At 49.7% G+C, this 45,021-nt stretch carries 53 protein-coding genes and 6 pseudogenes; 15 read left to right on the top strand and 44 right to left on the bottom strand.

The genetic code is table 11. From position 1 onward, the window contains the following. Together B1A75_RS15425 and B1A75_RS15420 are read left to right on the top strand one after the other, a co-directional pair. Nucleotides 1–228 (top strand): annotated as a pseudogene (locus B1A75_RS15425) (UPF0236 family protein); the annotation flags it as partial. Nucleotides 229–645: 417 nt separating this feature from the next. Next, complete coding sequence (locus tag B1A75_RS15420; RefSeq protein ID WP_062898482.1) at nucleotides 646–1,716, top strand: YncE family protein; 1,071 nt, start codon at nucleotides 646–648, stop codon at nucleotides 1,714–1,716. Nucleotides 1,717–1,776: 60 nt separating this feature from the next. Here the strand turns inward: B1A75_RS15420 and B1A75_RS15415 are convergent, their stop codons facing one another. The 4 genes from B1A75_RS15415 to B1A75_RS20360 form a co-directional block, all read right to left on the bottom strand. Continuing rightward, nucleotides 1,777–2,277, bottom strand: coding sequence for a QcrA and Rieske domain-containing protein (locus B1A75_RS15415; protein WP_021321438.1), 501 nt, complete (start codon nucleotides 2,275–2,277; stop codon nucleotides 1,777–1,779). A 62-nt stretch (nucleotides 2,278–2,339) separates the two neighbouring features. Continuing rightward, nucleotides 2,340–2,468 (bottom strand): hypothetical protein, encoded by a 129-nt coding sequence (locus B1A75_RS20575; protein ID WP_011230394.1) that lies wholly within the window; start codon nucleotides 2,466–2,468, stop codon nucleotides 2,340–2,342. A 353-nt stretch (nucleotides 2,469–2,821) separates the two neighbouring features. Continuing rightward, nucleotides 2,822–3,757 (bottom strand): cupredoxin domain-containing protein, encoded by a 936-nt coding sequence (locus B1A75_RS15410; protein WP_062899084.1) that lies wholly within the window; start codon nucleotides 3,755–3,757, stop codon nucleotides 2,822–2,824. Between the two features lie 371 nt (nucleotides 3,758–4,128). Then, entirely contained in the window at nucleotides 4,129–4,218 is a 90-nt protein-coding gene (locus tag B1A75_RS20360) for a helix-turn-helix domain-containing protein (protein WP_015374211.1), read from the bottom strand. A 228-nt stretch (nucleotides 4,219–4,446) separates the two neighbouring features. Between B1A75_RS20360 and B1A75_RS15400 the strand changes: the two genes are divergently transcribed. The 3 genes from B1A75_RS15400 to B1A75_RS15390 all read left to right on the top strand — a co-directional run bounded on the left by B1A75_RS15400 (nucleotide 4,447) and on the right by B1A75_RS15390 (nucleotide 7,461). After that, nucleotides 4,447–5,412, top strand: coding sequence for a multicopper oxidase family protein (locus tag B1A75_RS15400; RefSeq protein ID WP_021321439.1), 966 nt, complete (start codon nucleotides 4,447–4,449; stop codon nucleotides 5,410–5,412). A gap of 174 nt (nucleotides 5,413–5,586) precedes the next feature. Next, the gene (locus tag B1A75_RS15395; protein ID WP_047817990.1) at nucleotides 5,587–6,255 is read left to right on the top strand and encodes a haloacid dehalogenase type II; all 669 of its coding nucleotides are present in this window, start codon (nucleotides 5,587–5,589) and stop codon (nucleotides 6,253–6,255) included. A gap of 291 nt (nucleotides 6,256–6,546) precedes the next feature. Beyond that, nucleotides 6,547–7,461, top strand: coding sequence for a LysR family transcriptional regulator (locus tag B1A75_RS15390; RefSeq protein ID WP_047817989.1), 915 nt, complete (start codon nucleotides 6,547–6,549; stop codon nucleotides 7,459–7,461). A gap of 47 nt (nucleotides 7,462–7,508) precedes the next feature. On the opposite strand, the gene B1A75_RS15385 is transcribed toward B1A75_RS15390, so the two are convergent. Continuing rightward, a complete protein-coding gene (locus tag B1A75_RS15385; RefSeq protein ID WP_062899083.1) occupies nucleotides 7,509–8,531 on the bottom strand; it encodes a YeiH family protein in 1,023 nt (340 codons plus the stop codon). Nucleotides 8,532–8,885: 354 nt separating this feature from the next. On the opposite strand from B1A75_RS15385, the gene B1A75_RS15380 reads away from it, so the two are divergent. Continuing rightward, a complete protein-coding gene (locus B1A75_RS15380; RefSeq protein ID WP_042379734.1) occupies nucleotides 8,886–9,200 on the top strand; it encodes a hypothetical protein in 315 nt (104 codons plus the stop codon). Nucleotides 9,201–9,537: 337 nt separating this feature from the next. Next, nucleotides 9,538–9,792, top strand: a pseudogene (locus B1A75_RS15375) (GlsB/YeaQ/YmgE family stress response membrane protein). A 273-nt stretch (nucleotides 9,793–10,065) separates the two neighbouring features. Here the strand turns inward: B1A75_RS15375 and B1A75_RS15370 are convergent. From B1A75_RS15370 to B1A75_RS20355, 10 genes and pseudogenes are all read right to left on the bottom strand, one after another. Continuing rightward, nucleotides 10,066–12,510: a glycosyl hydrolase 53 family protein gene (locus B1A75_RS15370; RefSeq protein ID WP_079936461.1), complete on the bottom strand. Its 2,445-nt coding sequence runs from the start codon at nucleotides 12,508–12,510 to the stop codon at nucleotides 10,066–10,068. 128 nt (nucleotides 12,511–12,638) lie between these two features. Continuing rightward, nucleotides 12,639–14,702, bottom strand: a complete 2,064-nt coding sequence (locus B1A75_RS15365) for a beta-galactosidase GanA (protein ID WP_139761744.1) — start codon at nucleotides 14,700–14,702, stop codon at nucleotides 12,639–12,641. 19 nt (nucleotides 14,703–14,721) lie between these two features. Continuing rightward, the gene (gene ganQ, locus B1A75_RS15360) at nucleotides 14,722–15,573 is read right to left on the bottom strand and encodes a galactooligosaccharide ABC transporter permease GanQ (protein ID WP_079936459.1); all 852 of its coding nucleotides are present in this window, start codon (nucleotides 15,571–15,573) and stop codon (nucleotides 14,722–14,724) included. Between the two features lie 400 nt (nucleotides 15,574–15,973). Continuing rightward, on the bottom strand, nucleotides 15,974–17,254 hold the full coding sequence (locus B1A75_RS15355) for an IS110 family RNA-guided transposase (RefSeq protein ID WP_079936458.1): 1,281 nt from the start codon (nucleotides 17,252–17,254) through the stop codon (nucleotides 15,974–15,976). 92 nt (nucleotides 17,255–17,346) lie between these two features. Beyond that, nucleotides 17,347–17,673 carry a GNAT family N-acetyltransferase gene (locus tag B1A75_RS15350; protein ID WP_079936457.1) on the bottom strand — a complete coding sequence of 109 codons (327 nt, stop codon included), beginning with the start codon at nucleotides 17,671–17,673 and terminating at the stop codon, nucleotides 17,347–17,349. Nucleotides 17,674–17,968: 295 nt separating this feature from the next. Next, nucleotides 17,969–18,862 carry a PhzF family phenazine biosynthesis isomerase gene (locus B1A75_RS15345; RefSeq protein ID WP_079936464.1) on the bottom strand — a complete coding sequence of 298 codons (894 nt, stop codon included), beginning with the start codon at nucleotides 18,860–18,862 and terminating at the stop codon, nucleotides 17,969–17,971. A gap of 140 nt (nucleotides 18,863–19,002) precedes the next feature. Further along, entirely contained in the window at nucleotides 19,003–19,713 is a 711-nt protein-coding gene (locus tag B1A75_RS15340; RefSeq protein ID WP_079936456.1) for an SDR family NAD(P)-dependent oxidoreductase, read from the bottom strand. A gap of 271 nt (nucleotides 19,714–19,984) precedes the next feature. Then, complete coding sequence (locus tag B1A75_RS15330; RefSeq protein ID WP_079936455.1) at nucleotides 19,985–20,785, bottom strand: ExeA family protein; 801 nt, start codon at nucleotides 20,783–20,785, stop codon at nucleotides 19,985–19,987. Then, nucleotides 20,778–22,029 (bottom strand): annotated as a pseudogene (locus B1A75_RS15325) (IS481-like element ISBst1 family transposase). The gene B1A75_RS15330 and the pseudogene B1A75_RS15325 overlap by 8 nt, the downstream one beginning before the upstream one ends. 139 nt (nucleotides 22,030–22,168) lie before the next feature. Beyond that, the gene (locus tag B1A75_RS20355) at nucleotides 22,169–22,726 is read right to left on the bottom strand and encodes a DUF6431 domain-containing protein (RefSeq protein WP_079936454.1); all 558 of its coding nucleotides are present in this window, start codon (nucleotides 22,724–22,726) and stop codon (nucleotides 22,169–22,171) included. 334 nt (nucleotides 22,727–23,060) lie between these two features. On the opposite strand from B1A75_RS20355, the gene B1A75_RS15315 reads away from it, so the two are divergent. Beyond that, complete coding sequence (locus B1A75_RS15315; protein ID WP_254866645.1) at nucleotides 23,061–23,477, top strand: molybdopterin-binding protein; 417 nt, start codon at nucleotides 23,061–23,063, stop codon at nucleotides 23,475–23,477. Nucleotides 23,478–23,589: 112 nt separating this feature from the next. Here the strand turns inward: B1A75_RS15315 and B1A75_RS20350 are convergent. The 9 genes and pseudogenes from B1A75_RS20350 to B1A75_RS15265 form a co-directional block, all read right to left on the bottom strand. Beyond that, a pseudogene (locus tag B1A75_RS20350) lies at nucleotides 23,590–23,805 on the bottom strand (transposase); the annotation flags it as partial. Nucleotides 23,806–23,877: 72 nt separating this feature from the next. Then, a pseudogene (locus B1A75_RS20815) lies at nucleotides 23,878–23,934 on the bottom strand (hypothetical protein); the annotation flags it as partial. Between the two features lie 293 nt (nucleotides 23,935–24,227). Then, complete coding sequence (locus B1A75_RS15300) at nucleotides 24,228–25,121, bottom strand: DUF1028 domain-containing protein (RefSeq protein ID WP_079936452.1); 894 nt, start codon at nucleotides 25,119–25,121, stop codon at nucleotides 24,228–24,230. A 140-nt stretch (nucleotides 25,122–25,261) separates the two neighbouring features. Then, nucleotides 25,262–25,387: a YjcZ family sporulation protein gene (locus tag B1A75_RS15295; protein WP_079936451.1), complete on the bottom strand. Its 126-nt coding sequence runs from the start codon at nucleotides 25,385–25,387 to the stop codon at nucleotides 25,262–25,264. Nucleotides 25,388–25,420: 33 nt separating this feature from the next. Further along, nucleotides 25,421–25,519 carry a YjcZ family sporulation protein gene (locus B1A75_RS15290; RefSeq protein ID WP_013145429.1) on the bottom strand — a complete coding sequence of 33 codons (99 nt, stop codon included), beginning with the start codon at nucleotides 25,517–25,519 and terminating at the stop codon, nucleotides 25,421–25,423. A gap of 127 nt (nucleotides 25,520–25,646) precedes the next feature. Continuing rightward, complete coding sequence (gene rarD / locus B1A75_RS15285) at nucleotides 25,647–26,576, bottom strand: EamA family transporter RarD (protein ID WP_079936450.1); 930 nt, start codon at nucleotides 26,574–26,576, stop codon at nucleotides 25,647–25,649. 210 nt (nucleotides 26,577–26,786) lie between these two features. Then, nucleotides 26,787–26,876 carry a YjcZ family sporulation protein gene (locus tag B1A75_RS15280; protein ID WP_080706518.1) on the bottom strand — a complete coding sequence of 30 codons (90 nt, stop codon included), beginning with the start codon at nucleotides 26,874–26,876 and terminating at the stop codon, nucleotides 26,787–26,789. 92 nt (nucleotides 26,877–26,968) lie between these two features. Beyond that, nucleotides 26,969–27,925 carry a magnesium transporter CorA family protein gene (locus tag B1A75_RS15275; RefSeq protein ID WP_079936449.1) on the bottom strand — a complete coding sequence of 319 codons (957 nt, stop codon included), beginning with the start codon at nucleotides 27,923–27,925 and terminating at the stop codon, nucleotides 26,969–26,971. A gap of 281 nt (nucleotides 27,926–28,206) precedes the next feature. Further along, on the bottom strand, nucleotides 28,207–29,085 hold the full coding sequence (locus B1A75_RS15265; protein WP_063329997.1) for a cation diffusion facilitator family transporter: 879 nt from the start codon (nucleotides 29,083–29,085) through the stop codon (nucleotides 28,207–28,209). A 172-nt stretch (nucleotides 29,086–29,257) separates the two neighbouring features. Between B1A75_RS15265 and B1A75_RS15260 the strand changes: the two genes are divergently transcribed. Next, the gene (locus B1A75_RS15260; RefSeq protein ID WP_044743985.1) at nucleotides 29,258–29,956 is read left to right on the top strand and encodes a class I SAM-dependent methyltransferase; all 699 of its coding nucleotides are present in this window, start codon (nucleotides 29,258–29,260) and stop codon (nucleotides 29,954–29,956) included. 182 nt (nucleotides 29,957–30,138) lie between these two features. Here the strand turns inward: B1A75_RS15260 and B1A75_RS15255 are convergent, their stop codons facing one another. The 3 genes from B1A75_RS15255 to B1A75_RS15245 all read right to left on the bottom strand — a co-directional run bounded on the left by B1A75_RS15255 (nucleotide 30,139) and on the right by B1A75_RS15245 (nucleotide 32,403). After that, a complete protein-coding gene (locus B1A75_RS15255) occupies nucleotides 30,139–30,954 on the bottom strand; it encodes a M15 family metallopeptidase (RefSeq protein ID WP_033009202.1) in 816 nt (271 codons plus the stop codon). Between the two features lie 51 nt (nucleotides 30,955–31,005). Beyond that, entirely contained in the window at nucleotides 31,006–31,713 is a 708-nt protein-coding gene (deoD, locus tag B1A75_RS15250) for a purine-nucleoside phosphorylase (protein WP_063329437.1), read from the bottom strand. 285 nt (nucleotides 31,714–31,998) lie between these two features. Then, complete coding sequence (locus B1A75_RS15245; RefSeq protein ID WP_033009204.1) at nucleotides 31,999–32,403, bottom strand: hypothetical protein; 405 nt, start codon at nucleotides 32,401–32,403, stop codon at nucleotides 31,999–32,001. Between the two features lie 131 nt (nucleotides 32,404–32,534). Here B1A75_RS15245 and B1A75_RS20000 point away from each other — a divergent pair, with 131 nt between their 5' ends. Further along, nucleotides 32,535–32,693: a hypothetical protein gene (locus B1A75_RS20000; RefSeq protein ID WP_017437412.1), complete on the top strand. Its 159-nt coding sequence runs from the start codon at nucleotides 32,535–32,537 to the stop codon at nucleotides 32,691–32,693. A 45-nt stretch (nucleotides 32,694–32,738) separates the two neighbouring features. Here the strand turns inward: B1A75_RS20000 and B1A75_RS19995 are convergent, their stop codons facing one another. Together B1A75_RS19995 and B1A75_RS15240 are read right to left on the bottom strand one after the other, a co-directional pair. Continuing rightward, nucleotides 32,739–32,900 (bottom strand): hypothetical protein, encoded by a 162-nt coding sequence (locus B1A75_RS19995; RefSeq protein WP_176202427.1) that lies wholly within the window; start codon nucleotides 32,898–32,900, stop codon nucleotides 32,739–32,741. A gap of 116 nt (nucleotides 32,901–33,016) precedes the next feature. Further along, complete coding sequence (locus B1A75_RS15240; RefSeq protein WP_033009206.1) at nucleotides 33,017–33,334, bottom strand: hypothetical protein; 318 nt, start codon at nucleotides 33,332–33,334, stop codon at nucleotides 33,017–33,019. Nucleotides 33,335–33,556: 222 nt separating this feature from the next. On the opposite strand from B1A75_RS15240, the gene B1A75_RS15235 reads away from it, so the two are divergent. Beyond that, on the top strand, nucleotides 33,557–34,678 hold the full coding sequence (locus tag B1A75_RS15235) for a DUF2515 domain-containing protein (RefSeq protein ID WP_011231070.1): 1,122 nt from the start codon (nucleotides 33,557–33,559) through the stop codon (nucleotides 34,676–34,678). Nucleotides 34,679–34,689: 11 nt separating this feature from the next. Here B1A75_RS15235 and B1A75_RS15230 read toward each other — a convergent pair whose 3' ends face one another. Then, nucleotides 34,690–34,869 (bottom strand): YozD family protein, encoded by a 180-nt coding sequence (locus tag B1A75_RS15230; protein WP_011231069.1) that lies wholly within the window; start codon nucleotides 34,867–34,869, stop codon nucleotides 34,690–34,692. A 130-nt stretch (nucleotides 34,870–34,999) separates the two neighbouring features. On the opposite strand from B1A75_RS15230, the gene B1A75_RS20570 reads away from it, so the two are divergent. Beyond that, nucleotides 35,000–35,122: a hypothetical protein gene (locus B1A75_RS20570; protein WP_013145441.1), complete on the top strand. Its 123-nt coding sequence runs from the start codon at nucleotides 35,000–35,002 to the stop codon at nucleotides 35,120–35,122. Here B1A75_RS20570 and B1A75_RS15225 read toward each other — a convergent pair. From B1A75_RS15225 to B1A75_RS15210, 4 genes are all read right to left on the bottom strand, one after another. Further along, the gene (locus B1A75_RS15225) at nucleotides 35,104–35,748 is read right to left on the bottom strand and encodes a hypothetical protein (RefSeq protein ID WP_011231068.1); all 645 of its coding nucleotides are present in this window, start codon (nucleotides 35,746–35,748) and stop codon (nucleotides 35,104–35,106) included. The two genes, B1A75_RS20570 and B1A75_RS15225, sit on opposite strands and share 19 nt — an antisense overlap. A 131-nt stretch (nucleotides 35,749–35,879) precedes the next feature. Beyond that, nucleotides 35,880–36,098 (bottom strand): YozE family protein, encoded by a 219-nt coding sequence (locus B1A75_RS15220; RefSeq protein WP_011231067.1) that lies wholly within the window; start codon nucleotides 36,096–36,098, stop codon nucleotides 35,880–35,882. 346 nt (nucleotides 36,099–36,444) lie between these two features. Continuing rightward, on the bottom strand, nucleotides 36,445–37,446 hold the full coding sequence (bioB, locus tag B1A75_RS15215; protein ID WP_079936448.1) for a biotin synthase BioB: 1,002 nt from the start codon (nucleotides 37,444–37,446) through the stop codon (nucleotides 36,445–36,447). Between the two features lie 157 nt (nucleotides 37,447–37,603). Continuing rightward, nucleotides 37,604–39,043: an NAD(P)/FAD-dependent oxidoreductase gene (locus B1A75_RS15210; protein WP_079936447.1), complete on the bottom strand. Its 1,440-nt coding sequence runs from the start codon at nucleotides 39,041–39,043 to the stop codon at nucleotides 37,604–37,606. 178 nt (nucleotides 39,044–39,221) lie between these two features. Here B1A75_RS15210 and B1A75_RS15205 point away from each other — a divergent pair, with 178 nt between their 5' ends. Continuing rightward, a complete protein-coding gene (locus tag B1A75_RS15205; protein ID WP_074043223.1) occupies nucleotides 39,222–39,815 on the top strand; it encodes a DUF502 domain-containing protein in 594 nt (197 codons plus the stop codon). Nucleotides 39,816–39,859: 44 nt separating this feature from the next. Here the strand turns inward: B1A75_RS15205 and B1A75_RS15200 are convergent, their stop codons facing one another. Then, entirely contained in the window at nucleotides 39,860–40,798 is a 939-nt protein-coding gene (locus B1A75_RS15200; protein ID WP_033025277.1) for a magnesium transporter CorA family protein, read from the bottom strand. Between the two features lie 310 nt (nucleotides 40,799–41,108). Then, entirely contained in the window at nucleotides 41,109–41,255 is a 147-nt protein-coding gene (locus B1A75_RS19990) for a hypothetical protein (RefSeq protein WP_013145445.1), read from the bottom strand. Nucleotides 41,256–41,438: 183 nt separating this feature from the next. On the opposite strand from B1A75_RS19990, the gene B1A75_RS15195 reads away from it, so the two are divergent. After that, nucleotides 41,439–41,729 carry a HesB/YadR/YfhF family protein gene (locus B1A75_RS15195; RefSeq protein WP_033025275.1) on the top strand — a complete coding sequence of 97 codons (291 nt, stop codon included), beginning with the start codon at nucleotides 41,439–41,441 and terminating at the stop codon, nucleotides 41,727–41,729. A gap of 22 nt (nucleotides 41,730–41,751) precedes the next feature. Here the strand turns inward: B1A75_RS15195 and B1A75_RS15190 are convergent, their stop codons facing one another. From B1A75_RS15190 to B1A75_RS19985, 8 genes are all read right to left on the bottom strand, one after another. Further along, nucleotides 41,752–42,171 carry a hotdog fold thioesterase gene (locus tag B1A75_RS15190; RefSeq protein WP_033025322.1) on the bottom strand — a complete coding sequence of 140 codons (420 nt, stop codon included), beginning with the start codon at nucleotides 42,169–42,171 and terminating at the stop codon, nucleotides 41,752–41,754. Beyond that, nucleotides 42,171–42,485 carry a hypothetical protein gene (locus B1A75_RS15185; RefSeq protein ID WP_033025274.1) on the bottom strand — a complete coding sequence of 105 codons (315 nt, stop codon included), beginning with the start codon at nucleotides 42,483–42,485 and terminating at the stop codon, nucleotides 42,171–42,173. The genes B1A75_RS15190 and B1A75_RS15185 overlap by 1 nt, the downstream gene beginning before the upstream one ends. A 14-nt stretch (nucleotides 42,486–42,499) precedes the next feature. Continuing rightward, nucleotides 42,500–42,916: an acyl-CoA thioesterase gene (locus tag B1A75_RS15180; protein ID WP_013145448.1), complete on the bottom strand. Its 417-nt coding sequence runs from the start codon at nucleotides 42,914–42,916 to the stop codon at nucleotides 42,500–42,502. A gap of 116 nt (nucleotides 42,917–43,032) precedes the next feature. Next, complete coding sequence (gene tlp, locus B1A75_RS15175; RefSeq protein WP_013145449.1) at nucleotides 43,033–43,260, bottom strand: small acid-soluble spore protein Tlp; 228 nt, start codon at nucleotides 43,258–43,260, stop codon at nucleotides 43,033–43,035. Nucleotides 43,261–43,290: 30 nt separating this feature from the next. After that, nucleotides 43,291–43,434, bottom strand: a complete 144-nt coding sequence (locus B1A75_RS15170) for an acid-soluble spore protein N (RefSeq protein WP_011231056.1) — start codon at nucleotides 43,432–43,434, stop codon at nucleotides 43,291–43,293. A gap of 55 nt (nucleotides 43,435–43,489) precedes the next feature. After that, entirely contained in the window at nucleotides 43,490–43,621 is a 132-nt protein-coding gene (locus B1A75_RS15165; RefSeq protein WP_011231055.1) for an FbpB family small basic protein, read from the bottom strand. A 121-nt stretch (nucleotides 43,622–43,742) separates the two neighbouring features. Next, complete coding sequence (locus tag B1A75_RS15160; RefSeq protein WP_074043222.1) at nucleotides 43,743–44,264, bottom strand: TlpA family protein disulfide reductase; 522 nt, start codon at nucleotides 44,262–44,264, stop codon at nucleotides 43,743–43,745. A 115-nt stretch (nucleotides 44,265–44,379) separates the two neighbouring features. Continuing rightward, nucleotides 44,380–44,529, bottom strand: coding sequence for a hypothetical protein (locus B1A75_RS19985; protein WP_167367371.1), 150 nt, complete (start codon nucleotides 44,527–44,529; stop codon nucleotides 44,380–44,382). A 333-nt stretch (nucleotides 44,530–44,862) separates the two neighbouring features. On the opposite strand from B1A75_RS19985, the pseudogene B1A75_RS19485 reads away from it, so the two are divergent. Next, a pseudogene (locus B1A75_RS19485) lies at nucleotides 44,863–45,021 on the top strand (IS5/IS1182 family transposase); the annotation flags it as partial.

The following is a 45,021-nucleotide window of genomic DNA, read 5'->3' as shown; positions in this document are numbered from 1 at the left end:
GCCCGAATCGACGGGATTTGGCGGAGAAATGGGCAGTTGGTGGAGGAAGAAGAGACCCGAACGGCAGCCTCGGCCTCGACGAAGTCCAAGCGGGTTGAACAGGCCAAACGGAAGGCAGGACGGTTGTGGGCAGATGTGGTGCGTCAGAATCTACCGTGTCTGCAGCGGTCATCCGGGACGCCGATCCATCGAGCGTTGTCGGCGCTTCGGGATTTTGGTTGGGTGTAAAAAAATGGAATACAATATCATCACCTCAAGATGAGGGATGAGAGTCCGAAAGCGCTTACGATATCAATTCCTGAAAATGGTTCGCTAACTAGTGATTGACAACACCCGTAGTGAACCGAAAAAATGTTCTCCACAAAGTCTTGACTGACTCCATCCGAAACAAGTTTTTGCATCAAATTCGGGAGTGTGGTATGCTTGTTCATAGAGAGCACCTCCTGGGTTTGTTTGTGTCGCTACTCACATTCTACAGGAAAGGTGCTCTTTTTTCTATACCCTTTGTATTTTATTGGATAATCAACACGCCTGTAACGATTTGAAGATATTTTATTGCTATTGTGAAATTAATCACAGCAACCTCCCCCATTTGCCAATATCATGTCGGTAGACTCAACCTAAAGCAAAAGGAGGAAACCGCTCATGCGCAAAACCGCGATTGTATGGTTATCGTTATTGGCGATGTTGGCGTTTGTTCTCGGGGGGTGCGCAACCAATTCCCCTCAAGACAAAACCGAACCAGAGAAAAATGGGCAGCCAGCCGCCTCTGAACAAACACAAGAAACGAACAAATTCTACTTTACTGCCAACGAAGGCGGAAGCATTTCAAAAATTGATGCGGAAACAAACAAAGTGGTCGGAACGATCAAAGTCGACGGCGCTGTCCACAACGTCCAAGTTTCCCCCGACGGAGCTATTCTCGGCGCTACGTTAGTTCCGGCCATGCACCACGGGCATGATCAGTCGATGGATATGAAAGGAATGGCGTTGTTTTATGATACGGAAACGAATGAATTAATCAAAAAAGTGGAAGTGGGGCACCATCCCGCCCATATCGTGTTTACTGAAAACGGCAAATACGCCCTTGTGACCAATAATGAAGACAATAACGTTTCCGTTATTGATCTGGCGAGCTATTCAGTCATTGAAACCATTCCAACCGGAAAAGGCCCGCACGGGCTTCGCATTTCCAAAGACAGCCAATACGCGTACGTCGCCAACATGGGGGAAGACAGCGTCAGTGTTCTCAACTTGCAAACAATGAAAGAAGAAAAGAAAATCACAGTCGGATCCATCCCTGTCACAACCGGCATTACTTCGGACGGCAAAACGTTAGTCGTAACGTTGAATACCGAAAATGCCTTGGCCATTGTTGACGTAACAAGCGGGAAAGTGGAAAAAGTCCCTGTCGGGCAAGGGCCAGCCCAAGTGTACGTGTCCCCTGACGATACGTTTGCTTATGTCGCCAATCAAGGGACGAAAGAGGCGCCCTCTCATTCTGTAAGCAAGATAAACTTAAAAACGAAACAAGTCGTGGCCACAATTGAAACAGGAAACGGAGCGCATGGGGTCGTCACAAGCCCGGATGGCAAGTATGTTTTCGTTACGAATATGTTCGACAACACCGTGAGCGTCATTGATCAAGAACAAAACAAAGCAATCCAAACGGTTCAAGTAGGCGAAATGCCCAACGGGATCAGCATCATGCCGTAAAGGAAAAAGCAGCAGGTTGGACGTTCCAGCCTGCTGTTTTTTCTGCGGAATAACGGATTTTCATTTTTCCCTTTTCCTCGGGCTCAGTACGGCAATATACACATTGCCATCTTGAATATAAGCGTCAAATGTATCTAACGGTCTTGGCGGTGGCCCCCCTACATTGATACCGTATTCGTCATATTGCCCCGCGTGGCACGGACATAAAAAGCGGATGCCTGTTTTCTGCATGTTCTCCTCAGCATCTCCAACGGTACACCCTAGATGGGTGCAAATCGGGGACATAATGAGTAAAGAACCATCTTCATTTTTGTTAATGTAGACAAACCCTTCCCTTTCCTGTTTGGTCCATGCATCTTTTATGGTGACTTTATACGGCACCTTTTTAGGGAATTCTCCCTTTTCTAATTCGCTTAGAGGACCGAGATTGGCCATTGAACTTGTATTGACCGTTTTCTTATCGTTGCTGCAGGCAGCCAGTCCTGCAGGCAATACCGAAACAGCCAGCAGTCCAGCCGCCCCCTTTAACGACCTGCTAAGAAACTCTCGTCGATTCAACATAAGATTTCCCCTCCTTGCCTCCTCTAATAGTAGGGAGGTGCGTGAAATAAGAGGCGAATCGATCAGCGTTTATCGCGCAATGCGAGTTTTACTGCAAAATACACTACCAATCCAATGGCAAGCAAATTAAGAAACCAGCCGAGAATGCCAAACCCCATCATCCCCCAGCCACTCATCATCCCGCTCATCATCCTCATCACCTCCTGCATGATCTAAAAATAATTCTCACCTATCGCTAACCATTTATGTCATAATTTCGCCTGACTTGAATGAAAAATCTAATTGGAACTCCAAGCACCCTTTTCCGCATCTTTAGCATTTGCCAATACTCCCATTCACACTTGATGCAGCCCAAAATTGATCCACAACGTTTTCATCATCTCCCCTTTTGCTTTACTTTCAGAATAGAGAAAAAGTGTGGAGAAAATATTGATAAAAAACTACAAATATTTGTCAAGGCTTTCACAAAAGTTCATTTCCCTTTTGGTCGCCACGCCTTCTATTGGTCAAAACAAATGCCGAGAAGGTCTGGGCAGCCATCATCTTATGAAACTTTCGCAAATCCAACCATACCAGATTCTTTATGCCCTGGAACCGTACAATAAAATCGAAACACACCGCTTTCGATTGGTATGAACGTCACCTCGGCTGTTTTCCCCGGCAAGGAATGAACATGAATGTCCGCATTTTCTGCATGGTTTCCATGGTCATTCTGTTGTAACAAAATCTTCATATTTTCGAATTCGATATCGTGTTCCATTTGACCGCTATTTTTCAGAATTAAGGTAACAGGCTGTCCTACAGTCAGTTGCAAACTCTCAGGAAAGTAATAAAATTCAGTCGCTTCAATCACTACCTTTTTCCCCTTTGTTTCGATGCTTAACGGAGATGCAGTTTGGTTGTGGTCCTCCATAAAATGGTTCATAGGCGGATTCGTTATCGGAAGATTAGAAGATCGAGAAAATTCATTATATAAATGGTTATACAAATAGAAAAACAGCGGAAGGACGATTGCTAACCATAGCGGGTTATGGAATAGTTTATTTATCAAAAACGCACGGTTAAAACCCGTTTCTTGTTGAAGCATGTATAGAACAATACAAGCCATTCCAACAAATAGAACAAGCATGATGTGAACCGTAGAATCCCGATATTCAGGCGCAATCATTTCTCCTAACATCGCTCCCATCATGCCGCCCATGACTCCTGATAAAACACCGTCGATGATGGCCATGATGCTAATCGGCATCCCAGCTAAAAATCCAGCTAAAAACCCGAAAGCCATTCCTAAAATGGTTGACAAAAAGAGATTGCCGTTGTAAGAAATCCCAGCCAGCAGGCCGCCTGTCAGCCCAACCAACATTCCTAACGCCATCGCCGCCATCATTCCAGCCATGCATGTGATTTTCTTCCTTTTGATAAAGATGAAAGCAATCACAATGAAAGACAAAACCGCCACGATTCCCCCAGTGAATAACATCGGCAACGGATGATCCCTCCTGCAAATGTTTATTTGTACACATATATGTGTGCAAATAACAGGTTAGTCCATGTCAGTGAACATACCGGCTGAGTTTGAACGAAAACAGAGGGCGTGTCATCCGATTACAGCTTTTTGTATTACACCTGCATGTATTCTGTTCTTGAACGCTCTCCCACCTACGCTTAGAGGTGGGAGATTCTTGGGAACACCCGCCCCACGGCAGGCTGTCAACCAAGCCATCCCCGTGCGTCCCACGGTTCAGCTGCCTTACAAAGACAGCAAACGAAGCCCCTCATTTTGGAACACTCTTTGCAGCCAAGCCCCGCCCCTGTTGTTTCATACGCTTGATTCCACTCGGCCAAAAGACTTTACACAAACCGGCAGCACCCAATCGTTTGGTTGATGAGCTCCGCTTGTTTTCGGGTGGGATCCAACCGAAACCGATAGGCTCTATGCATGACCTTCCCTCCTATTTTAGGGAACGTTTGTTCTGTTCGTGCCCATTTTATACCTTTTGTTCTTTTGATGCAAGAGGAAGATCGATGAGGGAAGACACCGATTCATCCCCTACTGACGCTCACGCGTGGAAGTGGAGGTCTTCTCGGTTCGGGATGATCAAACGACTATCCACACATGCCGCAGCATATGATGAAATTGTGATACCTTCTCTAAAGGGGGAAGAGGGAATGCATGGTTACTTGCCGGGAAATCCTCAAACGCCTATTATCACGCCCAATGTAAAAGATGCGCCATTTCGGGTTCTCAAAAACGGGGTAAAACAATTTCACTTGCGGGCGGAACCGGTCGTGCATGAGTTGGTAAACGGAATTAAAATCCGCGGGTATGGATACAACGGAAGTATTCCCGGGCCGACGATTCTTGTCAATCAAGGGGACTATGTTCAAATTACAGTCGAAAACCGTTTGCCAGAAGCGACATCCGTCCATTGGCACGGATTAATTGTTTCCAACCGAATGGACGGCGTACCCGGCCCTGGGGGCAGCCCGATTATCCAACCGGGGGAAAGTTTTACGTATGAATTTCGCATCCAACAGTCAGGAACGTTTATGTACCACAGCCATGTCCATGATGCAAAACAAGAGTTAATGGGATTAGCAGGCATGCTTATTTCGCGCGGCATATACGAAGAACCTGTGGACCGCGATTATGTTCTGTTGCTTCAAGAGTGGGCTGTGCAGATGGAGATGCGTCAGCAAACTAGCAGCCATCCAATGAATGATCACCCTTCCAAACGATCGGCTTCAAATATATATGACATCGATCCAATGTCAATGATGTTTAATTTTTTCACAATTAACGGCAAAGCCTATCCTGATACCGCTCCTTTATTTGTCCGATATGGCGAGCGCGTCCGTATTCGCCTTGGCAATTTAAGTATGGATTCTCATCCGATGCATTTTCACGGGCATGAGTTTAGTGTCACCGCGGTTGACGGAAATCCGATTCCTATGATGGCAAGATTAAAACGAAACACGATTAATGTAGCGCCAGGAGAAACATGGAACATCGAATTTTTGGCCAACAATCCGGGAAATTGGGTCTTTCACTGTCATAAACCTCACCATACAACGAACGCACATGCAATGGAGGGAATGGGCGGCATGCTTACGATAGTCCGCTATGCGAAATAGATGAGCATTCAAGAAAAAACGGCATCGCTGCCGTTTTTTCTTCTCTTTTCGTGAAACACTCGAAACGCGCAACGTTGATCTGCAAAGCAAAAACGTAGTAAAATGAACAATAAACATTTCGACGCAGACACCTGTTTTTCAATTTTCTGGCAAAATGAGAGGGGGGAAACGAATTTGGCTGCGATTAAAGCCATTGTATTTGATGCCTACGGCACGTTGTTTGATGTACACACAGTCGTGGAAAAATGCGAGAAGTATTTCCCGACGAAAGGAAGAATGATCAGCGAAATATGGCGGCAAAAACAGTTAGAATATACTTGGTTGCGTTCACTGATGGGAAGATACGAAGATTTTTGGCGCGTCACTGAAGACGCTTTAACATTCGCCTTAAAGCAGCTCGGATTGGAGACGACCATGGACGTTCGCACTGATATTCTCCACACGTATCTCTCTTTAAAACCGTATCGTGAAGTTCCGGATTTATTAAAACAACTCAGCCGTGCTTATACGTTAGCCATCCTTTCAAATGGTTCACCAAACATGTTACATGCCGTAATTCAAAACGCCGAGTTAAGCGATTGTTTTTCCTATGTGATTAGCGTAGACGAACGAAAAACATTTAAACCTTCCATGGAAGTTTATCAACTGGCGCCGGCCAAACTGGGCATTCCTAAAGAAGAGACATTATTTGTATCATCCAATTCATGGGATGCAGCAGGGGCGAAAGTGTTCGGATTTCAAGTCTGCTGGCTCAACCGTTTTCATCAAACGTTTGATGAGTTAGATAGCCGTCCCGATTTCATTGTCAATGATTTAGAAGAACTCGCGGATCATCTAACGTAAATGCTTCGTCGCTTTCGCGCACTGCTCTTTCGCTACAAACATCATTGAACTTCAGCAGTCGAGTATTCAATCAGGCGTTTTAAAATAGCAAAACTACGAAAGATATAACACTTGCACTGAAAAGAAAAACCGAACGGCGCGCTCACCGTTCGCGATGCGTATGAATCCATTGCACAAACCGTTCGATCACTTGATCCAAAAAGTCGATGGTTGCCGCATCTAATCGATTGGCGTTAACCGAAACGCATGATAAACTAAGCGTATATTCAAACAAAGTTTGGAGGGACAACCTTGGATCAGTTGCTATACGTGTTCGTAAAAGTAGTGGAAAAAGGAAACTTCACGAAAGCAGCTGAGGAGCTGCATATGACACAGCCTGCTGTCAGCCAGCACATCCAAACGCTAGAGCGATTATTCGATACGAAACTTCTGGACAGGACAAACAAGTACGTCAAATTGAATAAAGCCGGCGAAATTGTTTATCACTATGCGAAAGAAATACTCGGACTGTATACACGCATGAATCAACTGCTTGATGATTTAATGAATCGAGCCAGCGGGGAGCTGTCGATTGGGGCCAGCTACACGTATGGCGAGTATGTTCTTCCACAGATGATCGCAAAATTGCATCAACACTATCCACTCATCAAACCAACCATCACGATCGGGAACTCGAATGAAATTGTTGAAATGGTGCGCGACCATCAGCTGGATGTGGGGATTATCGAAATGGATATCGAACCGAAAAATGTATATATTGAACCATTTGCCAAAGATCAAATGGTTGTCGTTGCTTCTGCTCATCATCCGTATGCCCAAAAAGAGACGGTGCAGATGGAAGACCTCCGCAACGCCACATGGATTGTTCGCGAAACAGGATCTGGAACAAGAAAAGCAACGGACGAATTTTTTCTCAAACACAACTTCTTTCCGTCTTCAATCATGGAATTCGGCAGTACACAGCTCATTAAAGAAGCGGTAGAAGCTGGTTTGGGGCTGACCTTTCTCTCTCTCTGGACGATAAAAAAAGAACTTTCATTTGGTACGTTAAAAATCATCCCGATCAATGATGAACCATTTTTTCGCCACTTTTCTCTCGTTACACCGAAAACTCCGTTTTATACAAAAGCCATGGAAGTGTTTTTAACCATAGTACGTACTCACCAACCTTCAATCAGCCATTCACCACAACCACCATCTCCCTAATAAAAAGACGACCGGCAGCGTTTGCGGGCCGTCTTTTTCCTTGAACGTTAAGCGATAAAAAAAGATAAAAAAGACAATAAAAGAGACACAATACACATGGCAAGAAGAGGACGCAATCCGTTTGTCCGCAATTTTCGCAAATCAACATTCAATCCAAGGCCGACCATCGCCGCCGTCAAAAGAAATGAGGTGAAGGAAGAGATATAGCTTAAGACGTTTTGAGAAACAAGAATGGCGTTTCCAAGCACATAACTACCAAGTAAACTCATCATTATAAATCCAAGCAAAAACCAAGGAAATTCTACTTTCGTTTCTCCCCCCTCCTGGCCATCGTCTTTTTTTCTTCTCCAATAAATGAGGGCAAAACTGAGCGGCACAAGCCAAAGCACTCTTCCTAACTTTGCCAGCAACGCCATAGCCAATGCATCCTGCCCAGCTGGAGCGCCCGCTAACGCGACGTGGGCAATTTCATGCAAACTCATCCCGCTCCAAATACCGTAATGTAAAGATGAAATGGGCAAAACAGGACGAATCAGTGTATACGCGATCGAGAACACCGTGCCGACAAGTGCAATCATTCCAACCGAGATAGCCGTTTCGTCGTCGTTCGATTTTAAAATGGGAGAAACGGCGGCAATCGCGGCCGCCCCGCATACCCCTGTTCCAATGCCCAGCAATAAGGATAAAGAAGGACTTGCTTTCAACACGTTTCCAACCCAAATAGTCATTAGAATGGCAAACACAATGACCGCCGCATCACGAATGACAAGCCCCCATCCTTGATGAATCAAAACATCCATATTCAACTTTAGACCAAATAACATAATGGCCAATCGCAACAAATATTTTGAAACAAATTGGATGCCCGGTCGAATCGCTTCTGGATAACCAAACAGCTGCCGATACATCACAGCAAGCAAAATGGCACAAGCGAGCGGACCTAAATGATCCAGTCCAGGTATGGATGCCAATGCCATTCCAACGGCGGCCACCAAAAACGTAAAGGCCACTCCTCCTAACCAAAAACGTTTACTTTTTTCATGGGCAGTCGAATATTGCCAAGCATTCATATTTTGATTCTCCACTCGAATCCCCCCTATTGGTATCACATAACTGTTTTTATCATATGTCCCTTCCATCAATAAGTAAAATAATAGTTTATTATTTTTATAATAAGAAATCACTTATTATAAATCCCTAAAAGTGATAAACGAGAAACTAATATTTTGATTAACGAAGAGGCAGATCCACCCGTTCCCTCAAAACGCCGCCATGATCATTGACATGAACTTTCCAACCTCACCCACGACGCCGCAACTCGAGCCAACGATCAATCAAATGAAAACGGAGAAAAAGCTTGTTCAAAACATAGTTTTCTTTCCCTGCTCCACGTTGTATAATCAAAAAAGAGGAGGTGAACAAGCATGGAACGCGATACGGTTGTGAAAGAAGTGGTTGAGGCGCTGAAAATATTCTCCCGCGACATCCGCACCCAAATTGACGAAATGGGAAGCCAGCTGAGGGCGGAAATCCAAGACACTGCTAATCAGCTGAGGGCGGAAATGCAGCAATTTCGCGCCGAGGTGAACGAGCGGTTCGACCGACTCGAGCAAAAATTCGCCGGCTTGCGCGTGGAGCTGACAGAAACGCAAGAAACCGTCCATTTCCTCGCGTCCAAAACCATCCAGCATGAGAAAAAACTCCACCATCTTGCCAAGCAGCTTGAATTCATTCGCTAGTTTTCCTTCATCCGAAAGCCGCGTTTGACTCGAGTCAAGCGCGGCTTTGATTTTTGCATCTCGGCTTCTTCGATCCCGACCAAATCCCTCCTGCCCGGCCGCGCACAAAGGTAGAGAAGAAGCTAACGATTTACGGACATCATAACAACATTTGATCCATGCGCCTGTGCGGCAAGCCGCGGTCAACATAGACCATGCTAAAAACAATCATGCATGATGGTGACAAGATCGTTTCCTCCGATGCAATGGACATATCAATCGCATAATTTCTTTCGTTCTGATGCACATAATAATTAATGTAGGAGGAAAAGATTTTACACATCGGGAGGAATGCATCATGTCGTTTCTTTGGAGCTTAATCGTCGGGGGCGTCATCGGTTGGTTGGCAGGTTTGATGACAGGACGTGACATTCCAGGCGGAATCATCGGCAACATCATCGCCGGGTTTATCGGAGCATGGCTTGGCACAGCGCTATTGGGCAACTGAGGGCCGACTGTGGGCGGATTTGACATCATCCCTGCTCTGATCGGTTCCGTCGTTCTGATTTTGCTAGCTAGCTTTGTCATTCGTCTATGGCATAGGGCGGCGTGAACGGCTTCCACTTTCCCCGCATTGCGGTCAAGAGCGGTCGGAGCTAGCCAGCTTCTTGATCATGCTAGATTTCAATATAACCCTCATGAATGGCAGGAAGGTGTGCAGAAAGCGTAGGCGTGATGTTGATTGCCGCACATAGTCCATTAATTTTCCACCTCATCAAAGAAAAACCGGGCGATTTTTTTCGCCCGGTTGATCTTCATAACGAAAGAAAACAACTTAAATTTCCCGTTGTTTCACCGTCTTGAAAAGCAGCGGAAGCTTCGTTAATTACTTTGTTTGGTATAACTGAAAATCGTCCAGTGTCCCCCATGCTCCGCCATTTGCCTTGATGCTCGCACCAATCGTCACCGTTCCGTCAGCGATATAAATATCATGGATTTCGGGGCTGCTCCAATTCAACCATCCGTTCACCGAGGCAGCCGCTCGATACTCTTTGTCTCCTGTTTTAGCATACAAATATATTTCTGCATTCGGGGCATCCCCTGCTTGCAAAAACATCGATAAATTGTAATATCCCGGCTTCAATCCCGTAATCGTCTGTTCTACTTGGAAATCAACAGCCTCATTCGAATAGAAGTGAAGGGAATAGTTTCCTGATTTCGCATCCGTAGCTTTCTCCAAATAATCCGTATGTGGAGAGGTGCCGTTTCGATAAATGATGTTCCACATCGTTCTGTCTTGATCCTCGAAGCTCGGATTGACTACATAGTTTTTCGGTGTAATTTCAAGATGGGCTTTTACCGTCTCTCCACCTTCCACTACACCTTGAATCACATATGTTCCGACGCCGGTTCTCAGTGCTTGTTCCAACGCGGCTTGGTCCCATTTCACAGAAACAAGGTGTTTGCTCCCGTCATTATATGTGGCAGTTACCGTCGTAGGCAAAACAACCTGTTCACCGAACGCAGCACGAATATATATATCTTTGATCTCATCGATTTTTAATGGGGCCACAGCTCCTGTATCCACATACTTAAACACATTTAACGACGGCAAAGGGCGCCCATTAAAATCAAACAAAGCTTGATTATCTACGGCACTTCCCCCATGCCACATCGCCGCATCAGGGTCATATTCAGCTGCAAAACTAGACGCCCAACCAGATCCGTATTTTTCCCATTTCTTTTCATTTTGCTTTAGTTGCTCAGGAGGCCCGACAGGAATCCATGCTGGTTCCCAATAAAATACACCGATCCCCGGTTTGCCTACAGCTGCCACCGCTTGAATGACATCTCTAATCGCGTTCGCTTGTCCTTGAACGGTAATAGGATAGTTCAATGTTTGTCCGGAACTCTTTGGTGCTGTATTTTCATGGCCGTCTCCATCTTCTGTCGTATACGGATAGGATGTTTCTGCCACCATAACCTTTTTGAGGTAAGTATTGGCTACATATTTCAACACAGACGTTAAATTGGCTAAAGTACCATGCCAAAACGGGTAATAGGAACTGGCGAACACATCGTAATCTACTTTATGTTCAGCAAGCGTTTTAGCTATGGATGCATATCTGCCTGGAGTTTCGGGATTAGTGAAATGCAGCACCACCAATATATTCGGACTCGTCTCCCTTACCGCCCGGCTCCCTGCATTCAACAACTCACATATTTTAGCCCAATCCGTTTCACCGACAAAAGCCCCGTTTGTTTCATTTCCAATCTGCACCATGCCGACTTGGATCTTTTCTTTCAACATTGCTTTTAAACTTTCTTTCGTGAATCGGTATAAAGCTTTCTTTTTCGCTTCAAAATTGAGTTTTGCCCATGCTTTTGGAGGGCGTTGTTTGGCAGGATCGGCCCAAAAATCGGAATAGTGGAAGTCCACTAGTAGCTTCATCCCGCTGGCCGTAGCCCGTTTTCCAATCTCAATGGCCTTTTCCAAATCATTATTCCCGCCTCCATAGCCATGCCCTTTGGCATCATAAGGATCGTTCCATACGCGCACCCGCACATAATTGATCCCAGCTTCTTTTAGCGTTTTAAAAATATCTTGCTTCTTACCGGCCGCATTGTAAAATTTCACCCCGCTGTCCTCAAGTGCGATAATGCTAGAAACATCCACCCCTTTAATGAACTCTTTGCTTAGGCCATCCACCCTTTTTACGAAAATATCAGCCGGAACCGGCTTTGGCATCTCTCTGCCTCCCGCGCTGTTCAGCGATACCAACTGAAAATGATCCATATAGCCCCAAGCGTTTGGTTCCCCAGTAACTATTGCACCGACTTCAAAGTTAGATGCCTCTTCTTCCAGAGTGAATTCCAATTTAACCGTCTCCCAAGAATTATATCCTTTTGTAACAACAGCATCCGCCATCTTATCACCCGCGAACAATTGAATATAACCCGCTTCGTCTCCTGCTCCTCCCATCGATTGAACGGACAGTTCATAACTCCCTGGCGGCAGCTGTCCGATCGTTTGTTTCAACGTGAATGTTTGATTTCCGTTCGCTATATCACGAATCCAGTATTTAAAGGCGCTATCTCCTTCATTCGGAACGATCCATGCATCATTTGAATAAGAAAAACGCTGTAGATCAACAGAACTCCAATCCTGTGTAGTGACTGTCCATGACCCATCAGCCCAAAAATCAGATTCAAATCCCCCGTTAATTAAATAATTATAGGAATCAGCCGCTGCTTTATGAATATGATTGGACGAAAACGACATGATCATCACCATCATCGCGACTAGTACGAAAAGAAATTGTTTTCCCATCCTCTCCCCCGCCTCCATGAATATTTTCAGAACATAACGCACCCAAAAAACTTGATTGACTACCTTATGGAACCTGACCGTCCTGTCTGCTATCTGATAGATTTGTTGCTTGAACGAACCTCTCTCCTTTATCTCCTTTTCTCCACGACCCGCACCTCGTATTTATCCAGCATAATCTCCCCTACAATTTCCTCACCAGTGAAGAGATCCTTCACCTTTTCCTCAAGAACTACAGCCTGTTTTTCCTCCGTAAAATTCATAATAAACACATAATCACATTCCGGCGCTTGCCGCGCTTGCACGGATACTCCTTTTTCATGTTTTACAAACAAGACAGGCCTCAGATCCAGTTTTTCCATCAATTCTTGATAAAAATCTCTATGGAATTGATCCTCTAGGCGGCCGCCAATATAATAGGCTTGGCCTTTCCCGTATTGGTTGCTCGTCACAGCGGGCGTATCCGCATAAAAATCATCTTCATAAACTCCTTCGACTGTTGCGGCATGAATCTTGATCACCGTTGCATAGTCTTTCAGCTCGTAAGATCGTCCACGATAGTGAACCGAATTCCGATCGCGTGGATAAAGTGTATCCGTTTCTATCGGCTCCATGCCGAACATTTCCCTCAAGTCTTGATGCCAACCTCCTAAATACGCTAAATCATGTTCGTCGACGATCCCGCTTATATAGGTCATGACAAGCGTCCCACCGTTCGCTACAAACTCTTTCAAACGAGCAATCGTCTCTTCGCTCACTAAGTAAAGCATCGGCGCAATAAGCAACTTGTAGCGGGAAAAATCATGCTCTTTTGTGATTACATCAACAGGAATATCACGCTCCCAAAACGGACGATAATGTTGTACTAGTGTTTGCGGATAGCGCTTCGTTTCGGCCGCAAACCCTTGCGCATCATTTAACGCCCAATTGTTTTCCCAGTCATACAAAATCGCCACTTCCGCCGGCCGGTTGGTTCCGACGATGCCAGACATCTTCTTGAGCGCCTTTCCGACTTCGGCGACTTCTTGAAATACACGGCTGTCTGTTCGATTGTCGTGGTCGACAACCGCGCCATGAAACTTCTCAAACGATCCCCGCGACTTGCGCCATTGAAAATAGAGGATGCTGTCGGAACCATGGGCGATCATTTGCATCGAAGATAAAAAGTGCATGCCTGGCCGCTTCGCTTTGTTCACTTTATGCCAGTTCACTAAACTCGGCGTGCATTCCATCAATAAAAACGGCTGCTGCTTCAGACTTCGATATAAATCATTGATAAAACCGACTTTCATGGCCAAATCGGCGGTGCTTTCCCAATCATTGTGCCAAGCAGGGTAGGCGTCCCAACTAATGACATCAAGATGTTTCGCAAACTTGCTGTAGTCAAGCCCTTGAAAAGGAATTAAGTCATGCGTATCCGCCATAAAATTCGTTGTAATCGGAATATGCGGTGTCAACTCCCGAAGCGGAACGATCTCGTTTTCAAAAAAGGAAATCGTCTGATCTGTCACAAACCGTTTCCAATCAAGATTCAACCCATGAATCGTATGTTCACCAATCGGAGACGGCGACTCGATTTGCGACCAGTCGGTGTACGTATGGCTCCAAAACGATGTCCACCAAGCGGCATTCAGCGCGTCAAGGTCATGATTGTATTTCTTTTTCAACCATTCGCGAAACGCCTCTTGGCACAGATTACAATGGCATTCCCCGCCGTATTCGTTGGAAACGTGCCACATGAGCAAAGCAGGATGATCTCCGTACCGTTCCGCCAGCAATCGATTGATATGTTGAGTTTTTTCGCGGTATACGCTCGAGGTAAAACAATGATTATGCCGCCCACCATGCAACTGTCGAACACGCGCCGCATTCACCCGCAACACTTCCGGATACTTTTGCGACAACCATGCTGGCCGGGCGCCGCTTGGCGTGGCCAAAATCACCCGCCCGCCAATACGGTAAATGTCGTCAAACACTTTATCGAGCCATTCAAAACGATAAACCCCTTCTTCCGGTTCGAGAGCAGACCAAGCAAACACACCAACCGTGAATGTGTTTGTATGGGAGAGTTTCATCAACTCAAGATCCGCCTGCAAAATATCCGGCCGATCCAGCCATTGATCAGGGTTGTAGTCTCCTCCATGAAGAATGAAGTTCGCTTGTGTTGTATACGTTCGTTCATATTTTGGCATCATGTCGTCCCCTTTCACTGCATCATCCTTTGATTCCACCCAATGTCAATCCGGACACAAAGTTCCGTTGCAACATCAAAAAGACAATCGCTACGGGAATGCTAATCAGAAGCGCCCCGGCTGCAAACGTTGTATAGCTCGCCCCCATCACTTCGTTAACGAGATTATACAGCCCTATCGGAAGCGTATAAGCATCAGGAGTTCGGAGAATGGCCGATGATAAAACAAAATCGCCAAGCGGTCCGGTAAATCCGTTCATCGCCACGACCGCAATCATTGGCTTAGATAACGGCAAAAGAATTTGGAAAAAGATCCTCGTACTGCTCGCCCCATCGATTTTGGCGCTTTCGTCCAAATCTCTCGGGATCGAATCCATATATCCCTTCATCAAGTACGTATTCATCGGAATTTGCCCGCCGATATAAAGCAAAATTAACAGCCAGTGACTATTGATCATCCCGAGCATTTGCGCCAAAACAAATAAGGCAATCAATGCTGAAAATTGTGGGACCATTTGCAGCAACAAAAATAACGTTAACGCATTTTTTCTCCCTTTAAAGCGAAATCGTGAAAAAGCATAGGCCGTAAATGAAACGCTGATAACGGAACCGATCATTGTAAAAAAACTGATTTTCATCGAATTCCAATACCAACGTGCATACGGCAGGCTTTCCTTGCCAGCAAACAATTCACGATAATGGTCAAAAGTAGGGTTATTCGGAATAAGAGTCGTGCTAATTAAGCTGTTCCCCGGATTCAGACTGGCGCCAATTGTCCAAAGCAGCGGATAGATGATCGCCATGGCGACAAACGTTAAAATGGCATAGGATACAAAGAGGCGAAGGAACTTTTTTGACCTCACACTGGCTCTCATGTTCTATACTCCCTCCCTCTAGAAATGTTGATCTATCAAGGCTTTTCGGCCTCTCAGGGGTGTCCAAAAAATATTTTTCGACAAAATCCCTTACATCCTTTTTCAGTTTTGTGGATATCTTACAGACCTAGGGTGCGCTTCGCGGCCACGGCTGGTTATATTTTCCTGCCRCGGGGGGAAGCATATTCGATGCACCCTTTGGATCTCCGCGTCGCTGATGAGGACGAACCCTCCCATGTCTCCGGGCGTCTTCGCGCCAACATTCCCTCGTTCGGTCTCGTCATCAGGCGGAGGCCGGCCAAGCTCCTTTAGGGACTCAAGGTCGAATGGATGAAATCACGCCAGCTTCTCCGGTGTCATCTCGTTGTCCAACGATTCTTCCGTTCGCAGGGGGGAGGCCTTAGGCCGCCYGTTGCACCTGGGACAAGACGTCCTGTTTCATTCGCTCCGCGTCAAACGCTTGTTTCTTCGTACAAATCGCAAACAGCACATTCAACAGCTTCCGGCACAAGGCGACGATGGACTGCTTTCCGGTCAGCGGATTGACGGATCGGGTCGTATAATACTCATGCAGCTCGCGAAACGCCTCGTTATGCCGAATCAGCGGAATCACCGCCCGAAACAGCACTGATCGCAGCCGTTTCCGTCCCCGTTTGGAGATGTGCTTTTGCCCTTTGCGCTGGCCGGAGGAGTTCTCCTTGAGCGTCAGGCCCGCCAACTTCACCAATTGGCGCGGGTCCCGATAATGGGCGAAGCTGCCGATCTCCGCCAGCAGATCGATGATCGTGGCGTCTCCCAACCCGTCGACCGTTTTCAACCATTGGTACTCCATCGTCGTTTGAACCAATGCCTTCAACTCGGCGTCCAGTGCAGCGATCTCCGCCTCCAATTGGCGGTATCGGCGGACGAGCGCGGCGATCTCAAACCGGGCCATCGCTGTCCCTTCCGTCACCCCAATCGAGTCCTTCGCGGTGTTGATCAACGCCTGAATTTTGGCCTTCTGCGGGCATTTCATCCCTTCGCTTTGCCGGTACACCTCAAGAAGCTCCTCCACCGTCCGGCCGGCCATATCAGCCGGAAGCGGCGTCCACTCCAACACCGAAAGCGCCGTTTTCCCCAAGTCACGAAACACGGTCCAAAACTCTGGAAAATACCGATCCGTCCAGCGGACGATCGCGTTTTTCACCGCCGTCTGTTCCTTGCGGAGCTTCTCTTTGAGCGTGCTCCCCACGCGCAAATCGGCTTCGATCTCGTGCAGCAGCCGGGGAACGAGGAATCGTCCGTCTTTTGCCAGTCTGGCAATGACCAGGGCGTCTTTGGCGTCGTGTTTCGTCGGCAGGTTGTCATCGAGTTCTTTCGACCGGCACACATGCGCCGGGTTGACCATGACCAACGGGATCCCGTTCTCCTCGAGGAAGTAGGCTAGGTTCAACCAGTAGTGCCCGGTCGGCTCCACGGCGACGATCACCTCTGACTTCCCAAACGCTTGCATCGCCTCCTGAATCGCTTTATACAGCTGCTGAAACCCCTCTTTCGACTGGAAGATCGGGAACGACTTGCGAAGCACGCGCCCCCGGTCATCCACGAAGCAGGCGTAGTGGGTTCGTTTCGCGATATCGATGCCCACGACAAGCGTTTGTTCCGTAACTTGATCAATTTTATAGTTTTGTGTACAATTCATCTGAAGTCCTCCTTGGCATGATGGTAGGTATTGTTTGACACCCCTGCATCATACCAAGAGGGCTTTTTTTGATCAAGTCCCCGGAAAAGCTCCTAACGGGAATGCTCCTCTAAAAATTGGAGAAGTTTGGAACCATAACCTTTACCTTGAATTTCATTATTGATGCATAATTCTGCTAAATAAAAAGTTATTCCTTGATATGTTTTTTTGCTGTTTCCTGCTATAAAACCAATTGGAGTTTCATTGTTTTTCCAAAAAAATCCCGTAAAATTAGGAGTATGTAACAAATCCGTAAGCCTTTCTTTAGCAGTTTCATACGTCCAACTTTCATTCCAAGGCTCACTATTAAAAACTTTAATATATAGTTCAATACATTGTTCCAAATTATCTGTTGTAATTGGTACAACTGTTTCTGCCACTAAAAATTCCTCCTCCCAATATAATTCTTCAACTCCCCTGCCCTTAGCCAAACATTAAACAAGTTTCACCACAGATGATGGAAGTTAATTCATTCTTCCATGGGAGACAACCATACCGCATCTATGCATCACCATCAGAAGAATGAAAATGTGAAATATATTATGTCTATACTGCTCTTATAGCTGAAGTCAGAGGTCGATTACAAACTGATACTTCGAGTTCGTATGGGAGTGTTACCTTTTTGGATTCAGAAATTTTCAGGATAGTAGATAGTAAAACAGGAAACTTTGTTAATTAAATAAGAACCTCAATCTCTTTTACAAAAACAGCTTTACCTGTAATTTCTACTTCATATGAATCCTCATTTTTCATCACATTTACTTCTACTCTTCCATCTCTTCCAATTTCCTGACCTTGTTCAATTAAAAGGTTTAGGTTTAATACGTTATTATCTGCGATATATTTTGCATAATATGCGCCCATTACCCCAGAAGCAGTTCCTGTTACTGGGTCTTCAATCGTGCCAGAGAAAGGCGAAGAAAAATGTCGAGCATGCATATGTGCATTTGAATCATAAGTTTCTAAACAAAAAGGGTGGACAGAAGCCATTGGCATTTCTTTCAATATACTTGGGAAGAGCTTATTATTGGGTTTCATTCTTTTGAAAGCACTTAGGGTTTTTATTGGAATTAATAAAGTCCAAGTACCTGTACTTCCGTATAAAATCGGTAAGTTCGGTTCTATATCGTCTTTTTTCAGCCCTATGGAAAAGGCTAAATCTTCAACTGAACCATTAAATTCTTTAAATTGTGGAGATGCTTGTTTCATCGTTATGTCTATTTCGTTTTGTGAATTTCGATTTATTCTTATTGGCAGAACTCCTGCTTTGGTTTCTATTGTTAAATCACTCTTTTCTTTTAGTAATTCTTTTGTTTTTAATGCATAAATAGCAGCCATTGTTGCATGACCACATAGATTCATTTCATGTCCAGGTGTAAAATAACGAATTCTAACGTCCGCTTTATCAGATTTAAGAGGGAAAGCTGTTTCATTAAAGCCTACTTTTAACGCTATTTCTTGCATTTCCTTTTCAGTGAATTGGTCTCCATCTAAAACTACACCTGCTGGATTCCCCATATTTGGCTCATTACTGAATGCATCGTAATGATAAACTTTGACTTTACTCATTTTCATTACCTCCAGAATAAGATTAATCATTTCAAGGTTTTCTGCTTGATAGTCTCTCTTAATGCTGTCCTTTACTTCAACAAAAAAAGCATTACTTCCTGCTTTTTGAAGTAATGCTCCTATTAATCTTTTGGTGAATATCACCATTTTAATTCCTTAAAAAATGGTTGGACATATTGACAAGAATTTTCTTTATTTAATGTCTGTATCCACCTGAAAATTAACTCAGCTGCTTCAAATGCTTCCATATCTGCATCTGATGAACCAGAATCCGTTTTTAATCGACCTGGATGAATCACACTTACATGAATGCCTTTACTATTTAGTTCATTGTGTAAACATATTGACAGCATATTTTGAGCAGCTTTTGCTATTCGATATGAGTAAGAAAAGTGTCTATCTTTAAACTCGCCAGAAGCCATCTTTGATAAAGAACCGAGTCTGGAAGAAACATTGATTATTCTTGGATTTGAGGAATTAAAAAGAAAAGGAAGAGTAGCTTGAACGGTTCGTATAATACCTAAGCAGTGAATATTGAATAAATCATATACCTCACTGGTATTTACCTTGTCTATTTGGTACTCACCCCCTGGAATTCCCGCATTGTTAATTAGTATGTCAATCTTATTTGTATATTTTTTAATAGTTAATTCTATATTTTTTTTACACGAATCTAAGCCAACATCTCCTTCAATTGGATAACATCTTTCACTAAACTCTTCCCTAATTCTTTGAAGTGCAGTATTATTTCTTATCAAAGGAAACACAATATAATTATTCGCGTGAAATACTTTTAGTAACTCATAACCTAAACCTCTGTTTGCCCCAGTAATTAAAACATGCCCACTCATTTTTTAACTCCTTTCGAGTGTATAATCTTCATTCGAATAAAAATACTAAATCTCTATTATACCTTGTAAACTAGCACATTATTTCAGAATCCCTTTTTCAAATTATTTCAGGCGGATTCGGAAATAATGTGCAAAATTTTTGCGGATTGTTCCGGATTTTGCACATTCTTTCGGAACATTTGCACGCTCTTTCAGATGAAGATTTCCAGCGCGCCTGATGGACCGATGGAAAAGAGAAAGCACAAAAGAGGCCGATTCGGCCCCTTTCGTGCTAATACCCCATTTCCTCTGCGGCCATGCGCACCACTTCTTCGTCAATGGCGTCCTTTTTCAGCTGATACCCGTATAACAGGCACGTCGTGGCCAACGTGTTGATCACCCGAGGCCATCCCCGCGACTGCAGAGCAATCGCCTCTAACGCCGATGGAGTGAAGATCGGATGCTTCGCCCCGGCCTGTTTCATCCGATGCTCGATGTAGCCCGCCACCTCTTCCCTCTCCAGCGGCCCCATCCGGTATCGCATGATGATCCGTTGGTCGAGAGGGTGGTGCTGATTGAGCCGCAGCTTCCCCTGTAAATGGGGCAGCCCGGCCAAMATCAAGACAAATGGGTTGGTCGAATCCATCTCAAAGTTGAACAAGATSGCGATGTCCTGTAAAAATGCATCCTTYGCTAAATGCATCTCGTCCAAAATGAACACCGGCGTGATCCGTCGTTCATGATRCAATCGCTCGATCGCCTGCTGGATTTGGCGGAAGAGGTCTACCTTGCGGTACTTCGGTTCCTCTCCTAATCCCAAGGCCAGCCCACGGTAAAAATCCATCACGCCTCCGGTGGATAACGGAAAGTAGACGACATGATACAATGATGGATTCAATGATTCTTTCAGCGCCCGAAGGGCGAACGTCTTGCCCGCCCCCGGCTCTCCAATCAACAGCCCGATCCCCCGGGTTCGTTTCACGTACTCCAGCGCCCGCAACGCTTCCTGAAACGGCGCCCCTTGATACGCCTCGGACGGGTCTGTTTCTTTCGCAAACGGCTCCCGCGAAAGGGAGTAAAACGATTTATACACCGTGTTCTCCCTCCTTCGCCGGAATCGCCGCAAACGGGGACCGATGGCGTTTTACATAGGCGTTGTCCTCCAAACGAACCCGAACGGCCTCCGCCACCTTCCTTCCATCTTCGTACACATAGACGCCCCGTTCGTCATAGCGGAGTTCAATCGATTGCCCAATGAACCGGGGCGGCACTTCATACAGCTGCTTGTTCAAGGTGATCGTTCCATCGGCTTTGACCTTGCGKTGCTCCCGYTTCAGAAAAATCGCATCCAGCCAATCGCCATCTTCGATGAACGACACGAGATGCACTTGCGATTGAAACACCTCATGCGRCGTTTTTCCGTCCAGYGAGGCGTGCGGTTTTCGATGATACTCCTCTTCAAGCCACCTCCAAAARCGCTCGTTCAGCTCTTCGAGCGACTTCGGGGGATCCAACTCCAGCAGCGGATAAAACCGCGTCTGTACGGTGCGGAAGAACCGTTCGATTTTCCCTTTGCTTTGCGGGTCATACGGCTGGGTGTGGATGAGCGTAATTCCCATCTCGGCGCACGCATACTGCAGCACCTCGGATCGATAAATTTTCCCGTTGTCCGAGTAAATGCGCTTCGGCTTCCCGCAACGAAGCACCGCTTCCTTCGTGACGATCCGCAGCCCGTCAAACTTCTCCGAAGGGAAACTATACGTACGGCACCAACCGCGAGCAGTCATCGATATAGGCGATCAAAAACGTTTTCTGGGCTTTCCCATTGACTCGAATCGTTGGTCCATGGGATAAGTCCCCTTGCCAAAGCTCATTGATCTGGTCATACGCAAAGCGCTTTCGCTCCGGCATGGGCAAGATTTCTTTCCCGACAAGGTTGTGTTTTTTCAACAATCGGTATATAGTAAAGTAAGAGATATGGTTTTTTGGGATTTCCCCCTGCTCGATCAGGTGTTCGTAGAACACCGTCACGGGCATGGTGGGATGTTCTTTTCTTAGGGCTAAAATATGATCCTCATCATCGGGCGACAGACGCCTGGAGCGGCCGCGGTCCGAACGGCGCTTCGGCTTTAAGGCGTCAAAGCCCCCTTTTTTGTATCGGGTGCACCAATCGAGGATCGTCTTGGCTGCGATTCGTTTGTCGCCCTGGTGGGGAACATGGTGCACTCGCTCGCTCACCTCTTTCAGATACGCCTTCGGTTCCACCTGCCCATTCACCAACGGAGCGATTAGCCCGTACCGAAACAGGGCAATGTCGTGTCTCATCGACTCATCCATTCGAATCTCCTCCTTGTCTCACTTGGAATCAGGACCGTTCCGGTCCGTCTGCCCTTATCGTACCGGATCGCTTTTTCTCCGTCGATAGGAAAGGTTTGTGGGAACCTCAACCATTCCAATTTAGGATATGTATGTAAAATCAGGATCCCATTTGATTCGCAAAAGGGTGTCGGAATCCGTCCTTCCACATGTCTCTGATGACCGAATAGAGACCGTGTTTCTCCAACGTCCGGATCCACCAGGAAGCCCGTTCCTTTTCTTTTTTCACGATAGGGCCTATGATCCTCCACCGCCTCGCAAAAAAGCTGTGAAGGTTTGATAGGTTTCGGCAGAACCGCCGGACATAAAAGAGGATGCCGTCCTTTGTCGGGAGAAACGGAGCCCGGTTCGTCCCCTCGGTCAATCCCAACTGCTCTTTCACGACTTGCCATATGGCGGACAACGTATACTGAAAATACGGGAGGAGAAAGGAAGGCAGCACACTCACCGTCTTCAAGCATTCCCGACAGCGATACCGGACAATCCAAATGCGATCATCACCATGTGGGGTCAATGCGTTTCGCTCATAGTAACCGTGGCGGTGCAACGGGCGCTTGGCCCGGCAATGCGGACACTGTGTCAGAAGAGGGAAGTCGTTTTCTTTTCCACGCTCTGCATACGTTTGGACGTCAATGCCAAAGTCATGAAATTGAATCACGTCCTCCTTCCCCTCCTMTGAACCGATGGATTTTCTCTTCCGAAATAATTCACAAAAAATTTAGCACATTCTTTCAGAAAAGGGGAGAGGGCTTTCTGAARGAATGTGCAAAAAAATGGCTCTTTTGTTCCGAAATAAAGTGATAATTTACAGTYRWRAYGTAACWAYYCRGCCTSGWACATAGAMAARMTTTWCGWKAKYMKKWTWSTWMRWACSKTGGGAMCWTGCAKASKAGAGGTGTWYCATSAWMGAYATKRKWGTGCTGACAGSAAWGGYRAAKKTTRCKWTCWSGCTTGACCMMGRMGTCTGGATYTTCGACGACCGGAAAGTAGACATGGATGCGTATTTTTCGGAGCCGGCTCCACAGCCGACGGAAGCGGAGCAAGAGGACGAGGAAATCAAAAAGCTGTCGGCATTTTGGGACCGAGAAATTCAAGAGGGCGCCGTTTTTCCGCCGACGTTGAAAACGGAGCGGCGCTTTTTGAAGGAGAAAATCATCACCGGCTCGTTCGGCATGCCGTTTGCCCCATTTTTGCGAAACGCTGAGCCGCATGAAGACGCGTCTGAACTTGTCATTGAGACGGAACATGGAGAAACAGTGATCCCTCTGGAAAAGGCGTACGACCTGATTTTCGCTTTTTCCAAAAACGGAAAACCGTTGCGCGACGACGGTCCGGTGCACATTTATTTTGGCGACGGTTCCAACCGCGAGGCGCCGATTACTCATGTGCGTCGGCTCGTCGTCCGATGACCGGGGCTGACCCAAAAGTCCGCCAAAAAGCGGACTTTTGGAGTCAGCCCTCTTTGGTTTTTGTATATTTTACCAAACGGAAGAAAATTCCGACTCTGTTCACCCCCCTGATTTACGCCACCAAGGACAATTGCTTGTCCCTAGCGGCTTTTTTGAGAAGATTGTGGGCAGCACAAATCAGCCCCCATTCGATGGAAACTTTTTGGAGGCCTCGCAGGACAAAGCGACGAAACCCGCGATTTTGTTTGATTTGCCCAAACACACTCTCAATGTCGGTTTTGCGTTGGCGGTATCGGGCTTGCCCTTCTTCACTCTCCAGCCGTTCGCGGGCTTTCTGTTTTTGTTCATGGGTGTAAGCGTAAAGGAGAATTTTGGTCATCATTTTCGGATGATAGGCGGAGGTGCCCCCTCCTTTGTAGTAAGGGAGAAACGTCTCCATGGGGATGCGTTCAACCATCTCATGAACCACGTGGGCCATGTTATCCCGCGGAATGAGATCGGCGATGTTGCTTGGCAAAGAGAGGTTGTCCATGGTATACTCTTTAAAGGAAATATGATCATGTTTCATAAAAGAATCGCCCTTCTTTCGGTGGTAGTGGTTTCGGTGACTCTATTCTACCAGAAAAAAGGGCGATTCTTCTATATTTGGGGCAAAAAAGTGGGGGCTGATCCCAAAACGCATTCGCGTTTTGGGTCAGCCCCTTTTTGTTGCAGCATGATGGATCATGCAGTCGACAAGGCCGGTTTCCCTTAGCCGACCTCGTTAGGCGACGGCTGCTGCTTCATATACTGTAATACATCGAGGTCGATTTTTCCTTTCTCCACTTGGCGCTCCTCAAAATTTTCTGTATGTATATACACGGTCAGCGCCTCATGAAGCGCCTCGCGATCCGCCGAGCGCTCTTTCGACAAATAGCCGAGACGGACCAACTGCGCGGCCACCTCTTCTTGGACGGCGCCTTCCACCGCCGTCACCTTTTCAGGACGAGGCTTCTCAAAATACAACTGGCGCAACTGATACAAGCGAATGAGCTCATCGATCGGCCGCGGGTGATCATCGACACGCAAGTCGATATAACGGTCGTTGTAGCCGCCATATCCCCCTCCTTCTTTCACGACAAGCAAAGCGGCCGACTGTTGCCCGCGGCGGTCGCCCCCCGCTGCCTGACCAGCTTGAAGCGCCTTTAGCAATCGCTCGGCGAGCGGACCTTTTGTCTGCTCAAACGTCCTTCCCATTGCCAGCACCGTTTCCTCCCCGGCTAAAATATTGCCTTGCGCTGCATAGTTCGGTCCGGTAATGCCGCCCGCCCACGGGTAACATTTTTTTCCGGTGAACGTTGCTGCCCGTCCTTTCGCATCCACGATGCCGACCTGGCGCAAATCGCGCTCGCTGTCATCGGCAACGAGCAACTCAAGCGTTTCTTGCGCCGTTTTCCCTTGTTCCATCCATTCGAGGCCGCGTGGGCCGTATGACGTGTTGGCATATGACTGCGTCGCCACGGCGCCGACGCCCGCTTTCGCCCACGGCACGACCGCGCCGACGCCTAAAAATTTCGATTGAACAGCGATTCCAAGCTCCTCGGTCGCCGGATCGAACGCGACGATCGAAAACGTCGCGACAACATCTTTCGGAATGCGTTTCATTTTCTTACCCTCCACGCTACTTCCATTTTTTTATTCTCCTTATATTTCTCCTCTTCCCTCCCATCTTCCTCCCTCTTTCAAAAAATAGCGGGGGAAACAGCCGTTGCCCGGCCGTCTCCCCCCGCATGCCCATCATCCGCCTAGCACCATGTTGCCCCGACGATAATGAGCAAAATAAACAAGACGACGATCAGCACGAAACCGTAGCCGCCATAACCCGGGTAGCCGAAGCCATAGCCACCCCAGCCATACAAGCCATATGGCATATTCGTCACCTCCTTGTTAGCAAGTAAGAGGCATCAGTACACCCAACCACCGACACATGCGCATCCGACAATAATCAACAAGATGAACAGAACGACGATCAACGCGAATCCGCCGCCGTAAGCTGCACCCATTTGCCAGCACCTCCTTCGTTTTTGTACTAGTAGACTATTCAGAAGCCGAGGAAATGGTTAGATGTTTCAGCAAAAATGGGTATTTGCCGCAGAAATGGAAAAAAAGCGGCCCGTTCTCGGACCGCTTTTATGCTTTAAGCGAGCTTCGCTTCCATTTTTTCCGCCCTGACGCCTGCTTGATTTGAACAGCAGAAAACAAAATAAGCGCCGCCCAGATGCAGCTAAACGCATAAAAATGCGCTTTCGTAAACGGCTCGCCAAACAAAAAGACGCCAAGGAGAAGGCTGATCGTCGGCGAAATGTATTGCAAAAAACCAAGTGTTGTCATCGACACACGCTTCGCCCCTTTGGCGAAATACAAAAGCGGCACGGCCGTCGCCGGCCCGGCTCCAGCCAACAGCGCCCATTGCCACCATTCGGCCGTCTTGACGAGGGCTGGCGTTTCGTTGTACACCCATAATAAGTAAACGGCTGAAAGCGGCATGACGGCCATTGTTTCAAGCGTCAAGCCAATGGACGAGTCAACGCTGGCCAGTTTTTTCACTAAGCCGTAAAACCCGAACGTCAATGCGAGCGATATGGCGACCCACGGAAACGCGCCATATTCCGCCGTCATCGCCGCCACGCCGGCGGCGGCCAGAAGAACAGCGGTCCACTGCCCTACGCTCAGCCGCTCGCGCAGTACGATCGTCCCAAGCGCCACACTGACAAGCGGGTTGATATAATAGCCGAGGCTCGTTTCAACAACATGATGATGATTCACCGCCCATATGTAGACAAACCAGTTGGCGCTGATGAGCACGGCAGCAGCGGCGATCCCCCATGCCTTAGCCGGCCGACGGCGCATCGCCCGAAGCTCCCGGCGGAAGGCGTCAGGCTGCCCAGTCGCTGCCAAAAGGATGGCCATAAACACGAACGACCAAACGATGCGGTGCGCCAAAATCTCAAGCGCCGGGCGCGCCTCAAGCAGTTTCCAATAGAGTGGCAGCACTCCCCACAACAAGTATGAGGCGGCGGTGTACAAAACCCCTTGCTTTTCTTCACTGAAATGCCCCATATGATGTTCTCCTTTTCCCTAATCGCTTCCGTTCCATTATACCGCCGCCGCCTCATTTTATCTATAAAAAAACACGACCGCGTCATCCGGCGTGTTTTTGTGAACAAAACGAGGGGAAACCGACGCAAAACGGGATGCGCCCGCCCCCTTTCACCGTCTTGCCTAGCCGCACTGTTTGACCCGTCTTCCCCTTCTTTTCCGTCCGGCTTCCTACCAGGCGACACATACACAACCGACAATAATCAACAAAATGAACAAAACAATGACGAGCGCATAACCGCTGCTGACCAAACTGCTCATGGCGGACACCTCCTTGATCCCGTTGACGGGACCATCATATGCGTCCGCCCGCCCAAACGACCGGGCCAACGCCCATTTTTGCAAGCTGGCGCCTATTTTTCTTTCGTCCCCGTCTCCCCCCACCAACCTTTGCGCTTAAAATACAGGGCAATGAGGACGGCGACGGTCGCCATCAGCAGCAGGGCGAACGGATACCCGTACCGCCATTTCAGCTCGGGCATAAACGAAAAATTCATGCCGTAGACACCGGCAATAAACGTCATCGGCAAAAATATGACGCTCACCAATGTCAATGTTTTCATAATGACGTTCATATGATCGGATTTGAGCGACAGTTGCAAATCGAAAATGGCGGACAATGATTCCTTAAATGCGTCGAGCGCCGCCGGCACGCGGGCGAAACGGGAGGCCACCTCATCGATGTATGGATTCGTTTCCGCGTTGATGTACGGCAGCTCGGCATGGCGGATCGTTTTGATCGCCTCTTCCTGCGCTTCGGCCACTTGCCGCAGCTCATGAAGATGGGTTTTCATCCGGTAAATTTCACGCCCGATTTCATTGGCGAACGGCGTCGCAAACACTTGCCGCTCAAGCGCCTGAATGCGGTCGGCGATTTGGTCGATCACCTGCAAAAAGCGAGTGACGGCTAAGTCCAGGAAATGGTAAAGAACATATCCAGGGTACAGCGCCTGATCGCGATGATCCAACAGCCGTTCTTTCACATGGCCGATAAACGGGTCATCTTCATCCATATAACTGATGATATGCCGCTCGGCGGCAAGCAGGCGAATGTTCGCCGTTCGGCCGGACGGACGGATGATAAACAACGATGCAAAAAGGAATCCTTCGTACTCATCGACCAGTGGAATGTCTGTTCCACCTATAAGCCGTTTTCGGGCGAGCGGATGAATCGACAGCGAGGAGAGGAGCCGTTCCAAATCCGGCTTGGCGGCGGCGGTGAAATGAAACCAGCACGACTGGCCGCCCGCCGGCGCATGCCGTTCGTATATTCCGCCAAGCGGCAAGCGGGGGCTCGGATGGATGGCCATACACGAGTCTCCTTTCTAACTGATGCGTTTATTCGTATTGTTTGCCGTTTGCCGAAAAACTACTCCTCGCCGGCCGCCGAAAAAACGGCCGGAACATCGGCGCAGCAACGCCGCCCCGTGCCCGCCGAAAGCCGCTTTTGTCCGCCGAATGGAACGATGCCTTAACAAAGCAGGAGCGTCCATCGGACGGCAGCATTCGAAAAAAAGGAGGACCATCCCTCCCTCTTGATCGGCAGGCGGTTGGGGCGCGACGGCCGCGCCCCCGTTTGCTTGGCCTCCGCTCAGCGCACCGCTTCCGGCTCCACATGAACGTGCGTCGCCCGGATGTTATGCCGTTTTCTCATTAAACGCTCGACCTCGTCGGCAATTTCATGGCTTTTCACTACCGTCAACTGCGAATCGACGCGGATGGTTACTTCGAGCACAACGTCATTGCCGAGCATGCGCGCCTTAATGTCCGCGACATCGCGCACCCCGCTGACCGCAGCGATTTCTTGCCGGTAAATGGCGAGCTTTCTTTCATCAAACCCGTCGGTCAACGCATGGGCCGTTTCCATAAACACCTCCCACGCCGTCTTGCAAATGAGCGCACCAATGACGAGCGCCGCCAACGGGTCAAGCCATGCCCACTCAAGATGCGCGCCGACAATCCCAAGCGCGGCGCCAATGCTGACGAGTGCATCCGATAAGTTGTCTTTCGCTACGGCCGCCAGCGCCATGCTGTTCGTCCGCCGCGCCAGCCGCACATTGATGACATAGATGATGAACATCACTGCTGCTGAAGCAAGGGCGACCGCTGCCGCCAGCCAATCGGGGGCGGCCTCCCTCCCGCCGCCAAGAAGCGTGCGGGCACCGTCTGTAATCACATCAATACCGATGGACATCATGAAAAAGGCGGCCAACAGCGACGAAATGTTCTCCGCCCGCGAATGTCCGTACGGATGATTGCGGTCGCGCGGTTTTTTGGCAATTTTCATGCCGATATAGACAGCGACGGAAGCCATCACATCGCTCAAATTGTTCCATCCGTCCGCTTTCACTCCGTCCGATCCGGCTGCCGCCCCGGCCAAAAGCTTGCCGGCTGCCAGCAGAAGATAGATAAAGAGGCTTAACAACACCCCAGCCTCCGCCCGTTGTTTCCGTTCCACTCCATTCACCAACCTAGCGTTCTCGTTCTTGCACGTATCAGTGTACCAGCTTGATAGCGGTTGGGTCTATAGCAACAAAATTGCTTTTTTTCATGAGTATAGGGACAAGCCAATTTTTTTGCTCAAAGACAAAAAACGGCTCTCTGGCATATGATAAACCAACTGAGTGAAAAAGGAGAATGCCATGATGACGTATTTGGACTGGTTGGCGGACATGGGGATTGACGGCGCCCACCCCGGCGGTTTTGAGTTGACAAAACAAATCTTACGTAAACTTAATATTGACCGCTCAACCGCCGTGCTTGACGTCGGCTGCGGCACAGGGCAGACAGCGGCGTATATCGCTAGACAGTACGGCGCGGACGTGACGGCCATCGATCTCCATCCCAAAATGATCGCCAAGGCGAAGCAGCGTTTCGGTGCCATGGCGGTTCCGGTTCGCCTGCACCAGGCTTCGGTCGAATCGCTGCCGTTTCCCGCCGGCACGTTTGATCTTGTCCTTTCCGAATCGGTGCTCGCCTTTGTTTCACTGCCTGCTGCCCTTGCTGAAATCTGCCGCGTGCTGAAGAAAGGGGGCACGTTCATCGGCATCGAAGCATGCCATAAGCGGCTCACCGCCGCCGAGCAGCAGCGGATCGCCGCGTTCTACGGCTTCAAGCGGCTGATGACGCCCGGCGAATGGAAAAAAACGCTTGAACAAAACGGATTCCGCTGCCGCCATTTCTTTTACAAAACGGCGGCGGAGGCGGCGGGCGAAGGGGCGCCGGCCGTCATCGTCTTCCCGACGACGCCGGAGATGGCAAGCATGTGGCAGAAGCATCAGCAGCTGACAGCGCAATTTGCCGACCGGCTCGGGTACTGCGTGTTTTGGTGTGAGACATAGGGGCTGCAACAAACGAACACGGGTGCTGACTCAAAAGCCCCTTTTTGATGAAATGGAACCGAAAGTATGTAAAAAAGAGACCACCTCTGAAACCCTTGGTTTTACCGGGTTTTTCGTGGTGGTCTGTTTTTCCATGCTGCCCTAGATAGAAGCATTGCCGCTCTTTTGGGCCAGCCCCGTCTTTACACTTTTTTTACCGCTTGAAAATATTCTTCCATTGTCATGCCGCGCTCTTTCATCACGGCGGCGGCCTTCCGCCCGACATAGCGAAGATGCCACGGCTCATACTTGTAGCCGGTCACCGCTTCCTTCCCTTTCGGATAGCGGATGATAAACCCGTATTCGTGCGCGTGGGCGGCGACCCACTGTCCTTCTTTTGTCGCACCGAACGCCTCGGTCAGCTGGCAGCCGATCGACCGGCTGCTAATGTCGACTGCAAGCCCCGTCTGGTGTTCGCTTTGTCCCGGGTGGGCGACGGCCTGGACGGCTTTTTTCTCCCCTTTTTGCCGCACCTCCTCCGCAAAAATCGCCTTCTGCCGCTCATACGACCGGTAAGCGGACACCGCGACAAGCTCGATGCCATCGCGGCGGGCGGCGGCAAACATTTCTTCGAGCGCGGCGGCCGCCTCGGCCCGCATACGCCGCTTTTCTGCATTCGGGTCGGCAAACGAAAACGGCACGCGCGGCACAACCAAATCGGCCGGCTTGTAACCGGACGGAAGCGACTGCTCTTTATTGACGAGCACCAAAATGTTGTCCGGATTCATAATGACCTTTTGGCCGTTTCGCACCTCGATGACGTTCCAATATTTCGCTTCAAGCTGCAAATCCGGGTCAACCGGCCGGTTGAGTTCCTCTCGTTCATGAACGCTGGGCGGCGCCGTATGTTCCGCCGGCTGCCCGGGCGAGCCGGCCGCGCCGCCGTCACCGCTTCCTCCCGTTTGGCAGCCAACGAGCAACAGGCACATAAGCGCCGCCGTTTGCCAACGCTGATTCATTCATCTTCCCCTTTTCTGTTTCCCGGGGCGCACCGAACAGCCGCCGCATCATCAGCTGCTGCGAACCGCCGCTTCGAGCGCCACCTCGATCATTTCGTTAAACGTCGTTTGCCGTTCTTCGGCTGTCGTCTCCTCGCCGGTTAAAATATGGTCGCTGACCGTCAGCACCGACAGCGCCCGGCAGCCGAATTTGGCCGCCAACGTATAGAGCGCCGCCGTTTCCATCTCGACGGCCAATACGCCGTAGCGCGCCCACGTTTCCCAGTTTGGTTCGTCGTTGTAAAACATGTCGGCGGTAAAGACGTTGCCGACTTTGAGCGCCAATCCTTTTTCCATTCCAACGTCGTATGCCGTCCGCAGCAAGTGGAAATCCGCCGTCGGCGCATAATCGCGGCCGCGGAAAATGAGACGGTTCATGTTGGAATCGGTGGATGCGCCGATCGCCAAAATGACGTCACGCACGCGCACATCCGGTTGAATGGCGCCGCATGTTCCGACGCGGATGAGCGTCTTTGCTCCATAGCTTTGGATCAATTCGTTGACATAAATCGAAATGGACGGCACTCCCATCCCCGTCCCTTGGACGGAGACGCGATGCCCTTTGTATGTCCCCGTAAATCCGAACATGCCGCGCACTTCATTGTAGCACACCGCCCCTTCCAAAAACGTCTCGGCAATGTATTTGGCGCGCAGCGGGTCGCCCGGCAGCAAAATGCGTTCGGCGATGTCCCCTTGTTTGGCTCCGATATGTACGCTCAAACTCGATTCCTCCTTATGACTTCGAACGGTTATGGTTCGGCCATGCCCTTGTTTATCATATCATATGTTTGCGGAAAATGGCAGTCTTGCCTCGAGTAGCTTGAGCGAAAGGCGGGCATACTATTCGTGCCCACACGGCGGGAAAGGAGGAAAGACGGTGAAAAAGAAACTTGAGCAGGCGGTGGAGTACGCCAACAAAACGAATCCATCCTCAAAAGCGAACAACCAGCCGTCAACGTCCAAAAAAGAAAAAACAAAATTTTAAGGGAGAGCTGCTCTCCCTTTTTAAGACGTTTTCGAACGATAATCGTCGCGATAGCGGCGCGCAAGATACCTTTCGTTGATATACAGCACCTTTTTGTCTTTGCTGCGCGTATATTTTTTCTCGCGCCCGCGCCGCCTGGCGAGCAGCCAGCAGGCGAACAAATAAAGCGGCAGCACAAGCTGCGTTGTTCCGGCAAATACATACCAAAATCCATCGATGTCGGCCAAATCACGCAAGTAGACGCCGATGCCGCTCAGCCGATAATAGGCAACCGCAACGATGGCCGCAATGATGACGATATTGGCCGCATGGAGAACAGGAACGTTTCTCCAGCGAAACAAAACGCGCTCCACCTGCTCTTTGAGCCAAAGCGACGCGGCGATCGAGACGACGCACAGCAACAGCGCCAGCGCCAATGCGGCCATATTCCGTCCCCCTCCCAGTTCCCTTCAGTCTCCGCTCCGCCCGCCCGGCGCCGCCTGCAAACATTTTCCGTCGATGAACCGCCCTTTTGCCGCATACACTAACGACAACGACAGTTCAAGGAGGGAAAACGATGGGCAAAAAGCATCGCAACCGCATCAACGGGCAGAAAAAGAACAACCATATTCCAAAAGAGGCGTTGATCGCCGAAGACGCAGCGCACGCCAAGGAATACTCGGCCGCCGGCGGCCGGAAAAACGGCCCGGGCCATCACGACAATCCCGAATCGTAACAAACCCGGAGAAACCCTTGTGCCGCACAAGGGTTTCTATTTCGATCAGGGCTCCGACGGCTCGACTTCGTCCCACGCCAGTGTGACGACTTTCGTATAGTCTCCGCGCTCAATTTCCTCTTCCGTCGCCTTTTCGTTCAACACTTCATCATCGTCAATTCCCGGCGCTACCGTCGGCGTGTCGCGCTGTTGTCTTTGCTCTTCCATCTGATCCGCCCCCTTTCCTTTCTTATCCGTTCCCTAAACGGCCGGGCTTTATTCGATGTTATTGCTATTATACCATCCCCAATCGGTTGAAGGCGACTGTATTTTTGAATATTCCGTCAACAGACAAGCTGGCGTTTCACCCGTTTCCAGCCATCCGGGCAGAGGCGGTAGTACGTCTGTCCTTTCCGCCCTTCGTCGATCAAGACAATATCGCCGGTCCCCATAAACCGGGCTTGGCAGTTTTTCGGCATCAAATCAGCCACGTTAAACATTCGGTACAAAATCGACAGCGCCTCATGATGATCGGCGGCCGTCACGGTCAACCGGCATACTTGACGGTATCCTTTCGTTTCCCCAAAGCGCGGTGTTTGAAAAACGACCGCCTCATATGCACGTTTTGTCATCCACATCCGTTTCCCCCATAAACGAACCATTGTTTTCCTCTCCCTTCTCCCAATAAATCGGCCCTCCGCGCCCCATACTATGGTTGATGTCGAATTCGATCGCGAATCGTCTTCGGAGCCGAGACAAACGTGTATTATACTTATTTGGTGATTTGGCGTGTCGATTCCTTCAGCAAACGAGCACTCCTTTTGTCGAAACGATCGCGGTCTTCTGGCAAAAGTCCACAAATGATGCAAAGGAGAGACAGCCTGATGCCGACTCGCCCGTTCGCTTGGCTGCGCCATCCGCTTCAGTATGCCTACCGCTCCTTTTTGTACCGCCATCCGGTCCGCCTCGCCGATGACGGCCTGCTTCGCCGGATGGCCGCCCGCACAACTGTCCCGACTGACGGACCGCTCAGCGCGGAAGAAAAGGGCATTGTTGCCGCCATTCGCCGGAAAACAGCGGAACATAACCGCAACAACGTGACGCGCACCGCCGCCTACTTAGCGTTTTTTGAGCGCCATCGGGAAATTCATTGGGCGTTTTTAGCCCATCTCGTCTCGCGCAACGGCGGTTGGAACATGACTGATTTGCGCGGCGGCCTTCTTCCGTTTTTGCTGCCGGAACAAATCATTGCGCCGCTTTTTTTGTTTTTAGAGCGCGCCAATGCCCTCATTTTTCATGATGCCTATCCGCAGCTTCTGCTGTACGAAGAAAGCAAACGGAGGGAGACGCCGCTGTTTCATTTGTTGCCGGCGCTAGCGGTGTCTTCGTTTATGAAGCCGATGTGGGAACATTTTTGGGAAACGGGGAATGCCGCGCTTCTTACGGTTGCTCTGATCATCAACGAGCAGCAGTACATCCAGCTTCGCGTCATCGAACATCCGTTTTTCCGCACCCGCGTGCTGTCAAGCTGGCCGTTTATTGTCGAGCAATGGCTCGGGTTCAACGATGTGCTCATCCCATATGCCAAAGGCCGCCGCGTAGCGCTTGCCGGAACGACCGTGCGCGATTTCGCCGACGTCCACCACCGCATCCATATCGGCAAAACGCTGTACAGTCTGCTGCTGTTTGACGCCCGGCTGTTTCGCGGCGCCTGCCGCTTTGCCCGCTGCGTCCCCCACAGCGGCTCACGCGCCGACTTCTGGCCGCAATCGTTCGCTGAAACGCCTGATGGGCACCGCTTTTACAGCCCCCGCCTTGAGGAAGCTTGGCCGGATCTTGCGCACCCGTTCCACGATCATCGCGATTGGTTCACCGATGAGGCGATCATGCAGGCGCTTGAAACGCTCCCGCTTCCGGCCTCGGGCGACATGACCAGCCGCTACGAGCGGCATTTGGTCATGATGAAAACAGCCGCCATCGCGGCGGCCAAATCAACTTCATCATAAAACGACGAGGACTACTCCCCATCGATGTCAATCTCTTCATCGATGATGCATTTTTCAAGCAAATAGTCAAACGTAATATCCGCGAGCTCCTCAAGCTCCTCTTGCGTTGGCACAAAGCCGCGGCGGATGAGTTCTTGGTAAAAAAACTCAGCGATTTCTTCCGTATCGATAATCACTTCAATTTCCTTCACCGCATCTCGCCCCCTTTGTAATGTTGTATGTCGCCGCCTTCCGTTTTATGTCAAAAATCATGTTGTACTATTTTTTCAGTCTCCCCCATACATATGTACCAACAAAACAAAAAACACGGAGGCGGACAAAATGGACAAATTCACTGCGATCGATAAAATGATGGAAACAGTTGTCAATGGATTGGGCGCGATCGTCATTTTCGCCGGCATTCCTTATTTTCTTTTTATTCTTTATCAATTTCTATCCTGGTGATTGGCGATTGTCCGCAAACGTTTTACAACTGTTTCCATCATCCGTTGGTACTGTTCATCGCCGAACCATTCATATAACGCTTTATAATCGTTGTACATGTCAAGGAGCTCGTCGACCGACGGCCCTTTCTCTCCGCTGTCGGCCGGCGGCAATAGAAGCGACGCTTTCACCGGCGCGGCGATGACAATATCTTGCACGAGCGTGACGGACGTCTCCTCTCCGTCGGCAAGCGGAATGATGTCTTCCAAATGGACTTCAATCTCCCAGCCATCCGTCAGCCGTTTCAATTCGTAAATCGTCTCTTCCCATCCTTCCCCGTAGTAGCGGTAAATTTCTGTCCGCACCCCGACAATTTTGAACAAATGGCCGCCATAATCGCGGACGCGGACAATTTCGCCGAGGAAAAACGGCAACTCAATTTCAATCTCTTCCGCGATCCATAAATCACCCACAAACTCAGACAATAAAATGAGCGCTTGCTCGGCAAACAAGCTATGGCCATGGTTGATTTCGTATAAAAACACACCGTCAATCTGCTGAATATCGGTGATCGTTCCGACCGTTCCGTACAATGTATTGACGACGATGTCGCCGACGGAAAATTTCGGGCGTTTCGGCGCGCTCATTGGCATCTCCACCCTTTGGAACAAATAGTTAGTATAGTATATGCATGCAGAGAAGGGTGGACACCTGCAACCGCGCGGAAAAAAGCTATTTGAAAGCGCTCCCAATTTATGAAATGGGAACGCTCCCTTAGTTACGCTTCATGCAAAAATTGCTCCCATAGCTCATCAAACACAACCATACTTTCCAAATAGTCACCGTTAAGCTCCAAATAGCCGCTCAGTTCTTCATAGTCCGTCGACCCTTTTGGAAAGCTGTGGTCTTCATACGCTCCGTTCGCAAACCGGACGACCGGATCTTCCTGGTGTCCATGGCGGAAGCGCAGCAAGTAACGGTAGAATGACTTTGCCATGTCCCCCATCCTCTTCCTTTCCTTTTGTTGCTATTATAATGAGCTTTTGACTGTTTGTGAAGCCTTTTTTCGCAGCTTGTATTCCCATCGTACGCGTCGGGTTGGCTTTTCATGCCAAAAAAGCGCGTCAAACGGCGCAATAGGGGTTCAATCCGCTTTTCTCGTCAGAGCATAGGCAGGCCAAGTCCACCGTCTTATCATGCGCTCCGCTTCTCGCCAAGGCTTGCGATGCGCCATCGTGGCGTCCCATCTGAAACCGCATGGCGCCTCCCATGCCTCCCGCTTCGCTAGGTCTTGTCCTCGGTGAGCGCACATACAAAAAGCCGCCATCTTCCGGCGGCATCGTTCATGATACGACTCCGGCTTGCGGAGCCGGGGCAAATTCGATTTCAAACCCAAGATCCTCAAGCATTTGATAATCGGCTGACTTTTCTTGCCCGGCGGTCGTCAAATAGTCGCCGACAAAAATCGAGTTGGCGGCATACAGGCCAAGCGGCTGAAGTGAGCGCAAATTCACTTCTCGCCCGCCGGCGATGCGGATTTCTTTGGTTGGATTCATATAGCGAAAAAGGGCCAGCACCTTCAAACAGTAACGCGGGTTTAATTCGTTCGTGCCAGCCAGCGGCGTTCCGTCGATCGCATGCAAAAAGTTGACCGGAATGGAATCCGCGTCGAGCGCCCGCAGGCTGCGCGCCATCTCAACGACATCCCGCTTTGTTTCCTTCATGCCGACAATGACGCCGGAACACGGCGAAAGACCCGCTTCTTTCACCGTTTCCACCGTCCGCACCCGGTCGTCGTATGTATGGGACGTCGTAATGTTCGGGTGGTGCTGCTTCGATGTGTTGATGTTATGATTGTAGCGATCCACCCCCGCCTCTTTCAGCCGGGCCGCCTGCTCCGGCTTTAAAATCCCCAGGCAGGCGCACACTTTCAGCCCGAACCGCTCTTTAATTTCCTTGACCGCGGACACAACGGTGTCGATCTCCTTATCGCTCGGCCCGCGGCCGCTGGCGACGATGCAGTACGTCCCAATGCGCAAACGGTGTGCTTCTTCCGCGCCGCGCAACAACGTCTCTTTGTCGACCATTTTATACGTTTTCACCGGCGCCGTCGATACGGCGGACTGCGAACAGTAGCCGCAGTTTTCCGGACAGAGGCCGGATTTGGCGTTGATGATCATGTTCAGCTTCACTTTGTTTCCATAATAGGCGGAGCGAATCCGGTACGCCCCTTGCAGCAAAAGGAGCAACTCCTCATCCGGACAATCCAATATCGCCAATGCTTCCTCATCGGTCAGCTCGTGGCCTCCCAACACTTGCTCGGCCAACACCAGCCAGTTTGCCATCTCTCCTCTCCCCTTTCCATATCATTACATTTATCGTAACGGACCAGCCGCATATTTGTCAACTATATTTTCATTTCAGTTTACTTTTTAATCCGTCCCCAGGCAGACAGCAAAAAAACAGGCCCCCGTTTGAAGGGGCCTGCCCTCGGTTCCTCACCTAATGCGTCAATTTCTCGACGATGTCGCGGGCGATCCAGACGCCGCAGGCGCTCGCCTGCGCAAGGCCGCGCGTAATGCCGGCGCCGTCGCCGCCGACATACAGCCCGGCGATTTCGGTTTCAAAGCGGTCGTTCAGTTTCGGACGCGCCGAATAAAACTTCGCTTCCACCCCATAAAAGAGCGTATGCTCAGAGGCAAGCCCCGGAGTGACGTGGTTGAGCGCCTCCGTCATTTCGATCAAGCTTTTCATCGTGTTGTACGGCAAAACGAGGCCTAAATCGCCCGGCACCGCTTCTTTTAGCGTCGGTTCGATGAACCCTTCTTTGATCCGCTTTTCCGTCGATCGCCGTCCTTTTAAAATGTCGCCATATTTTTGCACGATGATGCCGCCGTTGGACAAGGCGTTCGCCAGCCGGGAAATTTCATGGGCGTATTCGTTCGGCTTGTCAAACGGATCGGAAAACTTATGTGAAACAAGAAGGGCAAAGTTCGTGTTGTTGCTGCCAAGTTTCGGGTCTTTGTAGGCGTGTCCGTTGGCGAGCATAATGCCGGAATGGTTTTCGACGACAACATGCCCGGACGGATTGCTGCAAAACGTCCGCACTTGCGTCCCGACCGACGTGTTGAAAATGAATTTCCCTTCATACAGATGTTCGTTAATTTCTTGCATGACGATGTTCGATGTTTCCACGCGCACTCCGATGTCAACCTGATTGTTGATCATCCGCAAGCGGCGTTTGCGCAGCACTTTGCTCAGCCAAACCGAGCCGTCGCGCCCCGGGGCGATGACGACTTTTTCCGCCGTCAGCGTTTCGCCGTTTTTCAGCACAACGCCTTTCACTCGATGGCCGCTCTCCGTCCGCTCGGTCACGATATCATCCACTTCCGTTGTAAAGCGCATCGCAATCCGCGCGCGCAAATATTCAAAAATGCTTTTCAAAATTTCCAAGTTTTGCTCTGTGCCCAAATGGCGGACGTACGCGCGCAATAGCTTCAGCCCGGCCGCATAGGCGCGCCGTTCGATCTCTTTCACCTTGTCCGTCATCGGGTCGGTGATCGATGTCGTCGCTCCGTGCTTCAAGTTGATCTCATCGACATAGCGGATGAGCTCAAGCACGGTCGAAGCCGGCAAATAGTCGGTCATCCAGCCGCCGAATTCGCTCGTGATGTTGAATTTGCCGTCCGAATACGCCCCCGCTCCGCCGAATCCATTCGTGATCGAACAGGCCGGCACGCAGCCGGCATAGTCTTTTTTGCCAGCCTGCGGCGGACACTTTTCAATTTTTTTTTGCAAAATCGGACAATTGCGTTTATATATATCGTGCCCTTTATCGATCAAGAGCACGTTCGCTCCAGGGAGTTTGAGCGTCAGTTCGTAGCAAGTGAAAATGCCGGCCGGCCCGGCGCCGACCACGATCACATCGTAATGATTGTTCATGATCCATCCCTCATTTCTCATGTTCCATTCGAAAGTATACGGAACATTTGGCGGTTCGTCAAGGAAAAAACGAACTTTCTTACCGAATATAACGAAAAACGTTCGATATAATAGAGAGTTGTATAAAGCCAAAAAAATTGGTATGGTGGTAGAGAATGAATAGCGGGGAGGGAAAGGGATGCGCTTTTTCGTGAAACATTTTCTGAACGGCATGCTGACGATCGTGCCGATTTTACTCGCCGTCTATGTGTGCTACAAAGTGTTCGCCGTTTTGGATGGGCTGCTTGGCCAATACGTCCGTCCGTATTTGGATGGCCGCTACATTCCCGGCCTAGGCCTATTGGCGACCGTCGCGCTGATTACCGTCTGCGGCTGGCTGTCGACGCAATACGTGAGCGGCCGCCTCATTCGGCTCATCGACCGGTTGCTTGAAAGCATTCCCTTGATGAAAACTGTTTATTCCGTCGCCAAAGATACGATCGCTTCCTTCGTCGGGGAAAAACGATCGTTTTCGCAAGTCGTGCTCGTCACGATACCGGAGAGTGGCTGGAAATGCCTCGGCTTCATGACGATGGATGATGTCGGCGCTTGGCACGATCCTCTCGCCAACTACGTCGCCGTCTATATCCCGCAGACGTTTCAAGTCGCCGGGCTCACCCTGCTCGTCCCGAAAGAGCGAGTGGAAGTCGTCGACATCTCGCCGGAAGAGGCGATGAAGTTCATCCTCTCCGGCGGCGTGGCCGTCCGAAAGCTAAAACGGCTGCCCGAGTGACAACGGGCAGCCGTTCGCATGGCCATCCAAAACACGCCTGGCCGTCAAAAGTATCGCTTTTTCCAAAAGATGTACGCCGTCGCCGCTGACAGTGAACCGGCGAGCGCCATCGCGATCAAAAAGGCGTACGGAGAGTGTTGGTACGGAATCGGTACGTTCATGCCGTAGAAACTCGCCACCATCGTCGGCAGCGAAATGACGATCGTAATGGCCGTCAAAAACTTCATCACAATGTTTAAGTTGTTTGAGATGACCGAAGCGAACGCGTCCATCATGCCGCTTAAAATGCTGCTGTATACTTCGGCCATTTCAATCGCCTGCTTGTTTTCAATAATGACGTCCTGCAGCAAATCTTGGTCATCTTCGTACATGCGCAAATAGTTGAGACGCATGAGCCGCTCCATGACGATGTTGTTCGCCTTCAGCGACGTCATGAAATACACTAAGCTTTTTTCCATGCTGAGAAGCGAAAACAGCTCCTTGTTTTTCATCGATTGGTGCAATTCTTTTTCGATTTCGCTCGTCCGCCGATTGATTTGCTTCAAGTAGCGCAAATAATACGTTGAAATCATGTACAGCATTTGCAAGGCGAACCTTGTTTTCATAAACGTGTAAAAGTTTTTGATTTTGTTTTTAGAGAATTCTTCGAAAATCGGATTCTCCTGCAAACAAACCGTAATAAAACACGTGTTCGTGATAATCATACCGATCGGAATCGTCTCGTAAATCGGGCCGTCCACTTCATCATGGGCGACAATCGGAATGTCGACGATAATGAGCACATGGTTGTCTTCCTTTTCGACGCGCGACCGCTCCTCGTCATCCAACGCGTCTTTGATCGAATCGATCGGAATGTCCAAATGGTGGGCGATGTAGCGAATTTCTTCCTCTGTCGGAGCGACGAGGTTGATCCAGCAGCCGTTTTCGATCCGATCAATTTCGCGCATTTTGCCGCTGGCATCCGACAAATACATTTTCATCATTTGGCATCCTTCCTCCTTTTTACGCGAGGAAGGCGGCGCCTCTTCCTTTCCGTCCGGAGCTCGTTTTCGTATGATGAGCAGCGGGCGGGAGAAGGAACAGGCCGCGTTCCCCGCTGTATTCCGGCTCCGGTTCGTTCGGGCTTGAACTACTCATATACGAAAACGCCACTCCTTTCAAAAAAGATGTCCCTCAAGTAATGATAGCGCGGACCGGCCCGTTTGTATAGTAGTTGCCATAAAAAAAGCAGCCTACTGGCTACTTTATTCAGTAAAACGGTGCAATGTTCAAACGTCGCCCGTCTCGGCTGCTTTATTCACTCGATGGTGTCGTGTTGAAAAAGTCAGGCGCCTGTTTGCCCGTTTGCCGGCTGTCCGAGCGGCGCGGATGCTTTTCATTGCTTTTCCCCATCAGTCCGTCGGATTCGTAGCTGAGCGGAAACGTCCGCTTTTTGCCCACCGCCCTCACCCCCTTCGCTTTTACTGTTTGCCGCCAGCCAGCGTTTTACTCCAACCGATGAAAACAAGGACGCCGCCACTTTATGGAAAGCGCTTCATCCTAAAATTGTCAGCTAATGTTCACACAATCGTTTTACCGGCTCTTCTCGATTCGCTTATAATAAACAAGTGAGGAGGGGAAGCCATGAATATCACTATCACAAAAAAAGCGTTTGATTGGTACAAGCGGGAGCTCGGGCTGAAACCGGGCGATGCGATCCGCTTTTTTGCCCGCTACGGCGGGTGCAGCGCCGTGCAAAAAGGGTTTTCGCTTGGCATGGCCAAAGACGAACCGGCGGACAAGCCGGCGGCACAGACGACGGTTGATGGCGTCACCTTTTTTATTGAAGAGGGCGACCAATGGTATTTCGATGGACGCGATTTGACTGTGGATTTGGACGAAAAAAGCGATGAGCCGGTTTTTCTCGTCCATTGATGTCCTGCGGCGATTGAAAAAGCTAGCCTTGGCGCTCACTTTTTCGAATGATGGCGATCGTGCAACGGGAGATGCAGACGAGCTCCCCTTGTTCGTCCGTAATGCGCACATCCCACACCATCGTCGTCCGGCCGCGGTGCAACACCGTCCCTGTCGCCGTCACCGTCCCGCTCCGGACAGCGCGGACGTGATTGGCGTTTATTTCCAATCCAACAACGTTTTCCGTGTTGGGGTCCACAAGCGCGTACGCGCCGATGCTGGCGACCGTCTCCGCCAAGGCGACCGAGGCGCCGCCATGCAGCAGCCCAGCCGGCTGGTGCGTGCGATGGTCAACCGGCATCGTCGCGACGACGCGGCCTTCGCCAATCTCGACAATTTCGATGCCGAGCGTATCGATCAACGTATGTTTCGCCATTTCCTTCACAACGGCCAAATCGATCATCATTCCTTCTTCCCCCGTTTCGTGAATCGTTCCAGTTCAAAAAGCCGTCCTTCCTGCTGCAAAACGCGCGTTTGCGTCTCGCCGAGCAAATCGAAATGCGGAAACTCACCGCGCCGGTCGATCCACTCTTCCTTCAGCCCGTACTGCCGCCCCCAAGCGGCGAGTTTTTCGACATCGGCGCAGCCGACTTTCGTCACCGTCGTGCAATGCGGAAACCGTTCGTCGTACCAATAGTGGGTCAAAAAGGCGATTTCACCGCGCTTCACTTTCTCTTTCCACGCCGCGAGCTCATGTCGGCGGATGCCAAACGCCATCGCACCGCTCCCCTTTACCGCTTCGCCCGCTCATATGCTTCATGCCAGTCAGGAAAATATTTGCGGATCACGATCGGCCGAAACGTATCGCGCTTGACGCAAACGTGCTGCGACTTTCCGGTCACCGCCACCTCGCCGTCCGGGGCGAGAATCTCGTAGCCGTATGTCACGCGAATGCCGTCATAGGCGTCAATCCACGTGCGGACAGTCGCGGTTTCCCCATAACGAAGCGGCTTTTTGTACGACACTTGCAAATCGACAACAGGCGAAATGATGCCTTCTTTCTCCATGTCAGCATAATGAAAGCCAAGCTGTTTGATCAATTCCGTGCGCCCGACTTCCATCCAAACTAAATAGTTCGCGTGGTAGACGACGCCCATTTGGTCTGTTTCCGCATAACGCACTTCAATTTGTTTTTCTGCCACTTTCACGTTCGTTCTCCCTCCATTTTTTGCCGGGCCTCCTCTTCTATGTTACCATTCGCCCGTCGGCTCGCTCAAGCGGTAGACAAAAAAACGAAGCCGCCCCCGCATGAGGGCTGCTTCGTCTACTGGTAGCCGTGTTCCCGTGCAGCTGCTTCGTCTTTAATTTCCGCGCGCATTGCAGCGATCGCTTCTTCGCGGCGGCGGTTTTTCGCACGAATCTTCTCCTGTTCCTCCGGTGACGCAAACTGCATCGTTTCTTCGGCTTTTTCTATGTTCTCAATGGTGTTTTGTACCATTTCTTGCAGCTTTTCCACATTGTCGCTGCGGTCATCCGGTTTCGGACGCGGCATGAATGCTTCCTCCTTTGCGCGAGTTTCCGGCTATTCGCCCTTCGTTTGGATCACTTGGGCGTGCTGGCCGGACTGGTCTTGCATTTGTTTGCCCTTGTTTCCTCCTGCGGCTCGAGGCTGTGTGCCGATATGGTTCGGCACGAAATGTTTGCGGCTTCCTTTCGGATTGCTCATTGTCTTCGCCTCCTCGCCATCTAGTCTGTCCGCCCGGAGGACCGCTATGCATGGGTTATTCTGCTTTCTTGAGCATCCGCTCTTCCAGCTTTTTCTCAATTTTTTCGAGCGCTTCCCGATCGTTCAACAATTGCCGTTTGTTCTCGCTGATCAGTTCTTGGAGAGTCATTTTGCGGGATCGTCTCATCGCTTCAACCTCCCCTCACTTTTATTGTAATCTTATTCATGCCCAAAAAAGATAAAAATTATGACAACTTTTTGAAAAATAACGAACCACGAAGAAAGCGCCTTTCGCTGCAGCCATCTGCTCAACGAAAAAGCGCTGTTTCCTGCTCGAGCCGTTTCGCCGTCACCGGGCCGACAATTTTTCGCCGAATGACGCCGTTTGGATCGATAATATACGTCGTTGGAATCGTTTGGATTCGATATTGACGAAGCGCTTCGCCGCGCACATCGAGGCCGACTGGAAACACGAGCCCGTTCGCTTTCGCAAACCGCTCAGCGTTGTCCAACGTATCTTGCGTCGTCAAATGGACGGCAAGGAGCGCAACTTCGCGGCCATGCCGCTCGTAAAACTTGGCAAGCTCCGGCATTTCCTTTTTGCACGGCGGGCACCATGACGTCCAAAAGTTGAGGACGACCGCTTTGCCGCGCCAATCGGACAGCTTGATCGATCGGCCGCCAAGCGCCGGCAAGGTCAGGTCAGGGGCCGTCTGGCCCACTTCCGGACCGACTCCGTTTGCTTCATTCGGTTTGTCAGCCGCCATCGCATTCCAAAGGCCATAACCGGCTACAGCCAAGAACAAAAGAACGACTAGCCATTTCCGCACGTTATCCCCTCCCTGCCGGCGTCTCCCGCCGCTCTGTCCATAATTATAGCACATACGTTTGCCATTTACCAACCATCGTGCTTAAAACGAAAAAACGAGGGGCACGCCCTCATCATTATCGGATGTTTTTATGATCGTTTTTCATTTTCTCCGCTTCGACTTCTGCGTACGAAGCGAATTCGCTCCTCCATTCGTTAAAGCCGTTTTTCTTCTTCGCGTTGTTGTTTCGTTGGGCATTGGCATTGCCAAGTTTTGTCCGGCCCATGCGTCTCCTCCTCTGCTTCCGTCGGTTCACCTATAGTATCCGCCGGCGGCCAAAAAACTATGCATACAGCGCTTCAACCGGCGACCGAAACAATGGAAGAAAAGCGAAACAAACACTAGGAGGCTGGTGAAAAACGCCCATTTCCCCTAAATCGATGATTCTTGAGTGGAGGGAAGAGCAACATTTATATATAAGGCTCCTCCGTTTGAGAAGCGACATGATTGAACCGCATTTCCTGTCAAATCACCAGCATTCTAGAAGGCCGGTGAAAAAGTACACTCTAAGGCAGGGATTTAGGGGGCTTATGTCGAAAAAGGAAGAAAAATCGTTGGAATGGAGCGTGAATGGATCATGAAAGCCCCCAAAAACCCTTCGACTCAGCCTCGGCTGTTTCAAGTCATCGACATGGAGGACCTGATTCCCCCACATCATATCCTGCGCCAAATCAACGAAGCGGTTGACTTTTCCGTCATTCACGATTGGGTGGCTCCC

Source organism: Geobacillus sp. LEMMY01, assembly GCF_002042905.1.
Taxonomy (GTDB): Bacteria; Bacillota; Bacilli; order Bacillales; family Anoxybacillaceae; genus Geobacillus; species Geobacillus proteiniphilus.
This window is presented reverse-complemented; position numbering and strand designations above follow the sequence as displayed.

Excerpts from the sequence above, each read along its gene's own strand:
- B1A75_RS15170 (WP_011231056.1), bottom strand. The coding sequence starts at position 43,434 with ATGAGCAATCCGAAAGGAAGCCGCAAACATTTCGTGCCGAACCATATC.
- tlp (WP_013145449.1), bottom strand. The coding sequence starts at position 43,260 with ATGCCGCGTCCGAAACCGGATGACCGCAGCGACAATGTGGAAAAGCTG.
- B1A75_RS15420 (WP_062898482.1), top strand. The coding sequence starts at position 646 with ATGCGCAAAACCGCGATTGTATGGTTATCGTTATTGGCGATGTTGGCG.
- B1A75_RS15385 (WP_062899083.1), bottom strand. The coding sequence starts at position 8,531 with ATGAATGCTTGGCAATATTCGACTGCCCATGAAAAAAGTAAACGTTTT.
- B1A75_RS19985 (WP_167367371.1), bottom strand. The coding sequence starts at position 44,529 with ATGGGCCGGACAAAACTTGGCAATGCCAATGCCCAACGAAACAACAAC.
- B1A75_RS15200 (WP_033025277.1), bottom strand. The coding sequence starts at position 40,798 with ATGATGAAAATGTATTTGTCGGATGCCAGCGGCAAAATGCGCGAAATT.
- B1A75_RS19995 (WP_176202427.1), bottom strand. The coding sequence starts at position 32,900 with ATGGAAGAGCAAAGACAACAGCGCGACACGCCGACGGTAGCGCCGGGA.
- B1A75_RS15225 (WP_011231068.1), bottom strand. The coding sequence starts at position 35,748 with ATGAGCGCGCCGAAACGCCCGAAATTTTCCGTCGGCGACATCGTCGTC.
- B1A75_RS20575 (WP_011230394.1), bottom strand. The coding sequence starts at position 2,468 with ATGATGAGCGGGATGATGAGTGGCTGGGGGATGATGGGGTTTGGCATT.
- B1A75_RS15315 (WP_254866645.1), top strand. The coding sequence starts at position 23,061 with ATGGATGCGTATTTTTCGGAGCCGGCTCCACAGCCGACGGAAGCGGAG.
- B1A75_RS20570 (WP_013145441.1), top strand. The coding sequence starts at position 35,000 with ATGGACAAATTCACTGCGATCGATAAAATGATGGAAACAGTTGTCAAT.
- B1A75_RS15165 (WP_011231055.1), bottom strand. The coding sequence starts at position 43,621 with ATGAGACGATCCCGCAAAATGACTCTCCAAGAACTGATCAGCGAGAAC.
- B1A75_RS15415 (WP_021321438.1), bottom strand. The coding sequence starts at position 2,277 with ATGTTGAATCGACGAGAGTTTCTTAGCAGGTCGTTAAAGGGGGCGGCT.
- B1A75_RS15370 (WP_079936461.1), bottom strand. The coding sequence starts at position 12,510 with ATGGGAAAACAATTTCTTTTCGTACTAGTCGCGATGATGGTGATGATC.
- B1A75_RS15380 (WP_042379734.1), top strand. The coding sequence starts at position 8,886 with ATGGAACGCGATACGGTTGTGAAAGAAGTGGTTGAGGCGCTGAAAATA.
- B1A75_RS15295 (WP_079936451.1), bottom strand. The coding sequence starts at position 25,387 with ATGCCATATGGCTTGTATGGCTGGGGTGGCTATGGCTTCGGCTACCCG.
- B1A75_RS20000 (WP_017437412.1), top strand. The coding sequence starts at position 32,535 with ATGGGCAAAAAGCATCGCAACCGCATCAACGGGCAGAAAAAGAACAAC.
- B1A75_RS15235 (WP_011231070.1), top strand. The coding sequence starts at position 33,557 with ATGCCGACTCGCCCGTTCGCTTGGCTGCGCCATCCGCTTCAGTATGCC.
- B1A75_RS15290 (WP_013145429.1), bottom strand. The coding sequence starts at position 25,519 with ATGGGTGCAGCTTACGGCGGCGGATTCGCGTTGATCGTCGTTCTGTTC.
- B1A75_RS15260 (WP_044743985.1), top strand. The coding sequence starts at position 29,258 with ATGATGACGTATTTGGACTGGTTGGCGGACATGGGGATTGACGGCGCC.
- B1A75_RS15400 (WP_021321439.1), top strand. The coding sequence starts at position 4,447 with ATGCATGGTTACTTGCCGGGAAATCCTCAAACGCCTATTATCACGCCC.
- B1A75_RS20360 (WP_015374211.1), bottom strand. The coding sequence starts at position 4,218 with ATGCATAGAGCCTATCGGTTTCGGTTGGATCCCACCCGAAAACAAGCG.
- B1A75_RS15275 (WP_079936449.1), bottom strand. The coding sequence starts at position 27,925 with ATGGCCATCCATCCGAGCCCCCGCTTGCCGCTTGGCGGAATATACGAA.
- ganQ (WP_079936459.1), bottom strand. The coding sequence starts at position 15,573 with ATGAGAGCCAGTGTGAGGTCAAAAAAGTTCCTTCGCCTCTTTGTATCC.
- B1A75_RS15185 (WP_033025274.1), bottom strand. The coding sequence starts at position 42,485 with ATGGCGTTTGGCATCCGCCGACATGAGCTCGCGGCGTGGAAAGAGAAA.
- B1A75_RS15300 (WP_079936452.1), bottom strand. The coding sequence starts at position 25,121 with ATGAAACGCATTCCGAAAGATGTTGTCGCGACGTTTTCGATCGTCGCG.
- B1A75_RS15410 (WP_062899084.1), bottom strand. The coding sequence starts at position 3,757 with ATGTTATTCACTGGGGGAATCGTGGCGGTTTTGTCTTTCATTGTGATT.
- B1A75_RS15245 (WP_033009204.1), bottom strand. The coding sequence starts at position 32,403 with ATGGCCGCATTGGCGCTGGCGCTGTTGCTGTGCGTCGTCTCGATCGCC.
- B1A75_RS15255 (WP_033009202.1), bottom strand. The coding sequence starts at position 30,954 with ATGAATCAGCGTTGGCAAACGGCGGCGCTTATGTGCCTGTTGCTCGTT.
- B1A75_RS15195 (WP_033025275.1), top strand. The coding sequence starts at position 41,439 with ATGAATATCACTATCACAAAAAAAGCGTTTGATTGGTACAAGCGGGAG.
- B1A75_RS15280 (WP_080706518.1), bottom strand. The coding sequence starts at position 26,876 with ATGAGCAGTTTGGTCAGCAGCGGTTATGCGCTCGTCATTGTTTTGTTC.
- B1A75_RS15340 (WP_079936456.1), bottom strand. The coding sequence starts at position 19,713 with ATGAGTGGGCATGTTTTAATTACTGGGGCAAACAGAGGTTTAGGTTAT.
- B1A75_RS15345 (WP_079936464.1), bottom strand. The coding sequence starts at position 18,862 with ATGAGTAAAGTCAAAGTTTATCATTACGATGCATTCAGTAATGAGCCA.
- B1A75_RS15205 (WP_074043223.1), top strand. The coding sequence starts at position 39,222 with ATGCGCTTTTTCGTGAAACATTTTCTGAACGGCATGCTGACGATCGTG.
- B1A75_RS15365 (WP_139761744.1), bottom strand. The coding sequence starts at position 14,702 with ATGATGCCAAAATATGAACGAACGTATACAACACAAGCGAACTTCATT.
- rarD (WP_079936450.1), bottom strand. The coding sequence starts at position 26,576 with ATGGGGCATTTCAGTGAAGAAAAGCAAGGGGTTTTGTACACCGCCGCC.
- B1A75_RS15210 (WP_079936447.1), bottom strand. The coding sequence starts at position 39,043 with ATGAACAATCATTACGATGTGATCGTGGTCGGCGCCGGGCCGGCCGGC.
- B1A75_RS15240 (WP_033009206.1), bottom strand. The coding sequence starts at position 33,334 with ATGGTTCGTTTATGGGGGAAACGGATGTGGATGACAAAACGTGCATAT.
- bioB (WP_079936448.1), bottom strand. The coding sequence starts at position 37,446 with ATGGCAAACTGGCTGGTGTTGGCCGAGCAAGTGTTGGGAGGCCACGAG.
- B1A75_RS15220 (WP_011231067.1), bottom strand. The coding sequence starts at position 36,098 with ATGGCAAAGTCATTCTACCGTTACTTGCTGCGCTTCCGCCATGGACAC.
- B1A75_RS15190 (WP_033025322.1), bottom strand. The coding sequence starts at position 42,171 with ATGATCGATTTGGCCGTTGTGAAGGAAATGGCGAAACATACGTTGATC.